Annotated in this window: 49 protein-coding genes, 2 pseudogenes and 3 riboswitches (2 of these 54 running past the window's edge); of the genes and pseudogenes, 26 read left to right on the forward strand and 25 right to left on the reverse strand. The window is 72.8% G+C overall.

Going from position 1 to position 57,671, the window contains the following annotated elements; translation table 11 throughout:
• Positions 1–139 carry the end of an iron-containing alcohol dehydrogenase gene (locus JL106_RS04620; RefSeq protein WP_205259524.1) on the forward strand. 1,022 nt of this gene lie to the left of the window's left edge, so only the last 139 of its 1,161 coding nucleotides appear in the window; its start codon lies beyond the left edge, outside the window; it ends in the stop codon at positions 137–139.
• 98 nt (positions 140–237) lie between these two features.
• Here the strand turns inward: JL106_RS04620 and JL106_RS20700 are convergent.
• The 3 genes and pseudogenes from JL106_RS20700 to JL106_RS04630 all read right to left on the reverse strand — a co-directional run.
• Positions 238–1,008, reverse strand: a pseudogene (locus tag JL106_RS20700) (carbohydrate ABC transporter permease); the annotation flags it as partial.
• Positions 1,008–1,970 (reverse strand): carbohydrate ABC transporter permease, encoded by a 963-nt coding sequence (locus JL106_RS04625; protein ID WP_205259525.1) that lies wholly within the window; start codon positions 1,968–1,970, stop codon positions 1,008–1,010. The gene JL106_RS04625 and the pseudogene JL106_RS20700, both read right to left, overlap by 1 nt.
• The gene (locus JL106_RS04630) at positions 1,967–3,319 is read right to left on the reverse strand and encodes an ABC transporter substrate-binding protein (RefSeq protein WP_205259526.1); all 1,353 of its coding nucleotides are present in this window, start codon (positions 3,317–3,319) and stop codon (positions 1,967–1,969) included. Before JL106_RS04630 ends, JL106_RS04625 begins: the two co-directional genes overlap by 4 nt.
• Positions 3,320–3,539: 220 nt before the next feature.
• Between JL106_RS04630 and JL106_RS04635 the strand changes: the two genes are divergently transcribed.
• Positions 3,540–3,773, forward strand: coding sequence for a hypothetical protein (locus JL106_RS04635; RefSeq protein WP_205259527.1), 234 nt, complete (start codon positions 3,540–3,542; stop codon positions 3,771–3,773).
• 26 nt (positions 3,774–3,799) lie between these two features.
• Here JL106_RS04635 and JL106_RS04640 read toward each other — a convergent pair whose 3' ends face one another.
• Entirely contained in the window at positions 3,800–4,390 is a 591-nt protein-coding gene (locus JL106_RS04640; protein ID WP_205259528.1) for a YbaK/EbsC family protein, read from the reverse strand.
• 268 nt (positions 4,391–4,658) lie between these two features.
• Between JL106_RS04640 and JL106_RS04645 the strand changes: the two genes are divergently transcribed.
• Positions 4,659–4,964, forward strand: a complete 306-nt coding sequence (locus JL106_RS04645) for a hypothetical protein (protein ID WP_205259529.1) — start codon at positions 4,659–4,661, stop codon at positions 4,962–4,964.
• The gene (locus tag JL106_RS04650; protein ID WP_205259530.1) at positions 4,958–5,383 is read left to right on the forward strand and encodes a hypothetical protein; all 426 of its coding nucleotides are present in this window, start codon (positions 4,958–4,960) and stop codon (positions 5,381–5,383) included. The genes JL106_RS04645 and JL106_RS04650 overlap by 7 nt, the downstream gene beginning before the upstream one ends.
• Before the next feature lie 5 nt (positions 5,384–5,388).
• On the opposite strand, the gene JL106_RS04655 is transcribed toward JL106_RS04650, so the two are convergent.
• Together JL106_RS04655 and JL106_RS04660 are read right to left on the reverse strand one after the other, a co-directional pair.
• The gene (locus JL106_RS04655; RefSeq protein ID WP_205259580.1) at positions 5,389–6,528 is read right to left on the reverse strand and encodes a ribonucleotide-diphosphate reductase subunit beta; all 1,140 of its coding nucleotides are present in this window, start codon (positions 6,526–6,528) and stop codon (positions 5,389–5,391) included.
• A gap of 167 nt (positions 6,529–6,695) precedes the next feature.
• A complete protein-coding gene (locus tag JL106_RS04660; RefSeq protein ID WP_205259531.1) occupies positions 6,696–9,713 on the reverse strand; it encodes a ribonucleoside-diphosphate reductase subunit alpha in 3,018 nt (1,005 codons plus the stop codon).
• Between the two features lie 132 nt (positions 9,714–9,845).
• A riboswitch (cobalamin riboswitch) is annotated at positions 9,846–10,107 on the reverse strand.
• 128 nt (positions 10,108–10,235) lie between these two features.
• Positions 10,236–10,421, forward strand: a riboswitch (cobalamin riboswitch).
• Positions 10,422–10,507: 86 nt separating this feature from the next.
• Here JL106_RS04660 and JL106_RS04665 point away from each other — a divergent pair.
• The 8 genes from JL106_RS04665 (at position 10,508) to metE (ending at position 19,864) form a co-directional block, all read left to right on the forward strand.
• Positions 10,508–12,094, forward strand: coding sequence for an ABC transporter substrate-binding protein (locus JL106_RS04665; protein ID WP_205259532.1), 1,587 nt, complete (start codon positions 10,508–10,510; stop codon positions 12,092–12,094).
• Between the two features lie 10 nt (positions 12,095–12,104).
• A complete protein-coding gene (locus JL106_RS04670) occupies positions 12,105–13,088 on the forward strand; it encodes an ABC transporter permease (RefSeq protein ID WP_205259533.1) in 984 nt (327 codons plus the stop codon).
• On the forward strand, positions 13,085–13,972 hold the full coding sequence (locus JL106_RS04675) for an ABC transporter permease (protein ID WP_205259534.1): 888 nt from the start codon (positions 13,085–13,087) through the stop codon (positions 13,970–13,972). The genes JL106_RS04670 and JL106_RS04675 overlap by 4 nt, the downstream gene beginning before the upstream one ends.
• Positions 13,969–15,516: an ABC transporter ATP-binding protein gene (locus JL106_RS04680; protein WP_205259535.1), complete on the forward strand. Its 1,548-nt coding sequence runs from the start codon at positions 13,969–13,971 to the stop codon at positions 15,514–15,516. Before JL106_RS04675 ends, JL106_RS04680 begins: the two co-directional genes overlap by 4 nt.
• The gene (locus JL106_RS04685) at positions 15,513–16,334 is read left to right on the forward strand and encodes a (2Fe-2S)-binding protein (RefSeq protein ID WP_205259536.1); all 822 of its coding nucleotides are present in this window, start codon (positions 15,513–15,515) and stop codon (positions 16,332–16,334) included. The genes JL106_RS04680 and JL106_RS04685 overlap by 4 nt, the downstream gene beginning before the upstream one ends.
• Positions 16,335–16,496: 162 nt before the next feature.
• A complete protein-coding gene (locus JL106_RS21940) occupies positions 16,497–16,676 on the forward strand; it encodes a hypothetical protein (protein ID WP_205259537.1) in 180 nt (59 codons plus the stop codon).
• 157 nt (positions 16,677–16,833) lie between these two features.
• Positions 16,834–17,307 carry an acyl-CoA thioesterase gene (locus JL106_RS21945; protein ID WP_205259538.1) on the forward strand — a complete coding sequence of 158 codons (474 nt, stop codon included), beginning with the start codon at positions 16,834–16,836 and terminating at the stop codon, positions 17,305–17,307.
• Positions 17,266–17,490: riboswitch (cobalamin riboswitch) on the forward strand. (Overlaps the previous gene by 42 nt.)
• A 118-nt stretch (positions 17,491–17,608) precedes the next feature.
• Positions 17,609–19,864 (forward strand): 5-methyltetrahydropteroyltriglutamate--homocysteine S-methyltransferase, encoded by a 2,256-nt coding sequence (metE, locus tag JL106_RS04700; protein WP_205259539.1) that lies wholly within the window; start codon positions 17,609–17,611, stop codon positions 19,862–19,864.
• Positions 19,865–19,948: 84 nt separating this feature from the next.
• Here metE and JL106_RS04705 read toward each other — a convergent pair whose 3' ends face one another.
• Positions 19,949–21,217, reverse strand: coding sequence for a short-chain fatty acyl-CoA regulator family protein (locus JL106_RS04705; RefSeq protein WP_328841332.1), 1,269 nt, complete (start codon positions 21,215–21,217; stop codon positions 19,949–19,951).
• Positions 21,218–21,223: 6 nt separating this feature from the next.
• Positions 21,224–21,634: pseudogene (locus tag JL106_RS22400) on the reverse strand (hypothetical protein); the annotation flags it as partial.
• Between JL106_RS22400 and JL106_RS04710 the strand changes: the two are divergent.
• The 3 genes from JL106_RS04710 to JL106_RS04720 are packed head-to-tail and all read left to right on the forward strand — an operon-like array spanning position 21,633 to position 25,164.
• Entirely contained in the window at positions 21,633–23,144 is a 1,512-nt protein-coding gene (locus JL106_RS04710; protein ID WP_205259540.1) for an MmgE/PrpD family protein, read from the forward strand. The pseudogene JL106_RS22400 and the gene JL106_RS04710 overlap by 2 nt on opposite strands.
• Positions 23,144–24,046, forward strand: a complete 903-nt coding sequence (gene prpB, locus JL106_RS04715; RefSeq protein WP_205259541.1) for a methylisocitrate lyase — start codon at positions 23,144–23,146, stop codon at positions 24,044–24,046. Before JL106_RS04710 ends, prpB begins: the two co-directional genes overlap by 1 nt.
• Complete coding sequence (locus JL106_RS04720) at positions 24,043–25,164, forward strand: bifunctional 2-methylcitrate synthase/citrate synthase (protein ID WP_205259542.1); 1,122 nt, start codon at positions 24,043–24,045, stop codon at positions 25,162–25,164. The genes prpB and JL106_RS04720 overlap by 4 nt, the downstream gene beginning before the upstream one ends.
• Before the next feature lie 22 nt (positions 25,165–25,186).
• Here the strand turns inward: JL106_RS04720 and JL106_RS20705 are convergent, their stop codons facing one another.
• Positions 25,187–26,095, reverse strand: coding sequence for a lysophospholipid acyltransferase family protein (locus JL106_RS20705; protein ID WP_205259543.1), 909 nt, complete (start codon positions 26,093–26,095; stop codon positions 25,187–25,189).
• The gene (locus JL106_RS04730) at positions 26,092–26,922 is read right to left on the reverse strand and encodes a GNAT family N-acetyltransferase (RefSeq protein ID WP_205259544.1); all 831 of its coding nucleotides are present in this window, start codon (positions 26,920–26,922) and stop codon (positions 26,092–26,094) included. The genes JL106_RS20705 and JL106_RS04730 overlap by 4 nt, the downstream gene beginning before the upstream one ends.
• A 473-nt stretch (positions 26,923–27,395) precedes the next feature.
• Here JL106_RS04730 and dusB point away from each other — a divergent pair, with 473 nt between their 5' ends.
• The 4 genes from dusB (at position 27,396) to JL106_RS04750 (ending at position 32,021) form a co-directional block, all read left to right on the forward strand.
• Entirely contained in the window at positions 27,396–28,643 is a 1,248-nt protein-coding gene (gene dusB, locus JL106_RS04735; protein WP_205259545.1) for a tRNA dihydrouridine synthase DusB, read from the forward strand.
• Positions 28,644–28,828: 185 nt separating this feature from the next.
• Entirely contained in the window at positions 28,829–30,508 is a 1,680-nt protein-coding gene (locus JL106_RS04740; RefSeq protein ID WP_205259546.1) for an LCP family protein, read from the forward strand.
• Positions 30,509–30,658: 150 nt separating this feature from the next.
• Positions 30,659–31,330 carry a phosphate signaling complex protein PhoU gene (gene phoU, locus JL106_RS04745; protein WP_205259547.1) on the forward strand — a complete coding sequence of 224 codons (672 nt, stop codon included), beginning with the start codon at positions 30,659–30,661 and terminating at the stop codon, positions 31,328–31,330.
• Between the two features lie 46 nt (positions 31,331–31,376).
• The gene (locus JL106_RS04750; RefSeq protein WP_205259548.1) at positions 31,377–32,021 is read left to right on the forward strand and encodes a 4'-phosphopantetheinyl transferase family protein; all 645 of its coding nucleotides are present in this window, start codon (positions 31,377–31,379) and stop codon (positions 32,019–32,021) included.
• Positions 32,022–32,061: 40 nt separating this feature from the next.
• On the opposite strand, the gene JL106_RS04755 is transcribed toward JL106_RS04750, so the two are convergent.
• The 11 genes from JL106_RS04755 to JL106_RS21950 form a co-directional block, all read right to left on the reverse strand.
• A complete protein-coding gene (locus JL106_RS04755; protein WP_205259549.1) occupies positions 32,062–36,339 on the reverse strand; it encodes a non-ribosomal peptide synthetase in 4,278 nt (1,425 codons plus the stop codon).
• The gene (locus JL106_RS04760) at positions 36,336–37,271 is read right to left on the reverse strand and encodes an isochorismatase family protein (protein WP_205259550.1); all 936 of its coding nucleotides are present in this window, start codon (positions 37,269–37,271) and stop codon (positions 36,336–36,338) included. Before JL106_RS04760 ends, JL106_RS04755 begins: the two co-directional genes overlap by 4 nt.
• 72 nt (positions 37,272–37,343) lie before the next feature.
• Positions 37,344–39,158, reverse strand: coding sequence for a (2,3-dihydroxybenzoyl)adenylate synthase (locus JL106_RS04765; protein WP_328841342.1), 1,815 nt, complete (start codon positions 39,156–39,158; stop codon positions 37,344–37,346).
• Positions 39,155–40,366, reverse strand: a complete 1,212-nt coding sequence (locus tag JL106_RS04770) for an isochorismate synthase (RefSeq protein WP_205259551.1) — start codon at positions 40,364–40,366, stop codon at positions 39,155–39,157. Before JL106_RS04770 ends, JL106_RS04765 begins: the two co-directional genes overlap by 4 nt.
• A gap of 62 nt (positions 40,367–40,428) precedes the next feature.
• On the reverse strand, positions 40,429–41,166 hold the full coding sequence (locus tag JL106_RS04775; protein ID WP_407940097.1) for an SDR family oxidoreductase: 738 nt from the start codon (positions 41,164–41,166) through the stop codon (positions 40,429–40,431).
• 214 nt (positions 41,167–41,380) lie between these two features.
• A complete protein-coding gene (pstB, locus tag JL106_RS04780) occupies positions 41,381–42,160 on the reverse strand; it encodes a phosphate ABC transporter ATP-binding protein PstB (protein ID WP_205259553.1) in 780 nt (259 codons plus the stop codon).
• Positions 42,161–42,190: 30 nt separating this feature from the next.
• Positions 42,191–43,273 carry a phosphate ABC transporter permease PstA gene (gene pstA / locus JL106_RS04785; protein ID WP_205259554.1) on the reverse strand — a complete coding sequence of 361 codons (1,083 nt, stop codon included), beginning with the start codon at positions 43,271–43,273 and terminating at the stop codon, positions 42,191–42,193.
• Entirely contained in the window at positions 43,270–44,445 is a 1,176-nt protein-coding gene (gene pstC, locus JL106_RS04790; RefSeq protein WP_236006765.1) for a phosphate ABC transporter permease subunit PstC, read from the reverse strand. The genes pstA and pstC overlap by 4 nt, the downstream gene beginning before the upstream one ends.
• Positions 44,446–44,624: 179 nt before the next feature.
• A complete protein-coding gene (gene pstS, locus JL106_RS04795) occupies positions 44,625–45,815 on the reverse strand; it encodes a phosphate ABC transporter substrate-binding protein PstS (protein ID WP_328841346.1) in 1,191 nt (396 codons plus the stop codon).
• A gap of 337 nt (positions 45,816–46,152) precedes the next feature.
• Entirely contained in the window at positions 46,153–47,076 is a 924-nt protein-coding gene (gene mshD, locus JL106_RS04800; protein ID WP_205259556.1) for a mycothiol synthase, read from the reverse strand.
• The gene (locus tag JL106_RS21950; RefSeq protein ID WP_205259557.1) at positions 47,073–47,774 is read right to left on the reverse strand and encodes a winged helix-turn-helix transcriptional regulator; all 702 of its coding nucleotides are present in this window, start codon (positions 47,772–47,774) and stop codon (positions 47,073–47,075) included. The genes mshD and JL106_RS21950 overlap by 4 nt, the downstream gene beginning before the upstream one ends.
• Before the next feature lie 390 nt (positions 47,775–48,164).
• Between JL106_RS21950 and JL106_RS04810 the strand changes: the two genes are divergently transcribed.
• The 6 genes from JL106_RS04810 (at position 48,165) to JL106_RS04830 (ending at position 51,581) form a co-directional block, all read left to right on the forward strand.
• On the forward strand, positions 48,165–48,875 hold the full coding sequence (locus tag JL106_RS04810; RefSeq protein ID WP_205259558.1) for an LmeA family phospholipid-binding protein: 711 nt from the start codon (positions 48,165–48,167) through the stop codon (positions 48,873–48,875).
• A gap of 63 nt (positions 48,876–48,938) precedes the next feature.
• Entirely contained in the window at positions 48,939–49,028 is a 90-nt protein-coding gene (locus JL106_RS22405) for a putative leader peptide (protein ID WP_407940094.1), read from the forward strand.
• Positions 49,029–49,223: 195 nt separating this feature from the next.
• Positions 49,224–50,063: a sulfurtransferase gene (locus JL106_RS04815; RefSeq protein ID WP_205259559.1), complete on the forward strand. Its 840-nt coding sequence runs from the start codon at positions 49,224–49,226 to the stop codon at positions 50,061–50,063.
• A 44-nt stretch (positions 50,064–50,107) separates the two neighbouring features.
• Positions 50,108–50,428: a DUF1416 domain-containing protein gene (locus JL106_RS04820; RefSeq protein WP_205259560.1), complete on the forward strand. Its 321-nt coding sequence runs from the start codon at positions 50,108–50,110 to the stop codon at positions 50,426–50,428.
• A 242-nt stretch (positions 50,429–50,670) separates the two neighbouring features.
• Positions 50,671–50,889, forward strand: coding sequence for a hypothetical protein (locus JL106_RS04825; protein WP_205259561.1), 219 nt, complete (start codon positions 50,671–50,673; stop codon positions 50,887–50,889).
• 47 nt (positions 50,890–50,936) lie between these two features.
• Positions 50,937–51,581, forward strand: a complete 645-nt coding sequence (locus JL106_RS04830; protein WP_407940098.1) for an FABP family protein — start codon at positions 50,937–50,939, stop codon at positions 51,579–51,581.
• A gap of 54 nt (positions 51,582–51,635) precedes the next feature.
• Here JL106_RS04830 and JL106_RS04835 read toward each other — a convergent pair whose 3' ends face one another.
• The 4 genes from JL106_RS04835 to JL106_RS04850 form a co-directional block, all read right to left on the reverse strand.
• Positions 51,636–52,691: a diacylglycerol/lipid kinase family protein gene (locus JL106_RS04835; RefSeq protein WP_205259562.1), complete on the reverse strand. Its 1,056-nt coding sequence runs from the start codon at positions 52,689–52,691 to the stop codon at positions 51,636–51,638.
• A gap of 23 nt (positions 52,692–52,714) precedes the next feature.
• Positions 52,715–54,370: a phosphoglucomutase (alpha-D-glucose-1,6-bisphosphate-dependent) gene (gene pgm, locus JL106_RS04840; RefSeq protein ID WP_205259563.1), complete on the reverse strand. Its 1,656-nt coding sequence runs from the start codon at positions 54,368–54,370 to the stop codon at positions 52,715–52,717.
• Between the two features lie 133 nt (positions 54,371–54,503).
• Positions 54,504–56,774 carry a catalase/peroxidase HPI gene (gene katG / locus JL106_RS04845; protein ID WP_236006766.1) on the reverse strand — a complete coding sequence of 757 codons (2,271 nt, stop codon included), beginning with the start codon at positions 56,772–56,774 and terminating at the stop codon, positions 54,504–54,506.
• On the reverse strand, positions 56,771–57,229 hold the full coding sequence (locus tag JL106_RS04850; protein WP_205259564.1) for a Fur family transcriptional regulator: 459 nt from the start codon (positions 57,227–57,229) through the stop codon (positions 56,771–56,773). Before JL106_RS04850 ends, katG begins: the two co-directional genes overlap by 4 nt.
• Before the next feature lie 210 nt (positions 57,230–57,439).
• Between JL106_RS04850 and JL106_RS04855 the strand changes: the two genes are divergently transcribed.
• Positions 57,440–57,671: the start of an ATP-binding cassette domain-containing protein gene (locus JL106_RS04855; RefSeq protein ID WP_205259565.1), read on the forward strand. 1,586 nt of this gene lie beyond the right edge of the window; 232 of the gene's 1,818 nt are visible here — the first part of the coding sequence; it begins with the start codon at positions 57,440–57,442; the stop codon falls past the right edge of the window.

Genomic DNA, 57,671 nt, shown 5'->3' on the forward strand with positions numbered 1-57,671 from the left:
CCCGACCGAGGCCGAGATCGGCGCGCTCGCCACCGCCACCGCGAAGGCGCCGCACGTGCGCAACACCAGCGCCGAGGTCACCGCCGCGACGGTGGCCGCGGCCATCCGCTCGGTCGAGGGCTGGTCCGCCGCACGATGACCCGGTTCGGGCCTGCCGGATCGACGCCCACGGCGGCGAACCGGCGGCGGCGGGTCGACCGCGCACATCAGCCCCGACCCCGACAACCCCGCCACGAACCAGCGCTGCAGCAGCACGAACATCACCAGCAGCGGCACACTGGACAGCAACGCCATGGCCATCATCCCGCCGTAGTCGGCGTCGTACTGGCTCTGCAGGTACCGCAGCGCCACCGGGAGCGTGTACAGGTCCGGGTCGCGCAGGGCGATGAGCGGCCACAGGAAGTCGTTCCACTGCGTCATGAACGCCAGCAGGGTCATCACCGCCAGCAGCGGACGGGACAGCGGCAGCACGACCCGGCGGAACGCCCCGAGCGTGGTGCAGCCGTCCACCCTCGCTGCGTCGACCAGCTCGTCCGGCACGGCCAGGAAGAACTGCCGGGCCAGGAACACGCCGAGCGCGGTCGAGGCCGACGGCAGGATCACCGCCCAGAAGAAGCCGACCAGGCCGAGGGCCGAGACCACCTGGAACTGCGGGATGATCACCGCCTGGCTGGGCACCATCAGCGTGGCCAGCACCGCGACGAGCGCGATCGTGCGGCCGCGGAACCGCAGCTTGGCCAGCGCGTACCCGGCCAGCAGGTTCACCGTCACCGACAGCACCGTGGTCAGACCCGCCACCAGCAGCGCGTTGCCGAACCACCGCGCGATCGGGAACGTCTCGAACAGGTCGGTGAAGTTGGCCAGCGTCCACTGACCCGGCCACAGGCTGGCCCCGCCGTTGAACAGCAGGTCCCGCGGCGTGAACGCGACCACCAGCATCGCGTACAGGGGAAGGGCGAAGACGACGGCGACGACGGTGCAGACCGTCACCCGGACCCAGGTCGGCATCAGCGCTCCCGCCGGCGGTTGGTGCGGAGCTGCACGGCGGTGATGACCAGCGTGAGCAGGAACAGGACGATGCCGACGGTGGCGCCGTAGCCGAAGTTCCGGGCCGGGCCGAACCCCTGGTTGTAGGCGTAGGTGACCAGCATGGTGGTCGAGTAGCCCGGTCCACCGTTGGTCATCACGTAGACGATGTCGAAGATCTGGAACGACCAGATCATGTTGATGACGACGAGGAAGAACGTGGTCGGCCGCAAGGTCGGCACGATCATCTTGCGGATCAGCACCCAGGTGTTGGCCCCGTCGACGGTGGCCGCCTCGAGCATCTCCTGGTCCACGTCCTGCAGGGCGGCCAGGTAGATGAGCGTCGCGAACCCGATGCGTGTCCAGAGGACCACCACGATCACCGAGATCATGGCCAGCGTGCCGTTGCTCTGCCACGACACCGGCCCGAGCCCGAGGTCGCGCAGGACGCTGTTGACGATGCCGATCGACTCATCGAACAGCAGCAGGCCGATCAGCGCGACGACCACGGTGCTGACCACCACCGGCAGGTAGACGATGGTGCGGAACACCGTCCGGGCCGGCATGGCCTTGTCCAGCAGCAGCGCCAGGGCCAGGCCGACCACGACGGTGACCGGGACGGTCGCCACCGTGAAGACCAGCGTGTTGATCGTGGCCCGCCAGAACACCGGGTCGCCGAGCAGCCGGGTGATGTTGTCCAGGCCGTTCCAGGTGCCCGGACCGAAGGGCCGCTTGGCCTGGAAGCTCAGCACGAACGCCCAGACCAGCGGCACGAGCAGGAACAGCACGATCAGGATGGCGTTCGGGGCGAGCATGCCCCAGGCGGTACGGGCGTCGCCGCGGCGGGTGTCGGCCCGCCGACCGGGCTCCGGGGCACTCGGGGCCGCAGGCCGCAACGCGTCCTGGCGGGCCGTCGTCCCGACCGGCTTGTCGGTCATCGTCATGACGGGGCCTCCGCCTCGTTGAGCGTGGCGCTCGCGTCGATCTGGTCGGCGATGGCGGCCAGGGTGTCCTCGACCGAGGCGTTGCCGATGAAGCACTGCTCCAGCTCGTCGGCCAGGGTGTTGTTGATCTCCGCGAACGTCGGGGTGGTGACGTCCCGGACGTCGGCGTCGGTGATGGTGCCGATCATGTCGGTGTAGACCGGCATCAACTCGCCGCCGAGCACGAACTCCAGCGGCTGTTCCAGCACCGAGGTCCGGGTCGGCAGCAGCACCGCCGCCTGGCAGAAGTCCCGCATCTGTTCCGGCGCGGCCATGAAGTTCAGGTAGTCGGCGGCCAGATCGGGTTGCACCACCGCGTGGTTGGCCACCAGCGCGTTGCCGCCCAGCTCACTCGCCCGGCGGACGTCCCGCGGCTGATACGTCACCGCGTACCCGAACCGGTCGCCGATGGTCTCGGCGAACGTGGGCAGCAGGAAGTTGCCGGCGAAGACCATGGCCAGCCGGCCTGAAGTGAACAGCGCATCCGGGTAGGTGCTGGCCCGGGTCGACGTCGCCGGCGGCACCCAGCCCCGCTCGAAGAAGGACCGGGTGAACTCCAGGGCCTTGCGGCCCGCGTCGCCGTCCAGCAACCGGGAGGTCTGCAGGTCCTCGGAGTACAGCTGGCCACCGGCCTCGAACAGCCACGTGAGCCAACGGAACGCCCCGAAGGCCTGCCAGTTCACCGCGAACGGGGCCGTGTCCAGCGGGGCCGCGTCCCGGAGCCGGTCGGCGACCTGGCCGAACTCCTCCCACGACCAGGCGTCCTCCGGCCGGTCCGGCACGGTGATGCCCACCGCGTCCAGGGCGTCCGGCCGGTACATCAGCGCCGAGGTGTCGACGTGCTGCGGGACCCCGAACATCCGCCCACCCGAGCTGACCGCCCGCCGGTAGGCCGGGCTCAGGTCGCCGGCCAGTTCGGTGGTGGCGTCGGTGATGTCGAGCAGCTGCCCGGTGGCCGCGTACAGGCCCATGGTCGGGTAGTCGACCCGCCAGATGTCCGGCGCGGTCCCGGCCAGCAGGCCGGAGTCGACGGCGGTGAGCGCCTCGGCGAAGGGCACATAGGTCACCTGCACGGTGATGCCCGGCCGCTGCTGCTCGAACCGGCGGGCCAGGTCCTGGTACAGCTGCCCCTCCACCTCGGTGCCGTAGACCTGGACGGTCAGCCGGTCGCGGACGCCGCCGTCGGTGGACGACACCCGCCGGGTCAGGCCGGCGCAGCCGCTCAGCCCGGCCAGGGCGGTCATCGCCGCCCCCAGGCCTCCGGCCAGGACGGTGCGGCGAGGCAACCGCCGGGGTCCGGCATCGATCATGGTTCCGTCCTCGGGGCTGGTGGGCGGTGCACGGCGGTCGCACCGTCGGGCGGGTACCCCGCCACCGGGGGTTCCAGATGCACACCGTGAGAGCGGATCCGATGGCCCACACCTTGTTTCGGCCCTGACGGGACAGGGAAGCCGCCCGTTCGGCCGGTCGCACGTGGCGGCACCTCCCGGTCCGACCGCGCCGCAAGCGGGACCACCGACGGTGATCGGCATGAAGGCACGCCGCATCTCCCTGTCCCTGCTGACCCTGGTGGATGAGCCGGACGACCTCACCGACACTCCCACCGACGTCACCGAGGCGGCCATCGTGTGCCACCTGTCGGGTGAGGAGCAGGGCTTCTGGTTCCGCGGCACCGACGCGGTCGTGGTGTCGGTGCAGGGCACCGAGACGCCGACCACGGCGTTGAGCATGGTCGCCGATCTGCCGCTGGTCACCGCGTCCTGACGGCTGGTCGGACTGCGGCCGCGGGCTCAGCCGACCGGCCGGGCCAGCCCCTCGATCAGCTCGGCCTGCGGCAGCCGGGCCAGGTCGGCGCCGTCGATCACCAGCTTGGATCCGCGGATGCCGGAGCCGATGACCACCGGCCCCGCCGCGGCGACGGCCGCGTCGACGAGGATCGGCCAGTCGGTGGGCAGGCCGATCGGGGTGATCCCGCCGTACTCCATCCCGCTCCGGGCCACCGCCGCCTCCATCGGTGCGAAGGAGATCTTGCGGACGTCCAGTCGGCGGCGCAGCACCCCGTTCACATCGGCCCGGGTGGTGGCCAGCACGATCGCCGCGGCCCACCGTTCCTGTCCCTCCCGCTTGCCGGCGACCAGCACGCAGTTGGCCGAGGCCGCGGCGGGCACGTCGTACGCGGCGCAGAACGCCGCCGTGTCGGCCAGATCCGCGTCGATGGCGGCCACGCCCACCGGTCCGAGCCCGGCGGAGACGGCCGGGTCGCGCAGGGCCGCCCGGACCGGGTCGGCCAGCAGCTCGGGCACGTCGAGGGCGGGCTGCCAGTGCAGTGAGCCGAGGACTGGGAGGGGGCGACCGTCGGCAGTGTCGTCGTGCAGGGCCATGACGGTCAGCGTGCCATCCAGCGCGATCGTCGCGTGGGCAGCCCGGCGATCGCCGGCGACGGCGCGCGGGTCGCAGCGTCCGCTCGGTCCGACGAGATCTTCTCATCGGGCTCTCATCCTGGCTTCCGCGGCGCGGCCCACGGTGGTCGCCTGGCGACGTGCCGTTCCGCGCGTCCGGCGGCGTCGTCAGTGCTCGTGGTCGGCGCATCCGCTCACGATCTGGCCGACCACCTCGGACAGGAGTGATGGTCCCCCACATGGTCACGCGATGAAGCTGGTCGAGCTGACACCCGCCCGATGGTCCGCCCCGCGCCGGGCGGCGGGCGCGGTCGCCTCCGCCGTCGCGCTGATCGGGTCGGCCTTCGGAGTCGTCAGCCTCGTCGCACCGCGCATCACCCCGTGGGACGTGTTGCGCGATCCGGCTTCTCCCCTGGTCCGGCTGGTCGACGTGGGGGCGGAGGGCAACGTGCACACCTGGTTCGACGTGGCGGTCCTGACGCTGGGCGCGGCGGCCGGCGCGGTGACGGCCGCCTCGCGCACCGCGCCGGTCAACGCCGATGGTCGTGGATGGTGATCGCGACGGTGGTCACCCTGCTGGCCCTGGACGATCTGGCCGCCCGGCACGAGCGACTCGAGCCGATCGGACGCGCCATGGGCGGCGGCGACGGCGGCCTGCACTGCGCCTGGCTCGTCCCTGGTCTCGTCCTCGCGGGCGGGATCGTCGCCGTCACCCTGCTGACGGTGCGTCGGCTTGCGTTCGCACCTGCCTGCTGGGTGTTCGACGGCATCCTCACCACCGTCGCCGTCGCCGTCGCCGTCGCCGTCGCCGTCGCCGTCGCCGTCGCCGTCGCCGTCGCCGTCGCCGTCGCCGTGGCCGTGGGACTCGAGGCCCCGGGTGCGGACTGGTCATCGACTCCCGCGCCGCCTGACGGAGTCCCCGGCGGGCGCTCGTCCGTCCGGTCGAGCGCCCGCCGGATCATGCCCGGGTCATGATCAAGTCACCACTGCAGGCCGCTGCCGGTCTGGTACTCGATGACCCGGGTCTCGAAGAAGTTCTTCTCCTTCTTGAGATCCATCATCTCGCTCATCCACGGGAACGGGTTGTCCACATCGGGGAACAGCGGGGCCAGGCCGATCTGCACGCATCGCCGGTTGGTGATGAAGTGCATGTACCGCTCGCACTGCTCGGCGTTCAGCCCCAGCATGCCGGTCGGCATGGTGTCCCGGCCGTAGGCGATCTCGAGTTCGCAGGCGTCGGCGAGCATCTGGCGGACCTCGGCCTGGAACTCCGACGACCACAGGTGCGGGTTCTCGATCTTGATCTGGTTGATCACGTCGATGCCGAAGTTCAGGTGGATCGACTCGTCCCGCAGGATGTACTGGTACTGCTCGGCGATGCCGACCATCTTGTTGCGCCGGCCGAGCGACAGGATCTGCGCGAACCCGGTGTAGAACCACATGCCCTCGAACACCACGTAGAAGGCGATGAGGTCACGCAGGAAGGCCTGGTCGGCCTCCGGCGTCCCGGTGCGGAAGTCCGGGTCCTCCAGGTGCTGGGTGTACTGCAGCGCCCAGGCGTCCTTGGCGGTGATCGACGGCACCTCCCGGTACATGTTGAACAGCTCGCCCTCGTCCAGGCCGAGCGACGTGCAGATGTACTGGAACGTGTGGGTGTGCACGGCCTCCTCGAAGGCCTGCCGCAGCAGGTACTGGCGGCACTCCGGGTTGGTCAGCTGCCGGTACACGGCCAGCACGATGTTGTTGGCCACCAACGACTCCGCCGTGGCGAAGAAGCCCAGGTTGCGCTTGAGCATCGTCCGCTCGGCCTCGGTCAGACCGGTGCCGGTCGGATCCGCCGGACGCTTCCACAGTGCGATGTCCGCCTGCATGGACACCTCGGTGGGCATCCAGTGGTTGTTGCAGCCGGCCAGGTACTTCTCCCACGCCCACCCGTACTTCAGCGGGAGCAGCTGGTTGACGTCGGCCCGGGCGTTGATCATCGCCTTCTCGCTCACCGACACCCGGCCGCCGCCGGCGTCGATGGACCCCAGGCCGGTACCCGACTGGGCGCCCGCAGCATCCGTCGCGGCGTCCGCTGCCGCGCCGGTCGGGGAGACCGCCGGCGCCCCCGACGGCAGCCCCGACGGCGGTCCCGATGGCACGGCGGCGACGGCGGTCTCGCCTGCGGCTCCGTGCGGCCGGGCCGGCGGCTCGGCGGTCAGCGTGGCCGTCGGTGACCCGGCCGGATCCGGAGATCCCGGGGTCGAGCCGGTGGCCGGCGCGTCGAAGGAGTTCCAGAAGTCACTCACTGGCAGGCCTCGCAATCGGGATCGTCGACGGAGCACACCGCGCCGGGAGTCGCGTCGAGCACGAACTCCGGAGCGGGCGCGAGGGTCGGAGCCGGCGCCGGGGCAGCCGGCGCCTGGGCCACCGCCACCGGGCTCGGCGCCGGAGCAACCGCCGCCGGGGCGACCACCGCGGTCGCCGGGGCGGCAGGCTGGGTGGGGAGCGCGGCGACCGCGTTGAGCTTGCCGTCGGTGCCGCGCAGCGTCGACTTCTCGACGTGGGTGGCCGAGGTGGACCGCAGGTAGTAGGTGGTCTTGCAGCCGGTCCGCCAGGCCAGCCGGTACAACTCATCCAGCTTGCGGCCGTTCGGGGCGGCCACGTACAGGTTCAGCGACTGCGCCTGGTCGATCCACTTCTGCCGGCGCGACGCGGCGTGGACCAGCCAGGAGCCGTCGACCTCGAACGCCGTGGCGAACAGCTCCTTGACGTCCTGCGGGATCCGGTCGATCGGCCACAGCGACCCGTCGAAGTACTTCAGGTCGGCCACCATCACCTCGTCCCACAGCCCGCGCTCCTTGAGCACCCGCACGAGATGCTCGTTGACCACCGTGAAGTCGCCGCTCATGTTGGACTTGACGTACAGGTTCCGGTACGTCGGCTCGATCGACTGGGAGACGCCGACGATGTTGGAGATGGTCGCGGTCGGGGCGATGGCCATCACGTTGGAGTTGCGCATGCCCTGCCGGAGCACTTTCTGCCGCAACGCGTCCCAGTCCAGCCGGGTGGTGGTGTCCTGGTCGAGGTCACCGCCGCGGTGCTCGGCCAGGATGGCCACCGAGTCGATGGGCAGCACGCCCCGGCTCCACAGGGAGCCGTCGTAGGAGGCGTACCGGCCCCGCTCGGCGGCCAGGTCGCTGGAGGCGGAGATGGCGAACCAGGACAGCTGTTCCATCGAGGTGTCGGCGAACTCGACCGCGCCGGCCGAGGCGTACGGCAGGCCGAGGGTGACCAGCGCGTCGGCGAAGCCCATCAGCCCGAGGCCGACCGGCCGGTGCCGCAGGTTCGACCGCCGGGCCGACGGCACGGTGTAGAGGTTGATGTCGATGACGTTGTCCAGCATCCGGACCGCGGTGGTCACGGTGCGGCGCAGCCGCTCGACGTCCAGCCCGTCGGCGGTGACGTGCGCGGCCAGGTTCACCGAACCCAGGTTGCAGACCGCGGTCTCGGCCTGATCACCGCTGCGGGTGTTCAGGGTGATCTCGGTGCACAGGTTGGACGAGTGCACCACGCCGACGTGCTGTTGCGGGGAGCGCAGGTTGCACGGGTCCTTGAAGGTGATCCACGGGTGCCCGGTCTCGAACAGCGCGGTGAGCATCTTGCGCCACAGGTCGACGGCGTCGACGCGGCGGAACACCCGCAGCTCGCCACGGTCGGCGGCGGCCTCGTACTCGGCGTAGCGCTGGGTGAACGCGGTGCCGACCAGGTCGTGCAGGTCGGGCGTCTCGTCCGGGCTGAACAGGGTCCACGTCGCGCCCGCCTCGACCCGGCGCAGGAACTCGTCCGGAACCCAGTTGGCCGTGTTCATGTCGTGCGTGCGGCGACGCTCGTCACCGGTGTTCTTGCGCAGATCGAGGAACTCCTCGATGTCCACGTGCCAGGTCTCCAGGTACGCGCACACCGCACCCTTGCGCTTGCCGCCCTGGTTCACCGCCACCGCGGTGTCGTTGGCGATCTTGAGGAACGGGACCACGCCGGAGGACGAGCCGTTGGTGCCCTTGATGTGCGCACCGATGCCACGGATCGGCGTCCAGTCGTTGCCCAGGCCGCCGGAGAACTTGGCCAGCAGGGCGTTGTTGCGGATGGAGGAGAAGATGTCCTCCAGGTCGTCGTCCACCGTGGTCAGGAAGCACGACGACAGCTGCGGCCGGACGGTGCCCGAGTTGAACAGGGTCGGCGTGGAGGCCATGAAGAGATGCGACGACAGCAGTCGGTAGAACTCGACGGCGCGGTCCTCGCGGTCGAGCTCCCGCACGGCCAGGCCCATGGCCACCCGCATGAAGAAGACCTGCGGCAGCTCGTACCGGGTCCCGTGGGAGTGCAGGAAGTACCGGTCGTACAGGGTCTGCAGGCCGAGGAAGGTGAAGCGGTCGTCGGCGGACGGGTCCAGGGCGGCACCCAGCCGGTCCAGGTCGAACTCGCCCAGCACCGGGTCGAGCTGGCCCAGTTCGATCCCGCGACGCACGAAGCCGCGCAGCGCTTCCGGGTACCGCTGCCGCATCTCGTCGGCGGTGGCCTCGTCCGGCGCTCCGGTCAGGAAGGTGAGCGCCTCCGCGCGCAGAGTGTCGTTCAGCAGCCGGGCGGCCACGAACGAGTAGTTCGGCTCGGTCTCCACCAGCACCCGGGCGGCCAGGATCGGCGCGAGACCCAGTTCCTTGGCGGACATCCCGTCGTACAGGTTCTCCCGGGTGCCGTTCAGCACCGTGGCCGCGTCGACGTCGGCCAGGCCGCGGCAGGCCTCGCCGATGACGACCTCGAGCCGCCGGACGTCGATGGGGGTCCGGCTCCCGTCGGGGCCGACCACGGTCAGCGGCGCGGCGTCGGCGAGCGGCAGGTCCGTCCCGGCGGACTCCCGCGCGGCCCGGGCCCGGCGGTGCTCCTCGCGGTACAGGATGTACGCACGGGCCACCGCCGCGTGCCCGCCGCGCATGAGGGCCAGCTCGACCTGGTCCTGGATCTCCTCCAGGTCGACCGGCCGACCGGAGCCGGTCCCGTCGGAGAACCGGCGGGTCAGCGTCTCGACCACCGCGTCGGTGAGCTCCACCACGGCGCTGCGCAGTTTGGCCGACTGGCCCGCGGAGCTGCCGTCGACGGCCAGGAACGCCTTGGTCACCGCGACACTGATCCGGCCCGGGTCGAAGTCGGCGGTGCTGCCGTCGCGGCGGCGGACCCGCGGCGGCGCGACCGACTCGGTGGGGACGACCGACGCTCGCGGCGGCTCTCCCAGCAGGACGTCGGGCAGCGGCTGGGTCTGGGTCATGCGCTCTCCTCGCGGGCAGATCACCAGGGGTCGGCGGGCCCGGTGGAGCTGCGGCGAGGTCCCGGCGCCCACGAGCGGACAGCACAGGATCCGCACCGACCCTCCTCCGGGGCACGGCGACGGCGCACCCCGGTGGGGTGCGCGCCGGCGGCAGGTCTTCGGACTCGTGGGCGACCGGGCACGGACCCGGCCGGATGCCGGGTGCTGCACGGAGTCCTACTGGCCGTCGCTTCCCAGGAGCCGTCGGCTCCCAGTGCTGTCAGCTCCGGTGGACCGGAGGAGGACGGCGGTCGTTCCCACTCACCGCTGCGGGGCAGTCCCGGATTCGCGCCGGGTTCCCTCTTGCCGCTCCGGGCCTGGATCGGCCGGAGCACCGCTGGTAGCGCAGACCATACATGTACGCGGTCGCCGCGCTCGCAACCCCAACATGTAGGGCGATGGGCGTGTCGACGGTCCTGGCGCCAGACGGCCGGGCCGCGGCCGGTGTGATCCATTCCCGCGTTCCGGACCCGGCGGCCGGTGATACCTTCCCGCCGTCGTGGTGTTCGGGAAGTCGGTGCGACGCCGGCGCGGCCCTCGCCACTGTGATCGGGAGATCACCTCACGTCCCTCCTCCAGGGGGACAGCCACTGGGCGCTCGCCGCCTGGGAAGGCGAGGCGATCGCACCACCCGTCAGCCAGGAGACCGGCCACGACACCCGAAGTCATCCACGAGGTGTTGGAGGCGACGTCGAATGACGTGGCGTGAGCATGCCCTTCTCCGACCGACGGTGCGCCGTCGACGTGCTCGAGCGGTGGTCGCGGCGCTCGCCGCCGGCCTGCTGGCCGTGGCCGGCTGCTCGACCACCGGGGGTGACTCCGCCACCACCAGCTCGCCGTCGGGCACCGCAGCGACCGGGAGCAGCGCCGCCCCGCCGCCGGCCGAGCTGACCATCGCAACCAGCTTCGGCATCGACAGTCTCGACCCGCTCACCGACGGGTTCTGGGGACCCGAGTTCGGGTACGTCGAACTCCTCATGCGACCGGAGCGCAGCGGAACTCCCAGCCCGTGGGTGCTGCGGGAGCTCACCGCGGTGGACGACACCACCTGGCAGATGGTGCTCAACGAGGGCATCTCCTTCCAGAGCGGTCGCCCCCTGGACGGTGCCGCCCTGGCGCAGCTGCTGAACTGGACCGCCGAGAACAACGAGGGCTTCGCCACCGCCTCGGCCTTCGCCTCCGCCGAGGCGACCGGGCCGCTCGAGGTCACCATGACCACCAGCCGGCCCATCCCGTTGCTGGCCAACACCCTGGCCGACGAGTCCAACGTGCTCGTGCTCGACGTGGACGCCTACGAGGCGGCCGCGCCGCAGGCCGAGACCGACCCGGCCGTCTACCTGGACGCCGGCCTGTACACCGGCGCCTACGAGATGCAGAGCCTGGACACCGAGACCGCCGTGCTGGCCCCCGATGCCGACCATTGGGGCGGCACGCCGGCGCTGAGCGCGCTGACCATCAAGTTCGTCCCCGAGGTCACCGCGCGGGTGCAGGCCGTGCAGGCCGGTGAGGCCGACCTGGCGCTGTACATCCCGACCTCGGTGGCCGCCACGCTCGAGGGCCGTGACGACGCGTACTACGTCACCGGGCAGCCGACCGGGTCGCAGTTCGCGCTGCAGTTCAACGTCCGCGGCGCGCCGACCGATGATGTCCTGGTCCGCCGGGCACTGCTGGCCGCAGTCGACTACCGAGCGCTGGCCGACGACGTGCTGCAGGGTCTGGCGTCGGTGGCCGAGGGCATCTATCCGCCGTCGGTGCCGTGGGCGGTCACCACCCAGGTCACCGATCCGACGGTCGCGGCCGGTCTGCTCGACCAGGCCGGCTGGACGGCAGGGTCCGACGGCACCCGGAGCAAGGACGGCCAGCCGCTCACCATCCGGATGCTGACCTACCCGCAGCAGCCGGACTCCGACACTCTGGCCGTGGCGCTGCAGGCGCAACTCGCCGAGCTGGGCGTGCAGGTCGAGGTCAACCAGGTCCCGGACATCTACGCCGCGCAGGAGTCCGGCGAGTGGGAGACGGCGATCCTGAGCGACTCGCTGCTGTCCTACGGGGGCAGCCCGGTCGACGGCCTGGCCGACGACCTGCGCACCGACGGCGAGCAGAACTACAGCGGCGTCAGCATTCCCGAGCTCGACGCGTTGATCGACCAGGTGCAGATCACCTTCGATCCGGCCGAACGGACAGAGCTCCTCGAACAGGTCCAGCAGGTCGTGCACGACCACGCCGTGTGGGGCGCGCTGGTGTTCCGCACCCCCGCGGTGGTGACCGGCCCGCAGTGGCGGGGGTACGAGACGCCCATCTCGAACCTGTGGGTGACCGCCCAGACTGCTCCGTCGGCCTGAGCCCGGTCCCGTGCTGACCACCGTCCTGGGACGGGTCGGCCAGGCCCTGCTCACCCTGCTCGGCGGCGCCGTCCTGGTGTTCGCCCTGCTGGTCCTGGCCCCGGGTGATCCGGCCCGGCGGGTCCTGCACGCCCGAGGCGTGCAGGACCCGTCCCCGGCCGCCATCGCGGCGTTGCGCACGCAGCTGCACCTGGACGATCCGCTGCCGCTGCGCTTCTGGCACTGGCTGACCGGGCTGCTGCACGGCGATCTCGGACTGTCCTGGCGGACCGGCCGCCCGGTGATCGACGAGTTCCTGCTCCGGCTGCCGGCCACCGCGATCCTCACCGTGACCGCGCTCGTGCTGGCCGTCGCCATGGCGCTGGTGCTGGCCCTGGCGGCGGCCGCGCGCCCGGGCGGCTGGCCGGATCACGTCGGCCGGTGGATCAGCCTGGTGCTGCTGGTGGTGCCCGGGTTCCTCATCGGCGTGCTGGCGCTGGACGTGCTGGTGGTGCGGATGGGCATGGGTCGGGTGATCAGCGACGGCACCTGGGGCACCGTCTTCCTGCCCGCGCTGGTGCTCGCCCTGGGCTCGGCGGCGACCTGGTCGCGGGTGCTGCGGGCCGGCCTGCTGGACGCCGGGTCGGCGTCGTACCTCCGGGTGAGCGCCGCTCGGGGGGCCTCCGCACCACGCCGGCTGCTGGTGCACCAGCTGCCGAACGCGATCCCGGCCTTCCTGACCATGGTCGGACTGGGCACCGCCGCGCTGCTCGGCGGCGCGCCCATCGTGGAGAGCGTCTTCACCTGGCCGGGGATCGGCCGGTACACGGTGCAGGCCATCGAGGCCCGCGACATGCCCGTGGTGGTCGGCTACACCATGCTCGCGGTGCTCATCTACGTGGTGGCCAGCCTGGTCATCGACCTGCTGAACGCCGCGATCGACCCACGGCTGCGTCGGCCGGCGTCGACCCGACGCCCACGTCGGCGGCCGCTGGTCCCGGTGGGCACGTCATGAGCCTGCTCAGTCCGGGCGTCACCGTCGTCGAGACACCCGTGCAACTGCGGACTCCCACCGGGTCGCTCTGGCGCGGACTGTGGCGGCACCGGGAGGGACGGATCGGGCTGCTCCTCGGCGGCGTGCTGCTGCTGGTCGCCGCGTTCGGCCCGCTGCTCACCGCCGACCCGAATGCCACCGACTACGCCAACCAGTTGCAGGGCCCGAGCGGCGCGCACTGGCTGGGCACCGACCGGGCCGGGCGGGACCTGGTGGCCCGCACGGTGGCCGGTGCGCAGGCCTCGCTCGGCGCCGCGCTGCTGGTGATGGCCATCTCGACCGCCGTCGGTCTGCTGGTCGGGGTGATCGCCGGATCGGCCGGAGGCGCGGTCGACGCCGTGCTCACCCGCATCACCGACATCCTCCTCGGACTGCCCGGTCTCGTCATGACCCTGGCCCTGGTCGGCCTGCTCGGGCCCGGATTCGTCAACCTGGTGCTGGCCATGTCGATCAGCAGCTGGGCCGGACTGGCCCGGTTGGCCCGGGCGGTGGCCCGGTCGTCCGGATCCCGCCCGGACGTGCTGGCCGCCAGGATGGCCGGCGCCGGGCGGATCCGGATCGCGGTCGGGCACGTGCTGCCCGCAGCGGCGGGCCAGGTGCTGGTCGCGGCGACCCTCGGCCTGGGCGAGATCGTGCTCGCCCTGGGCGGTCTGTCCTTCCTCGGCCTCGGCGCCCAGCCGCCGACCGCGGAGTGGGGGAACATGCTGGCCTCCGCCCGGGAGACCCTGGCCTCCGCACCGCACCAGTTGATCGGTCCCGGCCTCGGGCTGGTCCTGACCGTGCTGGCCGCCACCCTGGTCAGCGACGCGCTGCGCGACGTCACCGATCTCGGGAACCGGGCATGACCGCGGAGCTCGACCCCCGCGCGGCGACCCCCGACGGTGCCGCCGGGGCGGCGCTGCGGGTGACCGGACTCTCGGTCACCTACGCCAACGGCTTCGCCGCCCTGCGCGACGTCGACCTGACCGTCCAGCCCGGACGCCGCGTGGGCATCGTCGGCAGCTCCGGCTGCGGCAAGACCACCCTGCTGCGCGCGGTGCTCGGTCTGCTGCCGCACCGGGCCACGGTGACCGGTCGGATCGAGCTGGACGGCGCCGATCTCACCGGCGCCTCGCAGCGCCGGCTGCGCGAGATCCGCGGGGTCCGGCTCGGGTACGTGGCCCAGGACCCGTTCGCGGCGTGCGACCCGCTGCGCCGGGTCGAGCACCACGTCGCCGAATCCTGGACCGCCCACCGACTCCCGCCACCGGCCGGTGAGATCGAGCGCGGGCTGGCCGGCGTCGGCATCCCCGATTCAGCGGTGCGGGCACGCCAGTACCCGCACCAGTGGTCGGGCGGCATGCTGCAACGGGCCACCACGGTGGCGGCCACCGCCCGCGGCCCGGTGGTGACGCTGGCCGACGAGCCGACCAGCGCACTGGACGCGGACCTGGCCGACGAGGCGCTCGACCTGCTGGCCCGGACGTGTTCGGCACTGGTGCTGGTCAGTCACGATCTGAGCCTGGTCGCCCGGCACACCGACGAGATCCTGGTGCTGGCCGACGGCCGGGTGGTGGAACGCGGGTCCTCGGCCGAGGTGCTCGGCGCTCCGGTCCATCCGGTGACCCGGGCGCTGGTCGAGGCGTCGGTGATCCGGCCGCGTGGGGTCGGCCGGCTCACCGGCACCGATCCGGACGACACCCCGGTGTCCCGGGTCCGCGCCGTCCGCAAGGAGTACCGGGTGGGTGGGACGACCACCACCGCGGTGGCCGACGCGGACCTGGCCGTGCGGGCCGGTGAAGTCGTCGGCATCCTCGGGCGGTCCGGCTCCGGCAAGTCGACGCTGCTCCGGCTGGCCGCGGGGATCGAGGCGCCCGACGAGGGCCAGGTGGAGCTGGACGGCACCGCGGTCTGGCCGGCCGGCTCCCGGCGGGCCACGGCGGGCGCCCGGCTGCCCCGCCGCGGATTCGTGATGCCGGTCTTCCAGGACCCGGTGGCCAGCCTGGATCCCCGCTGGCCACTGTGGCGGACGGTCACCGAACCGTTGCTGCTCAGCGGGTCCCGGCTGACCCGCTCCCAGCGGCGCGCCCGCACCATCACCGAGCTGGAGCGGGTCGGACTGGGCGGCGTCGACGTCGACCGGGTGCCCGGTTCGCTGTCGGTCGGGCAGTGCCAACGGGTCGCCGTGGTCCGCGCCCTCATCGCCGGGCCGGCCCTGCTGGTGGCCGACGAGCCGACCGCGTCGCTGGACGTCGACGCGGCCGCAGTGGTGGCCGGGTTGCTCCGGGACGCCGCCGATCGCGGCACGGCGGTGCTGGTGGTCAGCCACGACCGCCCGCGGCTGCAGTCCTACGCCGACCGGATCCTGCGGATGACCGACGGCGTGCTCAGCGAGGAGGACCGCGGATGACCGAGATCGATGCCATGGCAGGCTCTTCGCCTGACGTCGTGAGTGCGGACGCGAGGTCGGTGCTCGCCGAGGTGCTGGCCGCCGTCCCGGCCGACGAGCACGGCCCACTGGTGCCCGGCCCGGGCACCACGCCGGTGCCGTTCGCCCGGGCCCTCGAGCGGGACTGGCTGGCCGACCAGATCGGCCTGCGCGGGCAGCGCTGGGGCACCGACGATCCGCGCACGCTGGCCACCCTGTGGTGGTACTCGGCCTCCGTGTGGGTGCAATGTCCGTCCCTGGCGTCGCTGGTGGTCGCCGGGCGGGCGCTCTCGCCGCGCCTGGACGAGGTGACCATGCACTGGCTGCCGGACAGCCGCATCACCGGATCCACCTGCGCGGCAGTCCTTCCCGGGACCGACCAGGTCGCCGCACTCGGCGCGGCGCTGCGCGAGACGTTCGCGGCCGTCATCCCGGTGGTGGCCGAGCTCGGCGGCGGGATCCGGGAACGGCCGCTGTGGGCGATCGCCTCCGACTCACTGGCCAACCGGCTGCTGTGGATCGGTCGTGCGGTGGGGGACGTGACCGGCGCGACCGCGCTGGCCGTGCCGCTGGCCCGGGCGATCGGGGCGCCGTTCCCGGTCCCCCGGTACGTCGACGTCGCCCCCGATCCGGCCCGGCCCGACCACGACCTGGCCCGCTTCACCCGGCGCTGCTCGTGCTGCCTGCTGTACGAGGCGCCGGGAGCGGACAAGTGCACGTCCTGCCCGAAGCGGACGCCCGCCGACCGGCTGCAGCGGCTGACCGCCGCCGCGGCGACCCTGTCGCCCGGCGACGGATGAGTCCCTCCGGCGGACGGTCCGGCAGCTGTGGCGGATCTCCGCGCCGGTCAGGCCGCGGGTGATGGCCGGCATCGGCGGCCCGGAGATGGCCCTGCTGCTCATCGGGTAGGCGGTCGAGGTGGTGCTGGTCGCCATGATCGGGCGGCCGGGGAGAGCCGCTCGGTGCTCGTCGCCTCGGTGGGATCCGATGCGGTGCTGCTCACCGCATCGGGGTGGCTCGGCCTCGCGCTCGGGTGGGGCATGGACGGTGTCTTCGTCGCCTGGATCGGCTTCGGCATCGCCGACGGTGTCATCGTCGGGGCGCGCCGTCGGACCGGGCGGTGGCGGACGGCCGAGGTGTGAGCCTGCTCGGCCCGACCACTCGTCGTCCGCTGCCCGAGCGTCGTGGTTGCACCCGCGAAGGACGTTCGCAGTCTTGGCAACTCCGGCGGAATTCCCTGCCCGGTCTTCGCACCGGGTGACGCTGCCGGTCGCGGTCCCGACGACCTACCGTGCCGGTGTGACCGCTTCCCTGCTGACCCCGACCGTCGCCGAGACCGAGGGCGGACCCGACCGCGGGACCGACGGCGCGGTGTCGCTCGTCGAGCTGATCCTGCCCGAGCACATCAATCACCACGGCACCCTGTTCGGGGGCCGGGCGGCGGAGCTGATGGTGCGCGCGGCGTTCGTCGCGGCGACGCGGGCGGTCCGCCGGTCCCTGGTCATCGCCGGATCCCGGGATGTCCGGTTCACCTCACCCGTCCATCCGGGCGAACTGCTGGAGATCTCCTCCTGCATCCGGCGGATCGGGCGGACCTCGGTGACCGTCGACCTCGTCGGCCATGCCGAGGATCTGGTCGCCGGCCGACGCCGTCCGGCGATGTCCGGACGTTTCACCCTCGTGGCCGTCGACGACCAGGGACGACCGGCACCGATCGGATCGACGACGGGCTATGCTCCGTCGGCTGGTGGTTCATCCGTGCCCGTGCAGTGATGCCCGGGGTGCGCGATGAGGCAAGAGGGAACCCGGTGGGAATCCGGGACTGCCCCGCAGCGGTGAGCGGGAACGACCGCCGTCACACGCACTGAGGCCGACGTCCTCGGGAAGCGACGGCCAGTAGGCCGGGACCATCCCACGCCCGTGAGTCCGAAGACCTGCCACCGGTGCGTGCGCCGTCCGGCGCGCGCGGATCCGGGGCCTCGCGGGTGGGCCGGGCGGATGCGGGCGCCGCCGTGCCCGCACCATTCGGCTGCCCTCCTGCGCTGCGGATACCACCGCTCGCGAGGAGAGAGCTGTGATCGAACATCCCCCATTGGGCAGCACCGTGCTCGGCTATCCGCGGATCGGGCCCGACCGCGAACTCAAGCGGGCCGTCGAGCGGTACTGGGCCGGTGAGTCGTCCGCGGCGACGCTGCGGTCGACCGCCGCCGACCTGCGACGCGCCACCCGCGCCGAGCTGTCCGGACTCGGATCGGTGCCGGGCAACACGTTCTCGTACTACGACCAGGTGCTGGACGCCGCCCTGGCCGTCGGGGCGGTGCCGCCCCGGTTCGCGTCGCTGGCCGACGGCGATCCGCTGGACCTGCTGTTCGCCATGGCCAGGGGCGCCGAGGGGGTGCCGGCCCTGGAGATGACCAAGTGGTTCGACACCAATTACCACTTCCTGGTTCCCGAGATCGGCCCGGACACCGAGTTCTCGCTGCGGCAGCGAACCGCGGTGGAGGACTTCACCGAGGGCCTGGCCGACGGCGTGGTCACCCGTCCCGTGCTGGTCGGGCCGGTGACCCTGCTGCTGCTGAGCAAGGGGACGGTGCCGGACTTCCGACCGCTGGACCGGCTGGCCGACCTGCTGCCGGTGTACGCGCAGCTGCTGGCCGAGCTGAAGGCGGCCGGGGCCGTCTGGGTCCAGCTGGACGAGCCGGCGTTCGCCGCCGACCGGACCAGCGAGGAGCTGGACGCGCTGAGTCGCGCTTACGCCGAGCTCGGTGGACTCACCGATCGGCCGGCGCTGCTGGTGGCCGGGTACTTCGGCCCGGTGGGACCGGCCCTGCCGGTGCTGGCCGAGGCACCGATCGAGGGCATCGCGCTGGACCTGGTCGCCGGGGCCGCCGACCTCGACACCGCCGCCACGCTCGCCGGTCTGCGGGACAAGACGGTGGTGGCCGGGGTGGTCGAGGGCCGCAACGTCTGGCGGGTCGCGCCGGACCGGGCACTGGCCGCGGCGGCCACCCTGCTCGGCGCCGCGGGGCGGGTGGAGATCGGATCGTCCTGCTCACTGCTGCACGTCCCGTACGACGCCGCCCGGGAGACCGCGCTGCCCGCCGCACTGCGGGACCGGCTGGCCTTCGCGCGGGAGAAGGTGGCCGAGGTCGTCCTGCTCGGGCGGGCCCTGGCCGGTGAGCAGGTCGACGACGAGCTCGCCGCGGCCCGCGCAGTGGCCGACCGGTCGGTGGAGCGCCACGAGGAAGTCCGAGAGCGGTTGGCCGTACTCGGCACCGAGTTCTACGGCCGGCCCGATGGACCGGTCCGCGCCCGCGCGCAGGCCGACGAGCTGCGGCTGCCCAGCGTCCCGACCACCACGATCGGATCGTTCCCGCAGACCGGACCGATCCGCCGGGACCGGGCCGCGTACCGGGCGGGCCGGATCGACGCGGCCGAGTACCAGCAGCGGATGCGCGCCGAGATCGAGCGGGTGGTCCGGCTGCAGGAGGACCTGGGCCTGGACGTGCTGGTGCACGGCGAGCCGGAGCGCAACGACATGGTGCAGTACTTCGCCGAGCACCTGGACGGGTTCGCGACCACCGAGCACGGATGGGTGCAGTCCTACGGGTCCCGCTGCGTCCGGCCGCCCATCCTGTACGGCGACGTCGCCCGGCCCGAGCCCATCACGGTCGGCTGGAGCACCTACGCGAAGTCGCTGACCGACCGGCCGATGAAGGCGATGCTGACCGGGCCGGTGACCATCCTGGCCTGGTCGTTCGTCCGGGCCGACCAGCCGCTCGGTGACACCGCGTTCCAGGTCGCCCTGGCGTTGCGCGACGAGGTGACCGACCTGGAGACGGCCGGGCTGCGCATCATCCAGGTCGACGAGCCCGCGCTGCGCGAGCTGCTGCCGCTGCGGGCAGCGGACCAGCCCGCGTACCTGGACTGGGCGGTCAACTCGTTCAAGATGGCCACCGGCGCGGTGGCCGACACCACCCAGATCCACACGCACCTGTGCTATTCGGAGTTCGGCGAGGTGGTCGGCGCCATCGACGGCCTGGACGCCGATGTCACCACCGTCGAGGCGGCCCGGTCGAAGATGGAGGTGCTCGACGAACTCGGGCCCGGCGTCACCCGCGCCCTCGGGCCCGGGATCTACGACGTGCACTCCCCCGAGGTGCCGGACGTGGCCACGATGGTCGAGCTGCTCCGGGCCGCCCGGTCGGTGATCGGCCCGGAGCGGCTGTGGGCCAACCCGGACTGCGGCCTGAAGACCCGCGGCGATGCCGAGACCACGGCCGCACTGCGCAATCTCGTCGCCGCCGCGGCGGCGGTCCGGGCCGACTGAGCACGGTGGCCCCCGTCGGGTGGTTCCTGGCCGGAGCCACCCGACGGGGGCGGGCGCACGCCGCTCGAGACAGCGGCAGCGGCCTCACTCGAGCCGGACGGTCGGATACGGGGAGAAGGTGCTGCGGGTCTCGACGATGTCGAGCTCGCCGCCCACTCGGGGGAAGGCGCGTTGCGGGCAGTCGTCCCGGCTGCAGACCCGGCAGCCGGCGCCGATCGGCGTGGCCGCGGCCGGGTCGTCCAGATCGAGACCGGTGGAGTAGACGAGCCGCTGGGCATGGCGGAGCTCGCAGCCCAGGGCGATGGCGAACGTCCGACCGGGCGCGCCCCACCGGCGCCGGGACCGGGTCACCGTCCGGGCCACCCAGAGGAAGCGGGCGCCGTCGGGCATCGCCGCGACCTGGACGTTGACCGTGCCCGGTGAGGCGAACGCCTGGTAGACGTTCCACAGGGGGCACGTCCCGCCGCCCCGCGAGAAGTGGAATCCACTGGCGGACTGCCGCTTCGACATGTTCCCGGCCCGGTCCACCCGGACGAAGGAGAACGGCACGCCCGGAGCGGCCGGTCGCTGCAGGGTGGACAGCCGGTGGGCGATGGTCTCGAACCCGATGCCGTAGTGGTCGGCCAGCCGTTCCAGGTCGTAGCGGTACTGCTCTGCCGTCCGGTGGAAGTCGCCGTAGGGCAGCACCAGGGCGGCCGCGAAGTAGTTGGCCAGCCCGATCCGCAGCAGGGTGTGCGTGGTCGGGTCGTCGACGTCCTCGGTCCCGGCGAGCGTGTCGATGAGGGGGTCCTGTTCCAGGAATGCCAGCTGGGTGGCCATCCGGAAGGCCTGCTGGCCGGCGTGCAGGTGTGGGGACAGCCGGAGCACGCGCTGCACCGCGTCGTACGAGTGCAGCTCGTCGTCGTCCTCGAGGCGGGTGATCGTCACGCCGTGGCTGCGCAGCCGGTCGGCCAGCAGCGGCCGCACCCGACCCGGCCGGACGCCCAGCTCGAGCGCCAGTCGCTCGGCGGCATCGTCGAGCTCGGCGACGTGGTTGCGGCGGCGGTAGAAGAAGTCCCGCACCTCTTCGTGCGGTCGCCGCACCGGCAGGGGCCCGCCCTCCCCGGCGGCCCGCGTCTCGGCGGCCAGCAGTTCGTCGGACTGCCGGCTCCGGCGGAACAGGTCCAGTACCGCGTCCGCCACCGCGGGCAGGTCGGTGGCCAGCCGCTGCACCTCACCCGGGGGCACCGTCCGACCGGTGGCCAGCGCGACCTCGGTGAACGCCTCGTGCAGCTCGGCGACCAGCCGCTCCGGACGACGGGCTGCGAAGAAGGCGGCGTCGACGCCGAACGTCTCGGTGATGCGCAACAGCACCGGCACGGTGAGGGGCCGCGAGCCGTGCTCGATCTGGTTCAGGTAGCTCGGCGAGATGCCAAGCGCGGGCCAGTTCGGCCTGCGACAGGCCCCGCGTCTCGCGCAGGCCGCGCAGCCGGCTCCCGGAGACCGACGCTGGTGGCATGCGCGAAGAGTAGCCAATCCGCCTCTTCGCAACGTTCGCAGAACGACGCCGGAAGATGCGCAACGATTCGCACGATTGGGCATCTGGCCCGCTCCCGCCCGCCGGCGCACGCTGGGCGGCGTCACATCAGGGTCGAGTGGTGTGCGACGGCCCTGCGCCGGAGTCGTCCCCCCAGTTCGCCCGGTTCCCGCACTGTCTCGTCGCCGACGGGTTGCTCCGGGCGGGCGGTCGACGGCGCGGCCGTCTCGCCCACATCCGAAGGAGAACTGCATGACCGTCGACCACAAGGTCCGGGTCCACCGGAGCGACGAACCGCTCGAGCGGGCCGACCAACTGGCCTGGAAGATCGCCGCGGTGGCGTCGGACCAGGTCGCACCGCCCGCCGAGGTCGCCGACATGGTGGTCAACCGTCTCATCGACAACGCCGGCGTCGCCACCGCCTCGCTGAACCGGGGGCCCGTCACGGCCGCCCGCACGCAGGCGTTGCGACACCCCGGTCCCGGTGACCGTCCCGGCGCAGTGGTGTTCGGTACCCGCGAGCGGGTCTCGCCGGAGTGGGCGGCGTGGGCGAACGGCGTCGCCGTCCGGGAGCTCGACTTCCACGACACCTACCTGGCCGCCGACTACTCGCACCCCGGTGACAACATCCCGCCGTTGCTCGCCGTGGCCCAGCACACCGGCCGGGACGGGGCCGCGCTGACCCGGGCCATCGCCGTGGCGTACGAGATCCAGGTCGCCCTGGTCACCGGGATCTCGCTGCACAAGCACAAGATCGACCACGTCGCCCACCTCGGCCCGTCGGTGGCCGCCGGCATCGGGTCACTGCTGGAACTGCCCACCGAGGTGATCCACCAGGCGGTCCAGCAGGCGCTGCACACCACCACCGCCACCCGCCAGTCCCGCAAGGGCGAGATCTCCAGCTGGAAGGCCTTCGCGCCGGCGTTCGCCGGCAAGGTGGCCATCGAGGCGGTCGACCGGGCGATGCTCGGCGAAGGCGCCCCGTCCCCGATCTACGAGGGGGAGGACAGCGTCATCGCCTGGATGCTGGACGGTCCGGACGCGGCCTACACGGTGCCGCTGCCGGCGCCCGGCGAGGCGCCCCGCGGCATCCTGTCGACCTACACCAAGGAACACTCGGCCGAGTACCAGAGCCAGGCGCTCATCGATCTGGCCCGCCGGCTGGGGCCGCGGATCCGCGAGGCCGGTGGCCCGGGCCGGGTGCGCAGCATCGTCATCGCGACCAGCCACCACACGCACTACGTCATCGGCTCCGGCGCCGGCGACCCGCAGAAGTACGACCCGCAGGCCAGCCGCGAGACCCTCGATCACTCGGTCCCGTACATCTTCGCGGCGGCTCTGCTCGACGGCGGGTTCCACCACGAGCGGTCCTACCCGCCGCAGCGCGTCGCCGACCCCGAACTGGTCACGCTCTGGCGGTCGATCACCACGGTCGAGGATCCGGAGTGGACCCGGCGGTACCACTCCAGCGATCCGGCCGAGAAGGCGTTCGGCGGCGCGGTGACCGTCACCTTCGACGACGGCTCCGAGCTGCGGGACGAGATCGCCGTGGCCGACGCCCACCCGCTGGGCGCCCGCCCGTTCGGCCGGGACGAGTACGTCGGGAAGTTCCGCGGGTTGGCCGACGGGCTGGTGTCCGAGGCCGAGCAGCAGCGCTTCCTGGACGTGGCCCTCGCCCTGCCGACCCTGTCGGCCGAGCAGCTCGGCGAGCTGACCGTGGTGCCGTTGGACCTGAAGGCCGCGCCGGGACGGGGGCTGTTCTGATGCTGGGTGCCACTGCGACCCCCGCCGAGCGGCGGCGGGCCTTCCGGGAGGCGCTGGCCAGCGGCCGGCTGCTGCAGTTCCCCGGCGCGTTCAACGCCCTGTCGGCGATGCTCATCGCCGAGCAGGGGTTCGACGGCGTGTACATCTCCGGTGCCGTGCTGTCAGCGGAACTGGGGCTGCCCGATGTCGGGATGACCACGGCGACCGAGGTGTCCCAGCGGGCGGCCACCATCGCCCGGAACACCTCGCTGCCCACCATGGTCGACGCCGACACCGGGTGGGGCGGACCGGTCAACGTCGCCCGCACCGTGCAGACCTTCGAGGACGCGGGACTGTCCGGCCTGCATCTGGAGGACCAGGAGGACCCCAAGCGCTGCGGGCACCTGGAGGGCAAGTCGCTGGTCTCCACCGACGACATGCTGATCCGGATCCGGGCAGCCGTCCGCGGACGACGGGATCCGGACTTCGTCATCTGCGCCCGGACCGACGCGCGGGCCGTCGAGGGACTGGACGCCGCCATCGACCGGGCCAAGGCCTACGTGGACGCCGGCGCCGACATGATCTTCGTCGAGGCGTTGACCGGCAAGGCCGACTACGAGCGCTTCCGCGCGGCGGTCGACGTGCCGCTGCTGGCCAACATGACCGAGTTCGGCAAGACGCCCCTGTTCACCGCGACCGAACTGGCCGACCTCGGGGTCAACGTCGTCATCTACCCGGTGACCCTGCTGCGGCTGGCCATGGGCGCCGCCGAGGCCGGGCTCGCCGAGATCCGTTCCGCCGGCACCCAGCAGGGGGTCGTCGATCGCATGCAGACCCGGAAGCGGCTCTACGAGCTGCTCGGCTACGACGAGTACGCGACCTTCGACGCGCGGCTCGCCAATTTCCGCAAGGAGGAGTCATGACCGTGCTCGACGAGGAGCCCGAGGTCCACAAGGGGCTGGCCGGTGTGCTGGCCGACACCACCTCGATCTCCAAGGTGGACGCCGAGACGAACTCGCTGCTGTACCGCGGTTATCCGGTCCAGGACCTGTGCGCGCACCGCACCTTCCTGGATGTCGCCCACCTGCTCTGGTCGGGTGATCTCCCGACACCCTCGGAGCAGCAGGCACTCTCGGAGCGAGAGAAGGCACTGCGGCCGATCGACCGCAGCCTGCAGACGCTGCTCATGCAGATGCCGACGACGTGCCACCCGATGGACACGTTGCGCACCGCGGTGAGCTGGCTCGGCTCGGAGGACGTGCAGGAGGACGACCCGCAGGCCAACGCGAGCAAGTCGCTGCGGCTGCTGGCTGCCCTGCCCACCGTGGTCGCCATCGACCAGCGGCGCCGGCGGGGCCTGGATCCGATCGCGCCCGATCCCTCGCTGGACTACTCGGCCAACTTCTTCCACATGACCTTCGGCAGCGTGCCGGAGCCGGAAGTCGTGCGCGCGTTCGAGGTCTCGATGATCCTCTACGCCGAGCACAGCTTCAACGCCTCGACCTTCACCGCCCGGGTGGTCACCTCCACGCTGTCCGATCTGTACAGCGCGGTCGTCGCCGGGATCGGCGCCCTCAAGGGACCGTTGCATGGCGGAGCCAACGAGGCCGTGATGCACATGCTGTCCGAGATCGACGGTCCCGAGGAGGCGGAGGCCTGGCTGTCCGAGGCCCTCGCGGCCAAGAAGAAGATCATGGGCTTCGGCCATCGCGTCTACAAGCGTGGCGACTCGCGGGTGCCGACGCTGCAGGCCTCGCTGGAGGAGGTGGCGGCGCTGCGTGGCGCCGACGACCTGCTGGCCACCCACGCCGCGCTGGCCGCAGCCATGTTCCGGGAGAAGGGACTGCACCCGAACCTGGACTACCCGGCGGGTCCGCTCTACCACCTGATGGGCTTCGACATCCCGATGTTCACGCCGCTGTTCGTGATGTCGCGGATCACCGGATGGACCGCGCACATCAGCGAGCAGCTCGCGGCCAACTCGCTCATCCGCCCGCTGGCCGCGTACCAGGGGACCGGCTGGCGGCAGGTCACGGCCTGAGGATCGTCGCCACGCTCCCGCGTCAGGCGACGGCGTCCCCGCGCCAGGCACTGTCGCGCCGCACCACCGGCTGGCCGAGGTCGTGGGCGACCGCGCGTTCGGCCTGGGCGGCCAGCCGGCGCCGGTCGGTCGCGGCCCGGCCGCTGCCGGCGAGGGCCGGGATCGGGTCCAGCCAGTGCACCTGGACGGTGAGCGCGGACATCCGCACCACGGCCCGGATCGATTCGACGACGGTCATGTCGCCGACGAACGCCGGTGCGGTGGTGGGCGTTCCGGTGCCGTCTCGGTAGGCGAGGGTCACCGGGTGGACCAGCACCGCGGCGTCGATGGCGGCCTGGAACCCGGCCCGGCGGAACTCCCCGACCGCCTGCCCGCACCGGGTCGTGCCCTCCGGGAAGATCTGCACCCGGTGCCCGCGGCGCAGCGCCGCGGTCATCTGCGCGACCGACTCCGGCAGGTCGCGGTGCAGCCCGCGTCGCAGGAACAGCGTCCCGGTACGCCGGGCGAGACCGCCGATCACCGGCCAGGTCCCGACCCCGTCCTTGGCCACGGCCCGCTGCGGCGCCTGCGCCGACAGCACGATGAGGTCCAGCCACGACACGTGGTTGCCGACCACCAGTCCGCCGCCGGTGTGCGGCTCCCCGCGCACCTCGACCCGGACGCCGAGGACGCGCACCAGCCAGCGCGAGCACCGCCGCAGCGACCGGGTCGACCGGCTGGTGCGGCCGTACCGCGGCGTCCAGTGCACCACCTGGAGCACCCCGACGGTGACCAGCAGCACGGCGATGACCCCGGCGAACCGGGCGGCCGCGGCGAGCACCCCTCGTCGCCCGTCCCCGCGCGCCGTCGGCGTCGCACAGCCCGCCACGCACTCCGGCCGCACGCAGCGGTCCGGCACATCCGCTGCCGGCAGCACCGGGACGGCGGTCACGCCGGCGACCCGGTCCCGAACGGCCCGGCTCCCTCGGACACCGGGTCGGCGGCCGGACCGACGGCTGCCTCGACGGCGTCACCGAGGAACCGGCGCAGGTACCGCCGGTCGGTGATGGTCAGGTCGAGCAACACCAGGAAGTCCGCGGTGTTGAACTCCCGGTCCCACGCCGGCGGCCCGCACACCCACGCGCCGAGTCGCAGGTAGCCACGCAGCAGCGGCGGCACCACCGTCCTCTCCGGTCGCGGCACCCCGCCGATGGGCAGCCCGTGCCGCGGCCGGCACCGGCGCCACGGCGGCGCCAGGTGCGACTCGCGGACCAGGTCCCACAATCCGGCGGCCTGGGACGGTCCGTCGTCCAGCGGCATCGAGGCGCACCCGATCAGGTACCGGTGCCCGGTCAGGTGCAGGTACCGGGCGATGCCGCTCCACAGCAGCGCGATCGCCGCCCCGCCGCGATGGTCCGGGTGCACGCAGGCGCGCCCGGCCTCGACCGTGCGGTCCAGCAGCGACTCCAGCGGGGCCAGCCCGAACTCCTGGTGGGCGTACAGGCCAGTGGCGAGCGGAAACGCGTCGTTGCTGTGCGACGGCAGCAGGCGGTAGGTGGCCACCGCCTGCGGGGCGGCGGCCGTCCCCACACCGTCGGCTGGCCCCTGGCCCGGTTCCGGTTCGTCCCGCTCGAACCAGACGATCAGGTGGTCGCAGCGGTCATCGAATTCGTCGGTGTCCAGACCACCAGGCGAGCGGAGCCCGAACTCGGCGCCGAACACCTGGGCCCGCAGCCGCTGCACGGCCACCACGTCCGACCGGTCCGCAGCCAGGCTCAACCGGTACCGGCCACGCCGGGCGGGGGCGTCCTGCGCGAGCAGGGCCGCGGTGGTCGCGGTCGGCGCCGACGTCGGATGCGCACGGGCCGCTGTTCGGGGTTCGGGGAGAGCCGACCTGTTCCCGGTCCGGGAACCGTTGCGCGCAGAAGCAGTACTGAGCAGGGCGGAGGAGTCGCGAGCGCGAGGAACGAGCGATCGCGGGCTCCGACCATCAGCTCCGAAGAGGCTCACGGGCTCCATGGTGGGCGGGTCGTGGTCCACGACGGCGTCCCTGTGGTGAGCGTCGGCGGTCCATCAGATGAACGCCTGACCACGCCGGGTGACCGCGTCCACCACCGGTTCCGATGCGGGCGGCGGCACCGTTCCGTCACGGCACACACCGACGGCACGCGTCACAGACGTTGCGGCACGTGAGACGCGGCGGGACGGTGTGCGACCCGCACCACGCCCGGCCGGTCGACGGAGGCGGGACAATGGGTGTCGTGCCCGACTCCACCCTGCTCGCTCCCGCGCCCACCGAGGCCCTGACCGAGGGACCCACCGAGGCCCCCGCCGGGACGCCGACCGCGCCCGCCGCCGAGGGTGTTCCCGCGGCGCCCGGTGGCCTGCAGGTCGGGCCGTTCCAGGTGTGGCCGCCGGTGGTGCTCGCACCGATGGCGGGCATCACCAACGCGTCGTTCCGCAAGCTGTGCCGCGAATTCGGGGCCGGGCTGTACGTCTGCGAGATGATCACCACCCGGGCGCTGGTGGAACGCCGGCCGAAGACGCTGGAGATGATCCGGTTCGACCCGACCGAGCAGCCGCGCTCCGTGCAGCTGTACGGCGTGGACCCGACCATCGTGTCCAGCGCCGTGCGGATGGTCGTCGAGGAGGACCTGGCCGACCACATCGACCTGAACTTCGGCTGCCCGGTGCCCAAGGTGACCCGCCGCGGCGGCGGGTCGGCGCTGCCGTTCAAGCGCAAGCTGTTCGAGGCCATCGTCCGCGAGGCCGTCGCCGTGGCCGCCCCCTCCGGCGTGCCGGTCACCGTCAAGATGCGCGTCGGCATCGACCCGGAGCACATCACCTACCTGGACGCCGGCCGCATCGCCCAGGACTGCGGGGTGGCCGCGGTGGCCCTGCACGGCCGGACCGCCATCCAGCACTACTCGGGCCGGGCCGACTGGTCGACCATCGCCCGACTCAAGGAGGTCGTCACCGAGGTCCCGGTGCTGGGCAACGGCGACATCTTCTCGGCCGAGGACGCGCTGGCCATGATGCGGCAGACCGGCTGCGACGGCGTCGTCGTCGGTCGCGGCTGCCAGGGCCGGCCGTGGTTGTTCGCCGAGCTGGCCGCGGCGTTCGACGGGCGTCCCCGCCCCACCCCGCCGGGCCTGCGGGCGGTGACCGCGACCCTGCGCCGGCACGCCGAACTGCTGGCCGACGAGATGGGCGAGGACCGCGGGCTGCGCGACCTGCGCAAGCACATGGCCTGGTACCTCAAGGGCTTCACCGCCGCCGGCGAGGTGCGGCGCGCGTTGGCCATGGTGTCGTCGCTGGAGCAGCTCGACGAGCAGCTGGCCCTGCTCGACCTCGACCAGCCGTTCCCGGACGCCGCTGAGGGACCCCGGGGCCGGCAGGGCTCGCCGCAACACAGGGTGATGCTGCCGCACGGCTGGTTGGACGATCCGGACAGCGAGGTCGTGCCGGAGGACGCTGAGCTGGAGGTCAGCGGCGGCTGATCGACCGTCCGGACGCCGGCCGGTCTTACTCACAGTCACCATTGCCCGGTCGCTGAGTACGATGGGTCCACATCCCGGAGCCGGCCACCCGTCCGGCCGCCTCGGGTGGTGCGCCGGTGCACCGACATCGGGTCACCGGACCCGATCGCGAGCGGCCGCCCGAGGTGGAGTGGCGAGGAGGACCAGTGGACGCAGGGACGGAGGGCCCGGCCGAGCGCGCAGCCGGCGACCCCCCGCGACACGGTCCCACCCGGCACCGGGCCCGCACCGGCTGGCTGAACGCCGGCCGGGTGGCCGTCGCCGTGGTCTCGGTGGCAGCCCTGGCGGTCACCGGTCTGGAGTGGACCATCAAGGCCCGGGCCGATCAGGGCCTGGTGGAGCGGCAGGTCGACGCCATCGTCGCCCCCGACCGCACCGGCGCCGGCGGGTCCGCGCTGCCGACCACCGTCGTCCCGGCCGGCGAGTACACGCCGGAGAACATCCTGCTGCTCGGGTCGGACACCCGCGCCGGCACCAACGGCGACGAGGGCAACACCGACGCCTCGACCGAGGACGGTGTGGCCAACTCGGACACCCTCATGCTCGCGCACATCAGCAGCGACCGACACGTCACCGTGCTGTCCATCCCGCGCGACACCATGATCGACGCGCCGCAGTGCCTGAAGTGGAACTCCAGCACCGGGGAGCTGAGCGACACCCAGCAGAACATCTCCCGCGGCGAACGCTGGCACATCAACTCCGCGTACGCCGTCGGCGGCCCGCAGTGCACCGTGCGAGCCGTGCAGAACCTGACCGGGCTGCAGATCGACCGGGTCATCGGCATCGACTTCTCCGGATTCAAGAACATGGTCGACGCGCTGGGTGGCATCACGGTCGACGTCTGCGGACCGATCATCGACGCGGAGCTGGGCGCGGTGGTGGCCGAGGGCGGTGTGCAGGTGGTCCGCGGCGACCAGGCGCTCAGCCTGGTCCGGGCTCGCAAGGTGCAGGGCGACACCGACTCCGACCTGTCGCGGATCCGCCGGCAGCAGGTGGTGCTCTCGGCGATCCTGCAGCAGGTGACCAGCGCCGGCACCCTGCTCAGCCCGGCCAAGCTGGACGGCTTCCTGCAGGCGTTCGTGACCAACACCTACACCGACAACGTCAGCATCGACAGCCTGGTCGCCCTGGCCGAGTCGTTCGGTGACCTCGACCCGGCCAAGATCACCTTCTTCACGCTGCCGACCATCAGCGATCCGGACGACCCGGACGAGCTGATCGTCGACGAGACCAAGGCGCCGGCGGTGTTCGAGGCACTGCGCAACGACCAGCGGCTACCCGGCGAGCCGGGCGTCTCCGACAGCACGGCGACGTCGCCCGCTTCCCCGAGCACCAGCGCACCGGCGCCGAGCAGCGCACCGCCCGCCGTGACCGTCCCGCCCACCGTGGTGGTCGACCCGGCGGCGGTCAGCCTGGCCGTGGTCAACTCCACCGGCCGCACCGGGATGGCGTCCTCGGCGGCGGCCGAGCTGGAGGCGTACGGCTTCGTCGTCGACGAGAACGACGTGCGGACCGGCGACCGCACGGTGGACGGCACCGTGGTGGAGTACGGCCCGGGACGGCTGGACGACGCGGTGACCGTGGCCGCGGCCGTGCCGGGCGCCGCGGTGGCCGAGGTGGCCGACCTGACCGGGCAGGTCCGGTTGGTGCTGGGCACCGACCACGACGGCGTCCTGCAGGAGGTGACGGTCGGCGAGGCCACCCCCGACTGGGTGATCGTCGGCGCGCCGGTGACCGCCACCGAGCCGACGGCGGCCACTCCCACCACCACGCTCACCGAGGGCGACCTGGCCGCCGTGAACGCAGGTCAGGCCCTGTGCGCCTGAGACTGACCGTGGCGCTCGTCACGGTTTGCCGGACGCTCGGACGGGCACCCTGCCGGCCGGGCCGGACGGCCTGATCACCAGCGCAGGACGTTCACGGCTCGTTCATCCGAGTGGTCCACCTGTCGTCGAGCGGGTGCCTACACTCGGCTGATGCGTCAGGCGTACCACATCAGTCTCTCCAACCTGAGCGAGCTCGGTGCTCGCATGTGCGGAGTGGCCAGCGCCTGCCTGCGGGACGCCACCGTCGCCGTCCTCGAAGCCGATCTCTCGCTCGCCGAGCAGGTCATGGCCCGGGACGTCGAGCTGGACGAACTGCGGGCCCAGGCGGAAGCCCAGGCCTTCGACCTGCTCGCGTTGCAGGCGCCGGTCGCGTCCGATCTGCGGACCGTGGTGTCCGCGCTGTGGATCGTGGCCGACCTGCAGCGCATGGGGGCGCTGGCCATGCACATCGCCAAGGCGGCCCGCCGTCGTCATCCGCAGCACGTGGTGCCGGTGACCGTCCGGACCATGGTCGAGCGGATGGGGTCCGTGGGCGTGCACCTGGCTGACCAGGCCGGCACCGTGCTCATGTCGCGCGACGTCCAGCTGGCCCGCTCCATGGAGGCCGAGGACGACCTCATGGACGGCCTGCAGCAGGACATGTACCAGGCCATGCTCGACCCGAGCTGGTCGGCCGGGGTCGCCCCGGCCGTCGACCTGGCCCTGCTGGCCCGGTTCTACGAGCGGTTCGGCGACCACGCCGTCGCCGTGGCCCGCCGGGTGGTCTTCCTGGTCACCGGCGAGAACATCGGTGGCGACACCACTCCCAGCATCCCGGTCTGAGCCGTCCGGCCCCCTCGCCGGCGCGACCCGGATGGTCGCGGTCTCGGTGGCGGGGGTCCAGGTGCTGGTCGGCTGGGCCGCGCCCGACCCGGCCGACCTCGACCGCCTGCCCGCCGGCGACCCGGTGCTGCCCCGACTGCGCCGCCTCGCCCGCCCGGCCGATGCCGCGCGGTCCGCCACGGTGCGCCGGGTGGCCGCCGAGGTACTGGCCGTCGCGACCGGGAGCGGTGTGGTCGGGAGCGGTGTGATCGGCCAGCGCTGCGTGCGCTGCGGTGCCGACGACCACGGCCGGCCGGTCGTCGTGGGCCCGGTGGGCTGGTCCGTCTCCTTGGCCCACGCCGATGCCTGGTGCCTCGCCGCCGTCGCCCCACGCCCGGTCGGGGTCGACGTCGAGAGCGTCGCCGTCCTGGCTGGTCTGGACCGCTCGGGAGCCCTGCTGTCCATGGCGACCCGGTTCACCGACGCCGACGACCGGGCCCGCTGGGCCGGTGCCCCGACCGAAGAACGGGTGGCCGGGATCGGCGCCGCCTGGGTCGCGTTCGAGGCCCGGGCCAAGCTGGACGGGCGGGGCCTGCACCGCCGCCCCGACGAGCACCCGCCGGCTGCCCCGACGCTGGCCCTCGACGTCGGCGCGGGCGCGTACGCCGCGGTGGCGGTGCTCCCGGACGGGGCCGTTCCCTCGACGTGGTGAGGGCCGGCAGTATCTCGCGCCGCAACCCGGCGTGCCGCGCTCAGTCGACGGCGTGCGCTGCCAGCGCCGCGCGCAGCCAGCCGCCGATGACGGCCAGCGCCGGCGGGCTGATCAGGTCCTGGTGCGCCCCGGGCAGCTCGTGCCCCCGGATGGTGCCGGTGAGGTGCGGCCGCCAACCGTCGGCGTCCAGCCGGCGTTCGGACCGGGTCCCGGCCGCGGTGACGAAGAACAGGTCACCGTCGAACACGCCGTGCTCCGACCGTCGGACCAGCCGGGTGTTGGTGAGCACCACCGCCAGCACCGCGTCGAGCACCTCCTCGGGCAGCACGGCCAGGGCACTGCCGCTCTCGGTCAGGGCCCGGCGGGTCAGCTCCCGGGTCGGCGGGGTGCCGTCCAGCCGCGACTCGGCCCCGGCGATCCGCAGCACAGCCCGCAGCGCCTCCGCCTCGGTCGGGTCGGGCTGCGACCGCCACTGCACGCTGGGGTACGCATCGAGCATGCCGAGCAGCTCGACGGTCTCGCCGGCCGTCTGCAGTTGCACGGCCACCTCGTGGGCCAGCATGCCGCCGACCGACCAGCCCAGCAGCCGGTACGGCCCGGACGGTTGGACGGTCCGCATGCGGGCCAGGGACGTCGCCGCGACATCGGCCAGGGTCAGCGGACCCTGATGACCCACCTCGGGTGCTGGCACTGATGGTCGGAGCCCGCCCTCCCTCGTCCCTCGCTCGGTCGACTCCTCGGACCCTGATGGTCGGAGCCCGCCCTCCCTCGTCCCTCGCTCGGTCGACTCCTCGGACCCTGATGGTCGGAGCCCGCCCTCCGTCGTCCCTCGCTCGGTCGACTCCTCGGACCCTGATGGTCGGAGCCCGCCCTCGCTCGTCCCTCGCTCGGTCGGCTCCTCCGTGAGCAGACCGGGGGCCTGCACACCGATCACCGGTACGCCCGACGGCAGGTGTGGCAGCAGGCCGGCGTAGCACCAGGCCAGGCCGCCGGCCGGGGCGAAGCAGAACAGCGGCGGCTGGTCGCCGGTCGGCCGCAGCGGCAGCAGCACGTCGAGATCGCGCGCCAGTCCGCCCGCCTCGGACGGGTCCCCGGTCAGCTGGGCGGCCAACCCGGCGGCCGTCGGGTCGTCGAACAGCGTCCCCAGCGGTGGCCGGACACCGAAGACCTCCTCGAGACGACCCAGCAGCCGCAGCGCCGACAACGAGGTGCCGCCGAGGGTGAAGAAGTCGTCCTCCGGGGACACCCGATCGGCCGGGAGCGCCACACCGACCTCGGCGAGCACCTCGGCCACGACAGCGCAGACCTGCTGCAGCACCGGCCCGCTCGGCGCCGTCGCACCGGCGGCCGAAGCGGCAGCCACCGGCGGGGCCGGCAGCGCCCGCCGGTCCAGCTTGCCGCTCGACGACACCGGCAACGCGGCCACCCGGCCGAGGTGGTCGGGCACCATCCAGTCCGGCAACAGTCGACGGGCCCGGTCCCGCGCCGCCGTCAGCACGCCCTCGGCGGACGCCCCGTCGGCCACCGTCAGCCACCCGGCCAGCCGCTGCCCGTCGACCACGGTCACCGCCGCGCCGGTCACCCCCGGGATGTCGGCCAGCACCGCCTCGATCTCGCCCAACTCGATGCGGCGACCGCGGATCTTCACCTGACCGTCCCGCCGTCCGAGGTACTCCAGTGACCCGTCCGGCCACCAGCGGGCGAGATCGCCGGTGTCGTACCACCGGTCGACGCCCGGACCGCCGGCCACCACGGCGTCGACGTCGACCAGATCGGTGCGGAAGCGCTCCGCGGTCAGCTCGGGCCGGCCGACGTAGCCGCGGGCGAGCTGCACCCCACCGAGCCACAAGGTGCCCGCCACCCCCACCGGCACCGGTCGCTGCCGGTCGTCCAGCACCACGCAGCGGGTGTTCCAGATCGGTCGCCCGATGGGCACCCGGAGGTCCTGGTCGGCCGGGTCCAGATCGTGCACGGTGACGTCCACGGCCGCCTCGGTCGGGCCGTACAGGTTGGTCACCCGGACCCCGAGCCGCTCGGCGGCCCGCCGGGCCAGCTCGCCCGGCAGCGCCTCGCCCGAGCACACCACCGATCGCAGCGCGCCGCCGGCCGCCACCCGCGCCACGGCGGCCGGGTCGGCCAGGAACGCGGCCAGCATCGACGGCACGAAGTGAACGATCGAGACCCGCTGCTGCGTCAGGAGTTCCGCCAGTTCCCGCGGATCCCGGTGGGCCTGCGGCGGGGCGACCACCAGGGTGGCACCGACCTGCAACGGCCAGAAGAACTCCCAGACCGAGACGTCGAACGACGCCGGAGTCTTCAGCACCGCCCGCTCCCCCGGCTGCAGGCCGAAGTGGTGCTGCATCCAGACCAGCCGGTTGTCGATGGCCGCGTGGGTGATCACCGCGGCCTTGGGGCGTCCGGTGGAGCCCGAGGTGAAGAGCAGGTAGGCGGCGTCCTCCGGACCAGCGCCGACCGCACCCGGATCGGTTGCCGTCGGCACGGTGTCAGCGAGGTCGAGGTCCAGGTCGACGGGCAGCACCACCGGCGCCGGGTCGAGCCCCGCGGCCGCGACCGCCTCGACCATCAGCTCCCGCGTCGTGGCGTCGACCAGCAGCACCGCGGGGCGGGCGTCCTGCACCATCCCGGTCAGCCGGGCCACCGGCAGGTCCACGTCCAGCGGCAGGTGCGCCCCGCCGGCCCGGTGCACCGCGTGCAGCGCGATGACCAGCTCGGCGGACCGGGGCAGCGCCACGCCGACCACCGACTCGCGGCCGACGCCGCACGCCCACAACCGCGTGGCCAGATCGCCGACGTCGCCGTCCATCTCGGCGTACGTCCACCGCCGGTCCGCGTCCACCAGGGCCGCGGCCCCTGGGCTGCGCCGCACCTGCTCGGCGAACGCCCGGTCCAGCGTGCGGGGGACACGCGGTCGATCGGTGGCGGTGAAGCCGCCGAGCCGGTGCCGTTCCTCGTCCGGCAGCAGGGGCAGGTCGTCCAGGGGCACCGGCGCCTCGGCGAGCAGCGCGGCGGTGAACGCGTCCAGCCAGGCGAGCAGTCGCCGGCCGTGCGCGGACACGTCCTCGGCGCGCAGCACGCCGGCGGCACCGTCGAGTTCCAGCCGCACCGGTCCCCGCCCGACGGTGCCGCGGAAACACACGGTGACCGGATCGACCGGCCCGGCGCTGACGTTGCTCACCACCCCGGTGAGCCCGCCCAGGCGGAGCCCGCGCTCGAACGGCACCAGGTTCACCTGGGCGCCGAACAGCGGGCTCGTGCCGCCCCGGGCGGCGTCCCGGGCGAGGTCCTCGGCGCGGTACCGGCCGTGCCGCCGCAGCACGGGCAGCCGGTCGCGGACCTGCGCGACCAGGTCGACCACCCCGATGCCGGGCGCGGCGGTGACCTCCAGCGGCACCAGGTTCATGGCCGTGCACACCACGGCGGCGTTCGCCCCGGCCCGGTTGAGCAGCGGCAGCGCCATCCGGTACCGGGAGGCGCCGGTCGTCCGCAACAGCCAGCCGCCGGTGGCGGCCAGCAGCACGTCGGTCCACCCGCACCCGGTCGCGGTGGCGGCGGCCTGCACGGCCGCGAGGGTGGTCTCCGGCAGTTCCGCGCTCCAGCGGTGGGCCGGCGCGGTGGTCCTGTCGGCGGCACCGGTGCCCAGCGCGACACCCGTACCGTCGGCGCCGGGATCGCCCGCGGGCCGCAACCCGGACCCCCAGAAGTCCTGGTCCTGGGCCCGTTCCAGCCCGGTCTGGTACTCCTGGTCCGCCCCGACCACCGCAGCCCAGTCGTCCCACCCGGGCCGGAGGGCGGGCACCGGCGCGTCCGCGGCCAGCGCGCCGGCCACCTGCATCACCCGGCGGGCCAGCAGCGCGAACCCGAACCCGTCCAGAGCCAGGTGGTGGGTGAGCTGGAACCACCAGTCCCGGTCGTCGGTGACCCGCAGCACGGCCGCCCGCAGCAGCGGCTCGGTGTGAAGGTCGAGGCGCCGGGCCGTGGTCGCCCGCATCCACGCCCAGGCGGCCGCCTCGGGATCGGGCTCGGACCGCAGGTCGACCTCGGCCACCGCGAGTCGCGGCGGCACGCCCACACACTGTTCCGGTCCGCTCGGTCCCTCCCGGAAGCGCAGCCGCAGCGCCGGGGTCTGTTCGACCACCAGCCGCAGCGCCCGCTCCAGTACCCCGGTCGGCAGCCGCCCGTCGAACGCCACCACCTCGGCGGTGTTGTACGCGGCGGTGGTCGGGTCGAGCTGATGGCCCAGCCAGACGGCGCGCTGCGCCGCGGTGAGCGGCCACCAGCGCACGTCGACCGCGGTCACGCCCGGGCGCCGGCCCCGGCCGGACCGGCGGCGGTGCTGGTGCTCGCGCCGGCCTGCTCGGTCGCTGCGACCAGCTCGGCCAGGTCGGCCACTGTGGGCGCGGTGATGAGGTCCACCATGTCGATCCGGACGCCGAGCTCGTCGATCCGGTCGAGCAGTCCCATGGCCCGCACCGAGTCCAGGCCCAGCTCGAACAGATCGACGTCGGTGTCCACCGGCGTGCCCGGCCGGCCCAGCAGCTCGGCCACCAGGCCGCTCACCGTCCCGATCCAGTCGACACCGGTCGCTGCATGGGCAGTGTCGGCGGCGAGCAGGTCGGCGGTCCTGACCACCACTCCGCACCGCCGGGCCACCCAGTCCAGGGCCAGGCGGTGGTCGTCCCGGTCGAAGTCGGCGACGGCATCGGCGACCAGGAAGGGCTGCACGTCGGCCATGAACGCGGCCAGCGCGGTGGCCAGACAGCCGATCGACGCGTACACCCCGGTGATGATCAGCTGATCGCGGCCGTGCGCGGCGATCCGCTCCAGCAGATCGGTGCGTTCGGTGGCCGAGTAGCGGTGCTTGGTCATCACCACGGTGCCGTCCGGCAGCGCCTCGGCGAGCGCACCGTGCAGGGCCACCAGCTCCGGTTCGTCCGGCAGCCCGGGACCCCAGAAGTCGGTGAGCAGGCCCCGGCTGTCGGCGGTCTGCGCACCGGGCTGGGCCGAGGCCAGCACCGGAACGCCGTGCCGGTGGGCCCAGTCCAGCAACGTGCGGACGTTGCCGAGCACCGTGCGGATGGGGTCGGTGGCCGGGTCGAACGAGGCCAGGAAGTACTCCTGCAGATCGTGCAGCAGCAGCACCGCGCGGGCCGGGTCCACCTGCCAGCCGACCGCGGGCGCGACGTCGGTGGTCGGCAGCTGGTACGAGACCGAGGACGGCAGCGTCGGCATCGAGCACTCCTGGGCGCGAGGGGCGGATGTGGGGCTGATCTGGGGCGGGAGGCGGTCGGGTCGGGGGCTGGTTCAGGGCGCCGGCGCCGCGTCGGCGGCCAGGCGCTGCCGCAGCTCGCGCCGGGACACCTTGCCGACCCCGGTGCCGGGGAACTCGGCGACCAGCACGATGACGTCGGGGATCTTGTAGGTGGCCAGCCCTCGGCCGCGCAGGAACGCCCGCAGCTCACGCTCCACCGCCGTGCGATCGGCGGCACGGTCGGCGGATCCGTCGGGATCGACCAGCAGCGGGCCGGCCAGCGGCCCGTCCGGTTCGGGCCGGACGAAGGCGCAGCTGCGTTCACCCAGGAACTGATCTGGCACCCCGACCACGGCGGCGTCGAGCACGCCGGGGTGCGCGACCAGGTGGTTCTCGATCTCGTCGCTGGCGATCTTGTCGCCGCCCCGGTTGATCTGGTCCTTGACCCGGCCGACCACGGTGAGGTGCCCGGACGGCCGGCGCACCACCAGGTCTCCAGTGCGGTAGAAGCCGTCCGCGGTGAAAGCGGTGGCGTTGTGGTCGGCCGCCTCGTAGTAGCCGCGGATGGTGTACGGACCACGGGTGAGCAGCTCACCGGCCTCGCCGTCCGGCAGGTCGCGGCCGTCCGCGTCGACCACGCGCACCTCGTCGGCCGGGCTGATCGGCCGACCCTGAGTATCGACCACGGTGTCGAAGTCGTCCTCGGGACGGGTGTAGTTGACCAGACCCTCGGCCATGCCGAACACCTGCTGCAGCCGGCAGCCCAGCTCGGACTCCACCCGCCGGGCCGCCTCGGCCACCAGCTTCGCCCCGCCCACCTGCAGCAGCCGCAGGCTGGACAGATCCGGCCGGGGCCGGCCGGGCCGCGCGGGCCGGCCGACGCTGGACAACCAGAGCAGCGCCAGCGGCGGCACCAGCGCAGCCACGGTCACCCGCTCGGCCTCGATGAGCGGCAAGCACGTGGTGGGCGCGGGATCCGACGCCAGCACCACCGTCCCACCCGCGTGGACCACACCCAGGATGCCGGGCGAGCTCATCGGGAAGTTGTGGGCTGCAGGCAACGCCACCAGCATCACGTCGTCCGGCGTCAGCTCACAGATGCGGGCGCTCTCCCGCACCGAGTACAGGTAGTCCTGCGGCGTGCGCGGGATGAGCTTGGGGGTTCCGGTGGTCCCGCCCGACAACTGCAGGAACGCCACCTCGTCCGGTGCGCTCGGCGTCGCGACCGGGGCCGGACCCACGGATCCGGCCAGCCAGGCGGCGAGATCGTGGGTGGGCACGAGGTTCTCCGGCGCCACGACCGGCTCGCGGGGGGCCGGGCCGGCCACCACCGCCGGCGCGGCCAGCAACACCAGCACCGGCGGGCGGGCCGACCGCGCGGCCACCCGCTGGGCCAGCGCCGCGTGGTCGTACCCGGCGATCCGGTCCGCGGTGACCAGCGCGGCGGCATCGGCCACCGTGCAGAAGTGCAGCAGTTCGCTGTCCCGGTGCGCGGGCAACGCGAACACCGGCAGCGCCCCGATCCGCCAGCAGCTGAAGAGCACGGCGACGTACGCCGCGACGTTGGGCAGCTGCACCACCACCCGGTCACCGCGGCGGACGCCCACGCCGTGCAGACCGGCCGCGACCCGTTCGGTCGCGAGTTCGAGATCTCGGTAGCTCCAACGCGTCTCGGTGTCGATCACGGCTGTCCGGTCAGCGAACCGCTGCACCGCCGCGTCCAGCAGGCCGGGGAAAGTCTGGTCGGTCCAGTACCCGGCATCGCGGTAGCGGGCAGCGACGTCTCCCGGCACCGGCACCCAGGCGCCCAGCGGGCGGCGGGAGCTCGTCGCGGCACCGTCGGCGCTCGGAACCCGTCGGGCGGTCACCGGAGTTCACCGCCGGGCAGGGCCAGCGCGGCCAGCACGGCCCGCACCTTGGCCGTCGTCTCGTGCAGCTCCGCCTCCGGCTCGGAGGCGGCGACGATGCCCGCCCCCGCCTGCACCCGCACCCGGGCACCGTCCAACAGGGCTCCGCGAATGGTCACCGCCCACTCCCCGTCACCGGAGCCGTCGGTCCAGCCGACCGTGCCGCCGTACAGCCCACGGCCGTCCGGTTCCAGCTGCCCGATCAGCGCGGCCGCCGCCGCTGCCGGTCGGCCGCCCAGCGCCGGGGTCGGCGCGAGCGCGGCGGCCAGGTGGAGACTGGTCACGGACGGGTCCCGCAGCTCGCCGCGGATGTGACTGCCCAGGTGCCACATGCCCGGCGCCGCCACGAGTTCCGGCTCGGACGGCACGGTCAGCCGCCGGCACCACGGCGCCAGGGTGTCGGCGATCGCCTCCACCACCACGGCGTGCTCGCGGTGGTCCTTGGCCGACGCCCGGAGCCGCGCCGCCTGATCGGCATCGGCCGCACCGCCGGGGCGCGGCGTCGACCCGGCCAACGGGAACGACGTCACGGCCAGGCCGCGCCGGCGGACCAGCAGCTCCGGCGTCGCGCCCACCAGGACCGGACCGGCCGGGGTGCGCAGTTGGTAGCGCCAGGTGCGACCGGGCGTGGCCGCCGCCGCCGCCAGCACCGCGTCCGGATCCACGGCGCTCGAGTACTCCAGCAGCAGCGCCCGGGACAGCACCACCTTGCGCGCCTGCCCGGGTCCGGCCGGGCCGTCGGCGATCCAGTCCAGGGCCCTGCGCACCGCGTCGCGGTAGCCGACCGGATCCGGTCGGGACTCGACGCCGAGCAGCACCGGCGCGGGCTCCCTCGGCGCCGGCAGCACCGGCAGGGCCGGTCGCTCGTCGACCGGCCCGTGCACCAGGACCGCGGCGGCGTCCCGTTCGAACGGCAACGCACCGCCGACCATCGTGTCCGGATGGGCGGCCAGCACGGCGGCCACCCGGTCGGCCAGCCCGGCGCGGGTGCCGTCCAGCCAGCGACCCCCGGTCACCGACCGCCACACGAGGGCGTCCGATCCGCCCCCGGGGCGCTGGTCGACCGGATCCCCGGGCAATGACGATCCGCCGCCGAACCGGAACGCCGGTGCGGGCGGCCGGGCCGCGACGCCTCGCTCGGAGCCCGCGCTCGCCCGTGCCTCGCTCACGCGACTCCCCGGCGCCATCTGATCGGAGCCCGCGCTCGCTCGTCCCTCGCTCACGCGACTCCTCACAGGCTCGCCCCTCCGTCGACGGTGACCACCTGCATGGTCAGGTGCCGGGCCAACGGGGACAGCAGGAACACCGCGGTCGCGGCCACATCCGCCGGATCCGCGATGCGACCGATCGGGATCGGTCCGCGGAACGATCCCGCATCCCCGGCCGCCACCGCCGCGCCGCCGTCATCGGCCGCCGGATCCGGCCACAGCGCCCGCTGCATCGGGGTGTCGGTCGCGCCCGGAGCCAGCACGTTGCACCGTACGCCGCGACCGGCCAGCTCCAGCCCGATCGCCCGGACCAGCGCCGCCGCGGCCGCCTTGGACGCGCCGTACGCGCCGATCCGGGTGCGGGCCCGGGCCGCCGCGTCGGACCCGATCACCACGATCGCCCCGTCCCCCCGACCCGCCATGGCGCGCCCCGCCGTGCTCACCACCTGCCAGGTGCCCAGGGTGTTCACCTGCAGCATCCGCTGCACGTCCGCCTCGGCCGACTCGTCCAGCAGCGAGCCCACGGCCAGCGCCCCCGCGGCGTGCGCGACCAGGTGCACCGGGCCGATCCGCCGCTCGATGTCGGCGAACGCCGCTCGCACCGCCGCACCGTCGGTCACGTCCAGCCGGGCGTCCAGATCACCGACGGCCCATCCGGCCGGATCCTGGCGGTCGAGCCCGATCACCCGGGCCCCGGCCGCCCGCAGCGCGACCGCCACCGCGGCCCCGATGCCCTGGGCTGCCCCGGTGACCACGGCCACCCGGCCGCGGACACCGAACGGGTCCGACGCGTCGGCCGCCGGAGTCGGGCGCGTCGGATCGCGCTGCAGCTCGTCCGACACGCCCACCCCTCGACTCCGACTCAACCAAGGAAAGGCTAACTGAATGCCGAGCCACATCGAACACCGGGTCACGGACGAGTGACGGGGCCCGACCGATGGCCGGACCCCGTCGTGCCGTGCAGCAGACCTCGGCTCAGCCGAAACGGCCGGAGATGTAGTCCTCGGTCGCCTTCTGCGTCGGATTCGAGAAGATCTTGGCCGTCTCGTCGTACTCGATCATCCGGCCGGGCTGACCGACGCCGGCCAGGTTGAAGAACGCGGTGCGGTCCGAGACGCGGGCCGCCTGCTGCATGTTGTGGGTCACGATGACGATCGTGTAGTTGACCTTCAACTCGCTGATCAGGTCCTCGATCGCCAGCGTCGAGATCGGGTCGAGAGCCGAGCAGGGCTCGTCCATCAGCAGCACCGACGGCTCGACCGCGATGGCGCGGGCGATGCACAGACGCTGCTGCTGACCACCGGACAGGCCGGCGCCCGGCCGCTGCAACCGGCTCTTCACCTCTTCCCAGAGGTTGGCGCCCTTGAGCGACCGCTCGACGATGTCGTCGAACTCGCGCTTGTTCTTGCGGGAGCCGGCGATCTTGTAGCCGGCGATGACGTTGTCGTAGATCGACATCGTCGGGAACGGGTTCGCCTTCTGGAACACCATGCCCACGGTGCGGCGCACGTTCACCGGATCGACGCCGGGCCCGTACAGATCCTCACCGTCCAGCAGCACCTTGCCCTCGACACGGCCGCCGGGGATGACCTCGTGCATGCGGTTCAGCGTGCGCAGGAAGGTGGACTTCCCGCAGCCGGACGGGCCGATGAAGGCCGTCACCGTGCGCGGCGCGATGTTGATGGACGCGCCCTCCACGGCGAGGAAGTCGCCGTAGTACACGTTCAGGTTGTCGACGTCGATGCTCTTGGCCATGTCAGTTCCCTCTTGGTCCCGAGGTCCGGGTCACTTGGTCTTCGGCTGGGCCAGGCGGGCCAGCAGTCGGGCGACGATGTTCAGGATCAGCACCAGCAGCACCAGGGTCAGCGCCGCGCCCCAGGCCCGGGCCTCGGTCAGGTCGCTGGTCCCGGTGCCGGACCGCTTGCCCAGCTGGTCCCAGACCATCATCGGCAGGGTGGCCTGATCACCCGAGAACGGATTGAAGTTGATCGAGGACGCGTAGCCGGTCAGCAGGATGAGCGGCGCGGTTTCGCCGGCGACGCGGGCCACGGCCAGCAACGCCGAGGTGATCAGGCCGGACAACGCGGTGGGCAGCACGACCTTGAGGATGGTGCGCCACTTGGGCACGCCCAGGGCGTAGGACGCCTCGCGCAGGTCCCGCGGGACCAGCTTGAGCATCTCCTCGGACGAGCGCACCGCGACCGGGACCATCAGGATGGCCAGCGCGATCGCGCCGGCGGCACCGAACGGCCGGGCGCCGAAGCCGAGCAGCAGGAACGTGTAGACGAACAGGCCGGCCACGATCGACGGCACCCCGGTCATGACGTCGACGAAGAACGTCACCGCCTTGGCGAACTTGCCGCGGCCGTACTCGACCAGGTAGATCGCCGTGAAGATGCCGATCGGCAGGGCGATGACCGCGGCGATGGCCACGATCTCGAGGGTGCCGATGAGCGCGTGGTAGAGCCCGCCGCCCTCGCGTCGGCTGGTGACGCCGTTCATCGAGTGGCTGAAGAAGTCGACCGAGAAGGCTGGGATGCCGCGGATGGCGATGTAGCTCAGGATCAGCACCAGCGGCACCACGGCGGCCACGAAGCAGGCATAGATCAGCGTCGAGGCCAGCCGGTCCTTGGCCCGCCGCACGCCCTCGACCGAGAACGACCAGCCGGTGAGGATGATGACGAACAACGCGGCCGCGGTGAAGAACGCGGTCCCCCAGCCGGTCCAGCCCAGGGCGAACCTGATGCCCAGGGCGAGGGCCACGGCGAGCGCGCCGACGGCGATCGGAGCCCAGCGCGGCAGGCGGGCCCCGACGAGGTCGGACGGCTGACCGCTGAGCTGCGGCCGCTGCGCGATGGTGGTGCTCATGCCGTGAACTCCTTGCGCCGGGCGATGATCATGCGGGCGATCGAGTTGACGATCAGGGTGATCACGAACAGGAACAGGCCGGCCAGCACCAGCGCGGCGACGGCCACTGGGTTGCCACCGGCCTCGCCGAACTTCAGGGCGATGGTCGAGGCGAAGGTGTCGCCGCCGGGCTCGGTGAGGTGCCAGTTGATGCGGAAGCCGGAGTTCAGCACCAGGGCCACCGCGATGGTCTCGCCGAGGGCACGGCCCAGGCCGAGCATCGAGGCGGAGATCATGCCGGCGCGGCCGAAGGGCAGCACCGCGGTGCGGATCATCTCCCAGCGGGTCGCCCCGAGCGCCCAGGCCGCGTCGATGGTCTCGCGCGGGGTCTGCAGGAAGACCTCACGGCACACGGCGGAGACGATCGGGATGATCATGATGGCCAGCACGATGCCGGCGATGAGCAGCGACTTGCCGTACTGCGCGGCCGTCGTCGCGGTGGCGTTGTTGAACAGCGGGATCCAGCCGAAGTAGTCGTTCAGCCATTTCTGGAAGCCCTGGGTGTTCGGGATCAGGAAGTACAGACCCCACATACCGAAGACCAGCGACGGCACCGCGGCCAGCAGGTCGACGATGGCACCGAGGGCGGTGGCTGCCCTGCGCCGGGCGTAGATCGAGATGAAGAGAGCGATGCCGATGGCGATCGGGACGCCGATCACCATGGCGATGACCGCCGACACGAGCGTGCCGAACAGCAGCGCCGCGACGCCGAAGATCGGTGGCGTGCCCTGCGGGTTCCACGACTGGGTGGTGAAGAGGTTGCCCTCGTTGTCGGTGAACGCCGGGATCGACTTCCACACCAGGAAGATCGCGATGGCGGCCATGACGACCAGCAGGATGCCGCCGGAGCCGGCCGCCAGGCCCTTGAACACCCGGTCACCCAGGCGGACGGACTGTCCGGAGATGCCGGTGCCCCCACCCGTCGCGCCGGTGTCGGCGTGGCGATCGCCGTCGGCGGGCGGCGGGGTGAGTGTGTCGGTGGCGGACTCGTGGTGGGCCGCCCGCTCGGCCAGGCGGGACGCGGCCGCCTCCGTCGCAGCGGTGCCGTGTTCGGCGGCGGCGCGCTCGAGCGCAGCGTCGGGGTCGGAACCGACCCGGAGGTTGCGCCGGGTGTTGTCGCCGTCAGTGCTCATCAGCGATCCATTTCGAAGGAGGGCCGGCCGGGCGATCCAGGCCCCGGTCCGGGGGGGGGGGGGGGGGCCCCCCGGGGGGGGGGGGGGCCCCCCGGGGGCGGGCGGGGGGGGCGTTCGCCCGCTTTTGGGCGGGGGGCGGGCCCGACGGGCCAGGGCCTTGATCGACGATCAGACAGCGGTCAGGACACGGCCTGGATGGACTCGACGACCCGGGTCTGCAGCTCGGCCGGGAGCGGCGCGGCGCCCAGCTCCTCCATGGAGGCCTGGCCGTCGGTCGCCATGTAGCCCAGGAAGGACTTCAGCAGGTCGACGTTGTCGCCGTTGCCGGCGGAGCAGACGATCTCGTAGGTGACCAGCACGGCCGGGTAGGCGTCGGCCTCCTGGGTGGCGTAGTCGAGCTTGAGCGCCAGGTCGTTGCCCTCGCCGACGACCTCAGCCGCGGCCAGCGCGTTGCCCGCGGTCTCGGCGGTCAGCTCGACCGCGCCACCGCCGTTGTCGATCTGGGCGATGCCCAGGCCGGCGTCCTCGGCGAAGCCCCACTCGACATAACCGATCGAGCCCGGGGTGCCTTCGACCTGCTGGGACACCCCGTCACTGCCCTGGGCGGCGACGCCACCCGGCGCCTGCCAGGCGTTGCCCGGCTCGAAGCCCCAGGCGTCTCCGGCGGCGGCCTTCAGGTAGCGGGTGAAGTTGGCGGTGGTGCCGGAGTCCTCGGCGCGGTGCACGGCCTGGATGGCCAGGTCCGGCAGGGAGGCACCGGAGTTGATCTCGGCGATCTCCGGGGCGTTCCAGTTGGTGATGGTGCCGTCGAAGATGCCGGCCAGCACGGCCGGGGTCATCACCAGGGAGTCGACGCCGTCCAGGTTGTAGGCCATGGCGATCGGGCCGACGACCATGGGCAGGTTCCACGCCGGGTTGCCCTCGCAGCGGGCCTCGGCCTGGGTCTGCTGGTCGGCGTTCAGCGCGGAGTCCGAGCCGGCCCAATCGGTCTGGTTGCCGACGAAGTCCTGCACGCCCTTGCCGGAGCCACCGCCGCCGTAGGCGTTGACGTTCGCGCCGCAGAGCGCGTTGAAGTCGGCGATCCACTGTTCCATCACGCGACCCTGAGCGGTCGAACCGGAGGACCGCAGGTCACCCTCGGCGCAGGTGAAGCCCGCGCCCTCGAAGGTGGTGGTGTCGCCCGAGCCGGTGGTGCCACTCGAGCTGCTGGTGGCCCCGGTCGAGGTCGAGCCCGACGAGGCAGACGACGAGGACGACGACGAGGACGAAGGGGTCGCGGTGTTGTCGTCGCTGCCGCAGGCGGACAGCGTCAACGCACCGGCGGCGGCGAGCGCCAGCAGCGTCGAGACTCGGGTGCGCGTGTTCTTCACGCTTGATTCCTCCATGGCGTCTGTGTCCGGACGAGCCGGGCTGGTGTCCCGGCGAAGCTGCGCCCGGAACCGGGTGATGGCAGTCGGACGACCCGGAGACCGCATGGGTCCAGGGTCGGCTGTGCGATCGCCCGGAACGGTATGGGCGTCGGGTAGCCAGATGGACCGAGACGGGTGAACGGACGATGAACACGGCGCCGCTTCACCCCGTCGCGCCGACTCTCACCCGGAAGGCAAGCTGCCGATCGAGTGGACATCGACTCCGTCGTACGCGGCATCACTCACCAGGGGTGATCGCCGGAGCGGTGATCGACGTCCGGGTGAGGCGCTCGCGCACTCAGAGGGTCGACGGTGGTCGGTACACGACGTTGCGCAGCCGGGTCGAGAACGACCAGCGGTCGTACAGGGCCAATGCCGCTCGGTTGTCGCCCTCCACGTACAGCATCACCGTGCCGAGGCCCCGGTCGCGCAGATGGTGCAGGCCGGCCGCGGTGAGCGGTGACCCCAGGCGACGGACCGGGGACCGCGGGTCCACGCCGATGACGTAGACCTCGCCGACCGGGCCTGGCTCCCTTCCGGGCTCCGGGGTGGGGTCGGCGCTGTGGACCTTGGTCCAGTGGAAGCCCAGCACGGTGTCGTCCGCGTCGACAGCCAGGAAGAAGCCGGCCGGGTCGAACCAAACCTGGGCCATCTCGGCCCGCAGCCCGGCCAGATCGAGCCGGCCCTGCTCGGGGTGCCAGGCGAAGGCGCGGGCGTTGACGCCGAGCACCTGCTCCTCGTCCTGGCCGGGGACGAACGTGCGCAGGCGCACCCCGTCCGGCCAGACCGCGTCGGGGAGTTCCCCACTCAACGGCCGGCGCAGTTGCAGCAGCTCCCGGGTCGCGACCAGTCCGGTGCGGCCGGCCAGCGCCACCGCGGCCGGCAGGGCGCCGTAGGACCACACCCCGGGTGCCCCCCGGTCGAGGGCCTGCTGCACCAGCCTCAGCCCCAGACCGCGGCGCCGGTTCGCCGGCAGCACCACGAACTCGGCCGGGTCCCCCGGCGGCGTGGCCAGCACCCCCACCGCCATCGCGGCCCCCGACGCGTCCGACGGCAGCGGCTCACTCCGCGCGTCGACCAGGTGGATGAGTTCGGGGTGGTCGGCCAGCCCGTCCAGCACGTGACCGGACAGGGCCGGGACGCCGTCGACGACGGCCGCCGTGTTGACCAGGTCCCGGACCGCCGCCGCGAAGGCCGGACCGTCCGTCGCGCGTCCGCTCACGCCGAGACGTTGCTCGACGTCTCGTCCCGCCGCATGGCCCGCGCCGTCGGCACCATCTTGTAGCCCACGTTGCGGACGGTCCCGATGAGGGACTCGTGCTCGGCGCCGAGCTTGGCGCGCAGTCGTCGCACGTGGACGTCGACCGTGCGGGTGCCGCCGAAGAAGTCGTAGCCCCAGACCTCGGTGACCAGCTGCTCGCGAGTGAAGACCCGGCCCGGGTGCTGAGCCAGGAACTTCAGCAGCTCGAACTCCTTGTAGGTCAGCTCGAGCGGGCGGCCACGCAGGCGGGCCGTGTAGGTGTCCTCCTCGATGGTGAGGTCACCCAGGCTGATCATCCCGGAGTTGGCTGCGGTGGTCGTCCGCGCGGCCAGCAGCCGCAGCCGGGCGTGCACCTCGGCCGGTCCGGCGCTGGCCAGCACCACGTCCGCGACGCCCCACTCGGGACCGATGGCGACCATGCCGCCCTCGGTGACCACAGCCAGGATGGAGACGGCCAGACCGTCGGCACCGAGCAGCCGACACAGGGTGCGAGCCGCGGCCAGGTCGTGGCGGGCGTCCAGCAGCACCAGATCATAGGGCCCCGAGGTGACCAGCGACGCGGCCTCCGGCGGAGCGGCACGCAGCCGGATCGGCAACAGGTCGAGGGCGGGCAGCACGCTCCCCGGCGTCGGGTCCCCGGTCAGCAGCAACAGCTCCATGGAACCATCTCCTCAATCCCGGGGTCATCCCACCGAAACGTCGCGGGAAGTCTAACGGCGGAACTGCGCGTGAACGGGTGGTGTGGCAGGGAGCACGGCAAGTCGTGTCGTAGCCACTCCTGGTCGCGCCACCGACCGGCGCCGCCGGATCGGATCACCCCAGATCACTCAACGTGCGTGAGGGGAGCGCGAAGGGGCGGGGTGACACCCACTCGACCGAGTGGTCGGGTCACCGGACACTGACACCGGGTCACCGCCCCCGGTTCTCATGGGGTGGGAGCGGCCGATCGGGCGGCGCCTCGCCGGCGCAATGCGCCCGACACGGTCGGGATCTGCGCCTCGGACGCCGCCTCACGTCGACCCCCGCCCCGCCCCGGCACACTGATCGGCGTGAAGAAGCTGGTGATCACCCTCGTGGTGCTGGCGGCACTGTTGGTCGGGCTGGACCTGCTCGGCCGCTGGTTCGCCGAGCGGGAGGTGAGCGCGGGCGTGGCCGGGCAGCTGCCGGCCGGCGCCTCCGTGGACACCGACATCCACGGCTTCTCCTTCCTCTGGCAGGCGGTGCGCGGTGAGTACCCGTCGGTGACCCTGTCCGCCGACGACCTCACCGTCCAGCAGCTGACCGGGGTCTCGGCCACGGTCGATCTGACCGACGTCGACCTGCCGCTGTCCGGCGCGCTGTCCGGCAACGTCGACGCGCTGACCGCCGCCCGGGCGGCCGGTGAGGCGGTCATCCCGGCCGCCTCGGTGTCGACGGCCACCGGTGGGCGTCCGGTCGGGCTGGCGCCGGCCCCCAGCGGCTCCCCCGACGAAGTGGTCATCAGCACGCCGGTCGAGGTCCTGGGTCAGACGGTCACGGTCAGCGCGACTGCCGGAGCCTCGATCACCGACGACGTGCTGACGCTGCGGGTCACCCAGGTGTCCGCGGCCGGCACGGCCGTGCCCGCCGCGGTCTCCGCCGACCTGCAGGGGTCACTGTCACTGGACCTGTCCCTGATCGGGGTGCCGTTCCCGGTCACCGACGCCGGCGTGACCGCCCGCGACGGGGACCTGGTCATCACCGCCACCGCCGAGGACATCCGGGCCGACGACCTGCGGTGACGCCTGCCCCGGGCGACCGGCGCCACCGACGGGAGGAATGTCCGGACTGCTACCGTGGCAGCCATGGGGCCGTTGCTCACCAGCCGGCGCGCCGTCGATCTCGTGCGGGTCGGCAGTGCGCTGTGTTGCGAGCCCTCATGGGGAGTGCGCTGACCCTCCGGTCCTACGCTCCCGGCCGCGAGGTCGGCCACCCCTGAGCCGCCGACGTCCGGCCCCCTCCGATGCCCGACCGGCCGCAGTGACCTGCCGCCGGTCGATCCGCACCGCGATCCTCCCGAGATGACAGCACCGCGCGGCCCCGCCCGCGCCCCATCCCCGCCGACCGGCGGGACACGAAGGAGCAGCCGCATGAGCCGCGAGCAGGCCCTGGTCACCACCGACTGGGCGGAGCAGCACCTGGACACCCCCGGCCTGGTCTTCGTCGAGGTCGACGAGGACACCACCGCCTACGACGGTGGGCACCTGCCGGGTGCCGTCAGGATCAACTGGAAGACCGAGCTGCAGGACGCGGTCCGGCGCGACTTCGTCGACCGGCCCGGCTTCGAGAAGCTGCTGTCCGAGAAGGGCATCAGCAACGACGACACCGTCGTGCTCTACGGCGGCAACAACAACTGGTTCGCCGCCTACGCCTACTGGTACTTCAAGCTGTACGGGCACCAGGCCGTCAAGCTGATCGACGGCGGTCGCAAGCGCTGGGAGCTGGACGGCCGCCCGCTGGTCACCGAGGTGCCGGACCGGCCGGAGACCAGCTACACCGCGCAGGAACAGGACCTGGCCATCCGGGCCTTCCGCGACGAGGTCGTGGCGGCCATCGGCACCCAGAACCTGATCGACGTCCGCTCCCCCGACGAGTTCTCCGGCAAGCTGCTCGCCCCGGCCCACCTGCCGCAGGAGGCGGCCCAGCGCGGCGGTCACATCCCGACCGCACTGAACGTGCCGTGGTCGAAGGCGGCCAACGAGGACGGCACCTTCAAGTCGGACGCGGAGCTGGCTGAGCTGTACGCCGCGGTCGGCCTGGACGACAGCAAGGACACCATCGCCTACTGCCGCATCGGGGAGCGCTCCAGCCACAGCTGGTTCGTGTTGTCGGAGCTATTGGGCAAGAAGAACGTGAAGAACTACGACGGCTCCTGGACCGAGTACGGCTCGCTCATCGGCGTCCCGGTCGAGACCGGCTCCGGCGCCTGAGCCGGCCGGACCACGTGCCAGACCCGCTGAGGAAGGAGATCCGCATGGCCCCCCTGACCGCGTCGTCCTGCGCCGCACCGGAGCAGACGGTCGAGCTGCCCGAGGGCACCAACACCACCGACCAGGCCGTCGTGCAGGGCCGGGTGCTGGCCGACGCCGCGCCCGTCGGCGGCGCCTTCGTCCGCCTGCTGGACGCGACCGGCGAGTTCACCGCCGAGGTGGTCAGCTCCCCGGAGGGCGTCTTCCGCTTCTACACGGCGCCGGGCACCTGGACCGTCAGGGCGCTGTCCCGGGCCGGCAGTGGCCAGGCCGACCTGGCCGTCACCACCGGCGTGTTCGAGGTGGACGTCCCGGTCGCCCGCTGACCGGAGCGCCCCTCGTCGAGCCCGGCCCGAACCGGTCCGGGACGGGCGCGACGCCGCGGCGGCCCCGGTCGGGGCTGCGGGGGTGGGGGCGCGCCCACCCGGCGGTCACTGATCAGCGCGACCACCGCTTGTTAGGGTGTCCGGGTGCTGCACCTCTTCTTCGTCGCCCTCCTCATCGTTGTGGCCGTGGCGATCCTCTGGTTCTCGGTCTACGTCGTCTACCGCTTGATCCACGAGGACAAGTGACCGCGGCCGACTCCGGGAACGACCCCGAGCACGGTCTCGGGTCCTCGTTCTCCGAGGTGACCGAGATGGTCTCCGCGGAGACCACCGCCGGTGTGCCCATCCCGGTCGACGACAGCGTCTCGGTCGAACGCGGGGTGTCCCCGGAGGTCATCGAGGGCACCGGTCCGGCCGACGCGAACGTGCCCAGGCTGCTGCAGCCGGGTCCGGACGCGTGACCGGCGGTCCCGAGCCCCGGCCCGACGGGCTGCCCGTCGACCCGGCCATCCCCGACGCCGAGCGCATCCCCGGGCTGGGCAGTGGTGACGCCGCCGTGGCCGCGGCCCAGGAGCGCGCCGCAGTGACCGGCGGGCGCAATCTCGCCGACGTCGAGCCGTTGCCGATCCCGGCCGACACGGCCAACCTGCGGCAGGGTCCCCCGCTGCACCCGGACTGCACCGTGCTGCTGCCGCTGATCGGCGTGTGGCGCGGGACCGGACTGTACGGCAACGAGCCCGGCGCCCGCGATCCACAGTTCGGCCAGCAGATCACCGTCTCGCACGACGGCCGGCCGTTCCTGCGCTACGAGTCGGTCACCTGGAAGCTCGGCGCCGACGGCGAGGTGACCGAGCCCGGCGACCGCGAACTCGGCTTCTGGCGACCGCAGCCCGACGGCTCCGTCGAACTGCTCGTCGCGCACGCCGAGGGCCGCATCGAGGTCTTCTACGGTCAGCCGCGGTCGGTGGCCAGTTGGGCGCTGAGCACGGACGGCGTGCTGCGCACCGCCACCTCGTTCCGCCCGGTGGTCGGCGCGGTCCGGCTGTACGGCGTCACCCCCGACGGCCGGCTGGCCTACGTCGAGGAGCGCGCGCACTCCGACGAGGAGCTGGCGCCCTTCGCGTCCGCCGCGCTGGAGCGCATCGCCGGCTGAGCCGGCGCAGGGTCAACCCGGTCGGTGGCGCCCAGGTCGGTCAGCCCCGGTCGGTCAGGTCCGGTCGGTCAGGTCAGGGCTCCGGTCCGGCTGGTAGACGCACAACCACACGGCACCGGGACGGATCGTCACCCGCAGCGTGCGGGACTCCGGCAGCACGTCGCCGTCCACCTCGCGCGGCTGCGGACGGTCGCTGGTCACCACGATGGTCCGGCCGCGCAGCACCTGCCGGCCCTGCACCCGGCGCTTGCGCAGCAGCACCCCGACGACCAGCCCCACCCAGTGACCCAGGTTCCGCGGCTCCAGCACGGCCACGTCGAAGGTGCCGCTGTCCGGTTCGGCGTCCGGGAGCAGCCGCAGCCCGCCCTGCAGCCGGCCCACGTTGCCGACCAGCACCGACCGCGCGGTACGGCGCGCGGGCGGATCGTCGTCGATGGCGATCTGCACCTTCATCGGCTTGTCGCGCAGGTGCTTGAGACCGGAGATCACGTACGCGGGCCAGCCGATCCTGGCCTTGAGCTCGGCCGGGGCGTCGGCCAGCAGGTGCGCGTCGAACCCCATCCCGGCCATCACCGCGAACATCGCCGTGTCGGAGTCCGGCGCTGGGCCGTCTCCGACTCCGACCACCTCACCGACGTCGATGCGTCGGCGGCCGCGCTCGACGGCCACCCGAACGCCCTCGGCCGGATCGTCCGGCAGGCCAAGGTTCGCGGCCAGCAGGTTGCCGGTGCCGGCCGGCAGCACGGCCAGCGCCGGGCCGTCCTCGGCCGGCTCCCGCCCGCCGGTCTCCGCGGACGTGGCGTGCACCAGTCCCTCGAGCACGGCCCGTACGGTGCCGTCCCCGCCGCAGGCGAAGATCACCTCGGCGCCGTCGGCGACCGCCTGCCGGGTCTGACCGACGCCCGGATCCTCGGCGGTGGTCTCCACCCAGGTGGCCGGCGGCCAGCCGGCCTCGGCCAACGCGCGGTCGACGATCGTGCGCCGCTCGGCCAGGTCGCTGACCCGGACGGGGTTGACGATCACCACCGAGCGCAGCGGCCGGCCGGGGCCGTCGGTGCGCTGCTCGGCGGGGGTCTCGGGACGATCGGCCAAGTCGGCGGCAGTGCCCACAGCGACGCCGTGCGCGACCCCGCTCACCCGGCCAACGCCGCGGAGACGACCTCACGGGCCTCGGCCTGCACCTGGGCCAGGTGCTCCGGGCCGCGGAAGGACTCCGCGTAGATCTTGTAGACGTCCTCGGTGCCGGACGGCCGGGCCGCGAACCAGGCGCTCTCGGTGGTGACCTTGAGCCCGCCGATGGGCGCGCCGTTGCCCGGCGCGGTGACCAGCCGGTCGGTGATCCGCTCGCCGGCCAGGGTGTCCGCGGTGACGTCCTGCGGCGAGAGCTTGGCCAGCTTGGCCTTCTCCGCCTTGGTCGCCGGCGCATCCACTCGGGCATAGGCCGGGTCGCCGAACTCGGCGACCAGGTTGCGGTAGTGCTCGCTCGGCGACTGCTGGGTCACCGCGGTGATCTCGCTGGCCAGCAGCGCGAGCAGAATGCCGTCCTTGTCGGTGGTCCACACGGTGCCGCGGGTGCGCAGGAACGACGCGCCCGCCGACTCCTCACCGCCGAACCCGATGCTGCCGTCGAGCAACCCGGGCACGAACCACTTGAACCCGACCGGCACCTCGACCAGCCGGCGGCCCAGCCGGGCCACCACCCGGTCGATCATCGAGGACGACACCAGCGTCTTGCCCACACCGGTCCGCGGGTCCCAGCCGGCGCGGTGCGAGTACAGGTACTCGATGGCCACGGCCAGGTAGTGGTTCGGGTTCATCAGCCCGCCGTCCGGGGTGACGATCCCGTGCCGGTCGGCGTCGGCGTCGTTCCCGGTGGCCAGCTGGAACGCCCGGTCGCCGGACTGGTGCGTCATCGTCTGCACCAGCGACGCCATCGCCGACGGCGACGAGCAGTCCATCCGGATCTTGCCGTCCCAGTCCAGCGTCATGAACGACCAGGTCGGGTCGACGCGGTCGTTCACCACGGTCAGATCGAGGTCGTAGCGCTCGGCGATGGCGGCCCAGTACTCGACCGACGCACCACCCAGCGGATCGGCCGCGATGCGCAGACCCGCATCCCGGACCGCGTCCATGTCCAGCACGTTCTCCAGGTCGCCGACGTAGCCGGCGGTGAAGTCGTAGAAGCCGGTGGTGTCGGCGTTGCGGGCCTGCTCGTACGGCATCCGCCGCACCTCGCGCAGGCCGCCGGCCAGGATCTCGTTGGCCCGGGCGGCGATCCAGTTGGTGGCGTCGGAGTCCGCCGGGCCCCCGGTCGGCGGGTTGTACTTGAAGCCACCGTCCCGCGGCGGGTTGTGGCTGGGCGTGACGACGATGCCGTCGGCCAGCCGCTCACTGCGGGCCCGGTTGGCCTTGAGGATGGCGTGCGAGACGGCCGGGGTCGGGGTGTAGCCGTCGGCCGAGTCGAGCATCACCGTCACACCGTTGGCGGCCAGCACCTCCAGTGCCGTGGCCTGGGCCGGACCGGACAGCGCGTGCGTGTCGGCGCCCATGAACAACGGCCCGTCGGTGCCCTGCCCGGCCCGGTACTCGCAGATGGACTGGGTGATGGCCAGGATGTGGTCACGGTTGAACGCCGTGTCCAGGGCGGATCCCCGGTGGCCCGAGGTGCCGAAGACGACCATCTGCTCCGGGACGGACACGTCCGGATGGAGGTCCTCGTAGGCCGCCAGCAACGCGTCGACGTCGATGAGGTCGGAAGCTTGTGCCGGCTGCCCGGCCCGCGGATGCATGACCTCATTCAACCGGACCCGGACCGTCACGGCGCGCGACGGGCTGGAACGGGAAGCAGAACCGGCCACGGACGCCGACGGGGGCGGGCCCACAGGCCCGCCCCCGTCAGGGATCAGTGCGACGACCAGCCGGTCAGCGCAGGTCGAAGCGGTCCAGCTCCATGACCTTGGTCCACGCGGCGACGAAGTCGGTCACGAACTTGTCGCGGGCGTCGTCGCTCGCGTAGACCTCCGACAAGGCCCGCAACTGCGAGTTGGACCCGAAGATCAGGTCGACCGCGGTGGCGGTCCACTTCACCTCGTCGGTGGCGACGTCCTGGATCTCGAAGACGTGCTCGTCGGTCTCCGACGCCTTCCACCGGGTGCCCGGGGCGAGCAGGTTGGCGAAGAAGTCGTTGGTCAGCACGCCCGGCCGGTCGGTGAGCACGCCGTGCGCGCTGTCCCCGACGTTGTTGCCCAGCGCCCGCAGACCGCCCACCAGCACGGTCATCTCGGGCGCGGTCAGGTTCAGCATGTAGGCCCGGTCGACCAGGAGGGTCTCCGGCTGCAGCTTGACCTGGGCCGGCAGCCAGTTGCGGAACCCGTCGGCCCGCGGCTCCAGCACCTTGAAGGAGTCGACGTCGGTCAGCTCCTGGGTGGCGTCCGTGCGGCCCGGGTGGAACGGCACGGTGACCTCGACACCCCCGGCCCGGGCGGCCTGCTCGACCGCGGCGGAACCGGCCAGCACGATGAGGTCGGCCAGCGAGATCTGCGCCCCACCGGCCGCGTTGAACTCCTGCTGGATGCCCTCGAGCGTGGTCAGCACGGAGGCCAGCTGCTCCGGCTGGTTGACCTCCCAGCTGCGCTGCGGCTCGAGCCGGATGCGGGCGCCGTTGGCGCCACCGCGCTTGTCGGTGGACCGGAAGCTCGCGGCCGAGGCCCACGCGGTCTGCACCAGCTGCGCGGCGCTCAGGCCGGACTCCAGCACCTTGCCCTTGAGCGCGGCGACGTCGGCCTCGCCGACCAGCGAGCCCTCGACGGCCGGCACCGGGTCCTGCCACAGCTGCGGCTCGGCCACCCAGGGGCCGAGGAACCGGCTGACCGGGCCCATGTCGCGGTGGAGCAGCTTGTACCAGGCCTTGGCGAAGGCCAGCGCGAACTCGTCCGGGTGCTCCAGCCAGCGACGAGAGATCTTCTCGTAGGCCGGGTCGACGCGCAGGGCCAGGTCGGTGGTCAGCATCGTCGGCTTGTACTTCTTGGCCGGGTCGAACGGGTCCGGGATGATCTCGTCGTCCGTCTTGGCGACGTACTGCTTGGCGCCGCCCGGGCTGGTGGTCAGCTCCCACTCGTACTGGAACAAGATCTCGAAGAAGCGGTTGCTCCACTCGGTCGGCCGGTCGGTCCAGGTGACCTCGAGACCGCTGGTGATGGTGTCCTTGCCCTTGCCGCTGTTGTAGGTGCTCAGCCAGCCCAGGCCCTGGGACTCGATCGGCGCCCCCTCGGGCTCCGGCCCGACGTGGTCGTCGGCGACGCCGGCGCCGTGGGTCTTGCCGAAGGTGTGGCCACCGGCGATGAGGGCGACGGTCTCCTCGTCGTTCATGGCCATGCGCGCGAAGGTCTCGCGGATGAAGTGCGCGGCGGCCAGCGGGTCGGCGCTGCCGCGCGGTCCCTCCGGGTTGACGTAGATCAGGCCCATCTCGGTGGCGCCGACGTCCGGCACCATCTCGGTGTCGGACGAGTAGCGCTCGTCACCCAGCCACGCGTCCTCGGGGCCCCAGAAGATCTCCTCGGGCTCCCACACGTCGACGCGGCCGAAGCCGAACCCGAAGGTCTTGAAGCCCATCGACTCGAGCGCGACGTTGCCGGCCAGCACCAGCAGGTCGGCCCAGGACAGTTTCTGGCCGTACTTCTGCTTGACCGGCCACAGCAGGCGGCGGGCCTTGTCCAGGTTCGCGTTGTCCGGCCAGCTGTTCAGCGGGGCGAACCGCTGACCGCCGTCACCGGCACCGCCCCGACCGTCACCGATGCGGTAGGTGCCCGCGGCGTGCCAGCTCATCCGGATCATCAGGCCGCCGTAGTGCCCGAAGTCGGCCGGCCACCAGTCCTGCGAGGTGGTGAGCACCTCGGTGATGTCCCGCTTGAGGGCCTCGACGTCGAGCTCGGCGAACTGCTGGGCGTACACGAAGTCGGGGCCCAGCGGGTCGACCTTGGACGAGTGCGCGCGCAGCACCGTCAGGTCGAGCTGGTTGGGCCACCAGTCCTTGTTGGTGCGCGGCCGGCGCCCGGTGTGCGGCTGCGGCGAGTCGATCGCCGGGTTCTCGCTCTCACTGCCGGTCGCGGTCGCCGAGTCGTGCATGACGGGGCAGCCGGCGGCCGCCTTCTGATCGACGCCCTGCGCGCTCGAGGGGGTGTCTGGGGAGCTCATCGGGTTCCTTCCGGATCAAGTGACGCGGCGGTCGCGGTTCGTGGGAGCCGACACTCGGGGCAGGTGCCCCAGTAGACGATCTCGGCCTCGTCGATCACGAAGCCGTGGTCGTCGGAGGCGGCGAGACAGGGGGTGTGGCCGACGGCGCAGTCGACGTCGGCGATGGTGCCGCAGCTGCGGCACACGACGTGGTGGTGGTTGTCCCCCACCCGGGACTCGTACCGGGCGGTCGCACCGGCGGGTTCGATGCGGCGGACCAGGCGGGCGTCGGTGAGCGCGCGGAGCACGTCGTACACGGCCTGCCGGGAGACCGCGGGCAGATCCTCCCGCACCAGCGTGAAGACCGTGTCGGTGTCGACGTGCGGGTGGTCGCGGAGCGCGGCCAGCACCGCCACCCGGGGGCGGGTGACCCGCAACGAGGCAGCGCGCAGCTGGGCCTCGAGCTCGGACGTCACGCACCGACCGTAGCCGACTTTTCTGGACCGGATCAAGTTTCTGCCGGCCCGGGGGACGGATCGGAAAGGGTTCGACGGCCGGACACCCGGGGGCTACGGTGCCGTCATCATGCTCATCTGATCGCGCCCGCCCCGGGACCGAGGCCGCCGACCGCGCATCCGCGTCGACGCACGCCCGCCGGGGAGAGTTCCGGCCGCGAGGGACCCACCATGACCGCTTCCCCCACCACAACATCCGGCCCGTCGTCCGGCCCGTCGTCCAGCACGGTCGCGCGTTCCGTCCGGGCCACCGACCTGACGGTGCGCCGGCAGGGTCGCACCGTGCTGGACGGACTGTCGCTGTCCGTCCCGCCCGGCCGGCGGCTCGGTGTCGTCGGCGAGAACGGCACCGGCAAGTCGACCCTGCTGCTGGCGCTGGCCGGCGAGCTGGCACCGGACGGCG

The organism is Nakamurella leprariae, assembly GCF_016918035.1.
Taxonomy (GTDB): domain Bacteria; phylum Actinomycetota; class Actinomycetes; order Mycobacteriales; family Nakamurellaceae; genus Nakamurella; species Nakamurella leprariae.

Coding starts and splice junctions, on each gene's coding strand:
- JL106_RS04625 (WP_205259525.1), bottom strand. CDS start 1,970: ATGACGATGACCGACAAGCCGGTCGGGACGACGGCCCGCCAGGACGCG.
- JL106_RS04630 (WP_205259526.1), bottom strand. CDS start 3,319: ATGATCGATGCCGGACCCCGGCGGTTGCCTCGCCGCACCGTCCTGGCC.
- JL106_RS04635 (WP_205259527.1), top strand. CDS start 3,540: ATGAAGGCACGCCGCATCTCCCTGTCCCTGCTGACCCTGGTGGATGAG.
- JL106_RS04640 (WP_205259528.1), bottom strand. CDS start 4,390: ATGGCCCTGCACGACGACACTGCCGACGGTCGCCCCCTCCCAGTCCTC.
- JL106_RS04645 (WP_205259529.1), top strand. CDS start 4,659: ATGAAGCTGGTCGAGCTGACACCCGCCCGATGGTCCGCCCCGCGCCGG.
- JL106_RS04650 (WP_205259530.1), top strand. CDS start 4,958: ATGGTGATCGCGACGGTGGTCACCCTGCTGGCCCTGGACGATCTGGCC.
- JL106_RS04660 (WP_205259531.1), bottom strand. CDS start 9,713: ATGACCCAGACCCAGCCGCTGCCCGACGTCCTGCTGGGAGAGCCGCCG.
- JL106_RS04675 (WP_205259534.1), top strand. CDS start 13,085: ATGAGCCTGCTCAGTCCGGGCGTCACCGTCGTCGAGACACCCGTGCAA.
- JL106_RS04680 (WP_205259535.1), top strand. CDS start 13,969: ATGACCGCGGAGCTCGACCCCCGCGCGGCGACCCCCGACGGTGCCGCC.
- JL106_RS04685 (WP_205259536.1), top strand. CDS start 15,513: ATGACCGAGATCGATGCCATGGCAGGCTCTTCGCCTGACGTCGTGAGT.
- JL106_RS04710 (WP_205259540.1), top strand. CDS start 21,633: ATGACCGTCGACCACAAGGTCCGGGTCCACCGGAGCGACGAACCGCTC.
- prpB (WP_205259541.1), top strand. CDS start 23,144: ATGCTGGGTGCCACTGCGACCCCCGCCGAGCGGCGGCGGGCCTTCCGG.
- JL106_RS04720 (WP_205259542.1), top strand. CDS start 24,043: ATGACCGTGCTCGACGAGGAGCCCGAGGTCCACAAGGGGCTGGCCGGT.
- dusB (WP_205259545.1), top strand. CDS start 27,396: ATGGGTGTCGTGCCCGACTCCACCCTGCTCGCTCCCGCGCCCACCGAG.
- phoU (WP_205259547.1), top strand. CDS start 30,659: ATGCGTCAGGCGTACCACATCAGTCTCTCCAACCTGAGCGAGCTCGGT.
- JL106_RS04760 (WP_205259550.1), bottom strand. CDS start 37,271: ATGCCGACGCTGCCGTCCTCGGTCTCGTACCAGCTGCCGACCACCGAC.
- pstB (WP_205259553.1), bottom strand. CDS start 42,160: ATGGCCAAGAGCATCGACGTCGACAACCTGAACGTGTACTACGGCGAC.
- pstA (WP_205259554.1), bottom strand. CDS start 43,273: ATGAGCACCACCATCGCGCAGCGGCCGCAGCTCAGCGGTCAGCCGTCC.
- pstC (WP_236006765.1), bottom strand. CDS start 44,445: ATGAGCACTGACGGCGACAACACCCGGCGCAACCTCCGGGTCGGTTCC.
- JL106_RS21950 (WP_205259557.1), bottom strand. CDS start 47,774: ATGGAGCTGTTGCTGCTGACCGGGGACCCGACGCCGGGGAGCGTGCTG.
- JL106_RS22405 (WP_407940094.1), top strand. CDS start 48,939: ATGGGGCCGTTGCTCACCAGCCGGCGCGCCGTCGATCTCGTGCGGGTC.
- JL106_RS04815 (WP_205259559.1), top strand. CDS start 49,224: ATGAGCCGCGAGCAGGCCCTGGTCACCACCGACTGGGCGGAGCAGCAC.
- JL106_RS04820 (WP_205259560.1), top strand. CDS start 50,108: ATGGCCCCCCTGACCGCGTCGTCCTGCGCCGCACCGGAGCAGACGGTC.
- pgm (WP_205259563.1), bottom strand. CDS start 54,370: ATGCATCCGCGGGCCGGGCAGCCGGCACAAGCTTCCGACCTCATCGAC.
- katG (WP_236006766.1), bottom strand. CDS start 56,774: ATGAGCTCCCCAGACACCCCCTCGAGCGCGCAGGGCGTCGATCAGAAG.